Origin of the sequence: Saliniramus fredricksonii (genome assembly GCF_900094735.1) — a bacterium.
Taxonomy (GTDB): domain Bacteria; phylum Pseudomonadota; class Alphaproteobacteria; order Rhizobiales; family Beijerinckiaceae; genus Saliniramus; species Saliniramus fredricksonii.
Genome location: NZ_FMBM01000001.1, coordinates 114,713 through 170,506 on the forward strand (window position 1 = coordinate 114,713; position 55,794 = coordinate 170,506).

The window sequence follows — 55,794 nt, forward strand, 5'->3', positions numbered from 1 at the left end:
GAGCTCCCAGATGCCGATTTCGGAAGTGGTGAGCGCCAGTTCGAGACGCTGCGAAAGCAGCCGCATCTCCTCCTCGCGATGCGCCAGCGTCTGCATATGGGCCTGCCGCTCGCCCATCAGGCGTCCGGCGAACCAGATCGGCAGGATGATGATGGCGCCCGCGATCACGATCAGAAGACGCAGCGCCCAGATATTGGCCATGTCGTGCCGCCAGCCGCCGGGCGGAGTGGCCGCGAGACGCCAGGTTCCCGTCGGCAGAATCACGTCGACGAAGACGGGGTCGCGCTCAACGACATCCGCGTCTCCGAAGAACACGTCGCCACGTGCACCGCTGCCGTCACGCCCCATGAGAGCAATGTCGAGATCGCTCGTCCACATTCCGCTCTGCCAATAGAGCTTGTCGGCATCAATGACCGCCGCAGCAATGCCCCAGAAACGCGGATCGGCCTCTTCATCGGGTATGAAGATCGGGAAGCGGCCGATGAAGCCCCGACCGCCCTGAACCAGATCGACCGGTCCGGCAAGGATCAGACGGCCCGTATCCCTCGCACGCAGGGCGGCTTCCCTCTGCGGACCGGGTTTGCTGTAATCAAGGCCCAGAGCGGCGCGGTTGCCGATGAGCGGATAGACCATGTTGACGACGAGATCGGGCGCGAGAGCGATGTTGCGCAGCTCGTTGTCGCCCCGGATCAGACTCGATGCCAGGCTTTCGAAACGCGCCTGATCGAGATCGGGCTCGCTCTCGATCACGGTGACGAGGCCGCGTACCAGCTGGACATTGGCGTTGATGCCGCCTTCGAGCTTGGCGCGCACGACGCTGACCTTGTCGAGCACCTGTGCGCGCATGCTCTGTTGGGCGAGGGTGCGGGCCTGATGCTCGGCGAAGATCCAGGCCGCCACGATGACCATGAGCGCGATGATGACGGGCAACGTCGTCGGCTGCAGCGGGCGGCTGCGCCAGGTCATTCGCTTGCCGGTTCGGGTTCGAGCCAAGGGAAACTCCGCGAAACGCCCTTTTCAGGGAAGCTTCACGCTGGGGCAAGGCCGTGAATTTCAGGTTAAAACGTCGCAGATCCGACAGATGAACCGAGAAAACCCCAAAAATACAATCGCAGGTCAAGCGACTACCGCAAATCGCCCGGTCGTTCCCCCGTCGCCCAGGCCAAAGCCGCTTCCAGGCGATCATTGCCCCAGAACATCTCGCCATCCTCGCTGAAGAAGGTCGGCGCGCCGAAGATATGGCGCGAGCGGGCCTCTTCCGTCAGCGCGCGCAGACGGGTCTTGTTGGCGTCACCGGTGGCCGCCTTCATGATCACATCCGGATCGAGGCCGCAGGTCTCCAGAATGGCGCGCACGGCGGAGGGCTCCTCGATGGAGCGGCCTTCGCCGAATTCGGTGCGATAGACGGCCCGGGTGAATTGCGGCCCCCACGGCTCGTCCGCGCCGAGGAGCGCCACCCGTGTCGCCGTCAGGCTGTTCTGGGGAAAGGGGGCGGGCCTGACCAACGGCAGGCCGATCCGGGCCGCCTCGCGCGCCATGTCGCGCCACATGTAGCGTCCCTTGGCGGGGTAGAGATTGAACGGCGAGGTGTTCCAGCCCTGCGTTGAAAAGATCGGCCCCAGCAGAAACGGGCGCCAGCGCACGACGACGCCGGCCTCGCGTGCCGCCTCCTCGATGCGCATGGCAGAGAGGTAGGAATAGGTCGAGGCGAATTCGTACCAGAATTCGATGACCGGAGCGCGCGCCATGAGGGCATCCTTCGAATCGATCTGCACAGGGTGAAGGCTAACGGCGAAACCCGCAAGCGGGTTGCGTCCTTCGCGGTTGCGTCCGGGCCGCTTGTGCTTATAAACACAGCCATCACCCCTCCCGATGTAATTCGGCGAAAACAAGTTCGAGACCGTCCATGACCGACAAGCGCGTGAAGAAAGTGGTGCTGGCCTATTCCGGCGGCCTCGACACCTCGATCATCCTGAAATGGCTGCAGACGACCTATGGCTGCGAGGTGGTGACCTTCACCGCCGATCTCGGCCAGGGCGAGGAGCTCGAGCCCGCGCGCCAGAAGGCGCTGCTGCTCGGCATCAAGGAAGAGAACATCTTCATCGAGGATCTGCGCGAGGAATTCGTGCGTGATTACGTCTTCCCGATGTTTCGCGCCAATGCGGAATACGAGGGCGTCTATCTGCTCGGCACCTCCATCGCCCGCCCGCTGATCTCGAAGAAGCAGATCGAGATCGCCGAGAAGGTCGGCGCCGATGCGGTGGCCCACGGCGCCACCGGCAAGGGCAACGACCAGGTGCGCTTCGAGCTCGCCTATTACGCGCTCAAGCCCGATGTCACGGTGATCGCGCCCTGGCGCGAATGGGACCTTCTGTCGCGCACGAAGCTGATCGAATTCGCCGAGCAGCACCAGATTCCGATCGCGAAGGACAAGCGCGGCGAGGCGCCCTTCTCGGTCGATGCCAATCTCCTGCACACCTCCTCCGAGGGCAAGGTGCTGGAAGACCCCGCCGACGAGGTGCCCGATTACGTCTATTCGCGCACGATCGGCCCTGAAGAGGCGCCCGATGAGCCGACGGTGATCACCATCGGCTTCGAGGAGGGCGATCCCGTCTCCATCGACGGCGAGAAGCTCTCCCCCGCCAGCATGCTCGAACACCTCAACCAGCTCGGCCGCGAGAACGGCATCGGGCGGCTCGATCTGGTCGAGAACCGCTTCGTCGGCATGAAGAGCCGGGGCATGTACGAGACGCCCGGCGGCACCATCCTGATCACGGCGCATCGCGCCATCGAATCGATCACCCTCGATCGCGGCGCGGCGCATCTCAAGGATGAGCTGATGCCGCGCTATGCGGAGCTGATCTATAACGGCTTCTGGTTCTCCCCCGAGCGCGAATTGCTGCAGGGCCTGATCGACAAGAGCCAGGAATTCGTCACCGGCGAGGTCCGCCTCAAGCTCTACAAGGGCAACGTCATCGTCATCGGCCGCACCAGCCCGTTCTCGCTCTACGATCAGGATCTGGTGACCTTCGAGGAAGGCGCCGTCGCCTATGACCACCGCGATGCGGAGGGCTTCATCAAGCTCAATGCCCTGCGCCTGCGCACGCTCGCACAGCGCAAGAAGCGGTTGGGTGGCTGACGCGGCTGCGCCGAGATGCCGTGACTGCGGCCAAGGACTGCGCCTTCGAAGATGGGCGGCGGGGTCTCAGGTGAGCCCGCCGGTCTTTTCCTGCGATTCGAGCGGGCCGGTATGAGCCTTCAGGCCGGAATCGATGAGCCGGGACCAGACGGATTCCGCGTCATCGGCGAAGCTGAACAGGTCGAGATCGGTCGGCGCGATCATGCCGTGCTCGGCCAGCACCTCGAGATTGACCACGGCCCGCCAATAGGCCTCGTCGAAGAGCACGATCGGCAGGCGCGGCGCCTTGCCCGTCTGCACGAGGGTGAGCAGCTCGAACAACTCGTCGAGCGTGCCGAATCCGCCGGGGAAGATCACCAGCGCATTGGCCCGCATGGCCAGATGCATCTTGCGGATCGCGAAATAGTGGAAGCGGAAGGTCAGTTCCGGCGTGGCCCAGGGATTGGGCTCCTGCTCGCGCGGCAGGGTGATGTTGAAGCCGATCGAGGGCGCACCGGCCTCGTGCGCGCCCTGATTGGCCGCACCCATGATGCCGTGTCCGCCACCGGTGGCGATGACGTTGTCGCGCGTTTGAGCCGCCGTATGCAGGGCTCCGCCACGCTGCGAGGCGATACGGCCGAATTCGCGCGCCTGGGCATGCCAGTACGGCTGGCGACCGGGCCCGTCGGGCCGCACACGGGCACTGCCGAAGACCACGATGGTGGAACGCACCCCCCATTCCCGCAAGAGCTGCTCGGCCTTGGCGTATTCCAGCATGAAGCGCACGCCGCGCATGGAATCGCCGAGCAGGAAATCCTCGTCCAGCGCAGCGAGGCGGTAGGAGGGCGAGGCGATATGGGCCTCGTTCTGGGGATCGGGACCGCCGGAATCGTCTTGCGCCGAAGTCTTTTCAGCCATGGCATTTCCTCCGATTCGTCTTCACGATGGTGGCACGAACGAGTTGCGAAAGGCTTGTCGAATCGCGCAATCGGGAACCCTCCCGGCTTGCGCGGGGTTTTGCATCGGCTACGCTTCGAATCGGATCAATTGCGAGCGGCAGGGATGAAGGGGGTCGCGTGACGCCGAAACGGGGGCTGATCATCGCCAAACGCGCGGGATTCCTCGCCGCGATCTGGCTGATCCTGACGGGCGCCGATCCGGGCGGGCTCGCCATCGGTGGCGTCGCGGTCGCGGCGGCGACGGGGCTGAGTCTCGCGCTGATGCCGCCGCGCGCCGGTTTGGCCTTGTGGCCGCTCGCGATAATGCTGCCAGGCTTCCTCTGGCGCTCGCTGTTGGGCGGTGTCGATGTGGCGCGGCGGGTCTTCGATCCGCGCATGCCGCTCATGCCGGGCTGGAAGATCGTGCGCACGCGCCTGCCGGATGGCGGCAAGGTGGCGCTCGGGGGTGAATTCAGCCTGATGCCGGGCACCCTCGTCGCCGGCGCGAAGGGTGACCGGCTGCTCGTTCACATGCTCGACATCCGGCAGGATATCGCCGGCCAGATCGCGCACGAGGAGGCGGCCTTCGAACGAGTCCTGCGCGACGAGGCGAAGCAGCGGGAGGCGCCGTGAGCAGCTGGTATCTCCTCCTCGCCACCGGCATGCTCCTGACCATCGGCGGCGCGCTGTGGCGCGTCTGGCGCGGGCCGGATCAGACGGACCGGATGATGGCGGCGCAACTCGTCGGCAGCGGCGGCGTCGCGACCATTCTGCTGCTCGCCGCCGCGACGCAGGAATGGGCCATGCTTGATGTCGCCCTCGTCTTCGCCCTGCTCGCGGCGCTCGCGGCCATCGCCTTCGTCAAGAGCGTACGCGGTTCGGGGCGCGGCGATCCGGAGGATGATGCGCGACCGGACGCGGCACAAGCTGACGAGGCGCCTTGATGAGCGATCTCTTCACCATCGTGATGACGGCGGCGGGGCTGATCTTCTTTGCAGCCGGGACGCTCGGCCTGATCCGCTTCCCCGATACCCATAGCCGCCTGCACGCCCTGACCAAGGCCGACAATCTCGGCCTCGGCCTGATCGCGCTGGGCCTGACCGTGCAGGCGCCGGGGGGCGCCGACCTGTTCAAGCTGGTGCTGATCTGGGCCCTCGCCATCCTCGCCGCCGGCGCGACGGCGCAGCTCGTCGCCCGCGTCGCGGCACCGGCGGATCTGGGGGAGGAGCCGCGATCGCCCCCGGATGCGACCGGTGACGGGGAGACGCGCCGGACATGATCGCCTCGCTTTTCGATCTGACCCTGTGCCTGCTCATCCTCGCCGTCGCCGGCGCGGCAGTTTTCGGACGCGCGGCCTTCATGGCGGTCGTTTTCTTCATCGTCTACGGCATCCTCATCGCCATCGCCTGGTTGCGGCTGGGCGCCATCGACGTGGCGCTGGCCGAAGCCGCGATCGGAGCGGGGCTGACCGGGGTGCTGCTGCTCGCGGCGCTGTCGCGGATCATGCGCAACATCGATGCGCCGGAACCCGCGCCCGTCCTGGAGGGCAAGACGATCGCCACCGGACTGGCGAGCCTCGTCGTGGCGGCCCTTGTCGCGCACGCCTTCCTCACCCTGCCCGAACCACAGGGCCTGCAACGAAGCGTCACGGAGAATCTCGCCGATGCGGGGGCGGAAAACCCTGTCACGGCGGTGCTTTTGAATTTCCGCGGCTGGGACACGCTTCTGGAGAGCATCGTGCTGCTCGCGGCGTTGCTGGGTGTCTGGACGCTGGCGCGCGATGAAGCCTGGGGCGGGCGGGCCGGGATGCGGCATGTGACGCGACCGGGCGGCGTTCTGGCCCAGTTCGGGCGCATCCTCCCGCCGATCGGGCTGCTGGTCGGGATCTATCTCGTCTGGGCCGGCAGCAAACAACCCGGTGGCGCCTTCCAGGGCGGGACGGTGCTTGCAGCCGTGTGGATCGTCACCATCATGGCCGGGCTGATGCAGGCTCCGCGCGTGGCGGATCGCGCCCTGCGCGCCGCGCTCGTGATCGGCCCCCTGATCTTTCTGGCGCTCGCCGTGGCTGGCGTGTTTGCGGGTGCCTTCCTCGTCTTCCCGCCCGCCCATGCCGGCTGGCTGATCCTCGCCGTCGAGGCGGTGCTGACGCTCTCCATCGCGGCAACGCTCGCCATGCTGATCTTCGGCCCGCCGCAAGGGGAGGAGGGGCCGTGATCGTGCCATCCGCTTCCCTGCTCTACGGCCTGTGTGGCGCGGCCCTGATCGGGCTCGGGCTCTATGGTTTCGTGGCGCATCGCCGCCTGATCCGGCGGGTGCTCGCCTTCAACGTGATCGGCTCGGGCATCTTCCTGCTCTTCGGCGCGAGCGCCTATCGCGATCCGGCGGCGGGGGCCGATCCGGTGCCGCAGGCGATGATCATCACCGGCATCGTCGTGGCGCTCGCAGCCACCGCGCTGGCGCTCGCGCTGATCGTCGCCCATGCGCGGCTCGCGCAGAGCGGGGCGCTGCCCGAGGACGAGACGGATGAAGACGGCAGCGAGGACGCGCCGTGACCGATTCCGCATTTGCGCCTGCGATGGCCCTCGCGCTGATCCTCGCCGCGCCGCTTTTCGGCGCCCTCGCCGCCATGGTGATGGGCCGGCGCGGCGCCGGGATCGCGCTGGCCACGATGGCCGCCACGGGTATCGGCATCGTGACCCTGCTCGTCATCATTGCCGGTGAAGGGGCCTTCACCCTCGCCATCGGCGGCTGGGAGGCGCCGCTCGGGATTCAGTTGCGCGCCGACGGGCTTGCCGCCGGCTTCGTCACCACGACGGCGCTGGTGATGGGTGCCATCCTCGCTGTGGCCGGCAAACCCTTCGGAGCGGGCGCGATTGAGCGGCGTGGCGCCTATACCTTCTGGCCGCTGGCGCTGCTGCTCTGGGGGGCGCTGAACGCGATCTTCCTCTCGGGCGATCTGTTCAATCTCTATGTGGGGCTCGAACTCCTGACGCTGGTGGCCGTGGCGCTGGTGGGGATCGAGGGCAAGCGCGAGACGCTGGCTGCGGCGTTGCGCTACATGATGTTCGCGCTGATGGGCTCGCTGCTCTATCTGCTCGGTGCAGCTTTGCTCTACGCCGCCCACGGCACCCTCGACATCGCGCTGCTCGCCACCCGTGTGGGAAGCGCGCCGGGCGATATCGTCGCCGCGGCGGCGATCACCGCCGGGCTTGCGGCCAAGACGGCCCTGTTTCCCTTCCATTCCTGGCTGCCGCCAGCCCATTCCGGCGCCCCGGCACCGGCGAGCGCCATGCTCTCGGGGCTCGTGCCGAAGGCGTCCTTCTACATCCTGCTGCGCTTCTGGTTCGAGGCTGCGCCGGATATCGCCGGCACCGGCGTGCTGATGCTTTTGGGCGGGCTCGGGGCGCTCGCCATGATCTACGGCTCGCTGCTGGCGCTGCATCAGGACCGGCTGAAGCTGATCATCGCCTATTCGACCGTGGCGCAGCTCGGCTACCTGTTCTTCGTCTTCCCGCTGGCCGGCGGCACCTCGGCGGCCCAGCCCTGGGCGGCGGGGGCCTGGAGCGGAGCGATCTTCCATGCGCTCTCGCATGCCATGGCCAAGGCGTCGATGTTCCTGTGCGCCGGGCTCGTCATCGAGGCGGTCGGGCATGACCGGCTGCCGGGCATGAAGGGGATCGTGCGCACCCTGCCGATGACGGTCTTCGCCTTCGCGCTCGCGGCCATCACGCTGATGGGCCTGCCGCCGAGCGGGGGCTTCACGGCGAAATATCTGATGATGACGGCCGCCTTTGCCGCCGGCCAGCCCTTCTGGGCGCTGATGCTGATCGTCGCCGGCCTGCTCGCGGCTTCCTATCTCTATCGTCCCCTCGCCCTCGCCTTCGCCCTGCCCGACGCGGATGCAAAGGTGCCCGGAGCCGTCTCGCGGGCGCGCCAGGCGGCCCCGCTCGCCCTCGCACTTGCCGCCATCCTGCTCGGCATTCTCTCAGCCGCACCCTTCGCCTTCATCCAGATCGGGCGTCCCGGCGCGGCCGTGGAGGGATTGGAATGACGGCGTTGCTCCCCGTCCTGATCCTCATCACCTCCCTGATTCCGGCGATCGCGACCTTCTTCATCGCGCAGGAGAATGCCGGCTGGCGCAACGGGCTCAATCTCGGCGGTGCACTGGTCAAGCTCGGCCTGATCGTCTTCATGCTGAGCGAGGTGGCCGGCGGTGCGCTCTACGAGGCGCGGCTGGAATTCGTGCCGGGGCTGTATCTGCTCTTGCGCGTCGATGCGCTGTCTTTGCTCTTCGTCACGCTTTCCGCCGTTCTCTGGCTTCTGACCACGATCTACGCCATCGCCTATTTCGGCCCCAAACCCGATCTCTCGCGCTTCTTCGGCTTCTTCAGCCTGTGCGTCTTCGCCACGACGGGGATCGCGCTGTCGGGCACGCTCGTCACCTTCTTCATCTTCTATGAGCTTCTGACGCTGAGCACCTGGCCCCTCGTCGTGCACAAGCAGGACGAGAAATCGATCGCCGCCGGGCGCTCATATCTGTTCTACGCCTTGCCGGCGAGCGGGGTGCTGCTGATCGCGATTATCTGGCTGGAGAGCGCCACCGGGCCGATCGAATTCGCCCGCGCGGCGGATCTGCGGCTTCTGGATGATACAAGCCTGCGGATCATCTTCGCGCTCTTCGTGGTCGGGCTCGGAGTGAAGGCGGCACTGGTGCCGCTGCATGGCTGGCTACCGTCGGCCATGGCCGCGCCGGCGCCGGTGAGTGCGCTCCTGCACGCCGTCGCCGTGGTCAAGGCCGGCGCGTTCGGCTTCGTGCGCGTCATCTACGACGTGTTCGGGATCGGCCTCGTGACGGAACTCGGCGTCGGCCTGCCGCTGGCGATATTGGCTTCGGTCACCATCATCTTCGGCTCGTTGCGCGCCCTGCAGCAGAGGGAGATCAAGAAGCGGCTGGCCTATTCCACCGTCAGCCAGGTCTCCTACATCATCCTCGGCATGGCGCTGGCCGGCCCCTATGCGGCGATCGGGGGGCTCGCCCATCTGGTGCATCAGGGGCTGATGAAGATCACCCTGTTCTTCTGCGCCGGCATTTTCGACGAGCGCGCCGGCATCAAGCGCATCGATGAGCTGAACGGTGTCGGCGCGCGCATGCCCTTCACCGCGGTGTGTTTCTCGCTCGGGGCGCTCGGCATGATCGGATTGCCGCCGCTGGCGGGCTTCGTCAGCAAGATCTATATCGGCATCGGCGGCATCCAGTCCGGCGCACCCTGGGTGATCGGGGTGCTCGCGGCCTCGACGCTCCTGAACGCGGCCTATTTCCTGCCCCTGCTCTACCGGATCTGGTTCGGCGAGGCGCAGGATGACAGCCGCCCCGGCGAGCGCCCGCTCGGCATCATCGCGCCGGCGGTGATCACCGGGATCGCGGCCATTGCCGTCGGCCTGTTCGCCGGCTGGGATCTCAGCCCGCTGGCCTGGGCCACCCTCATCGTGGAACGGGATTATTGGCCATGATGATACCCGAAACCGCCGTGATCCCGTTCTGGCCGCAGGGCCCGGTCTGGCCCATGCTGATCCTGATCTGGCCGCTTCTGGTCGGCGCGCTCGCGGGCCTTCCGGGCCTGCGCGAAAAACCCCTGCGGCTGCTGCCGCTGGCGCCGCTCCCCGCCCTTCTGCTCGCGCTCGCGCGCCCTGCCGACGGGACGACGCTGGCGCCGGACGTGCTGCTCGGCGTTGTCCTGAAGACCGATACGCTTGGCCTGACATTGCTCGGCATGACGGCGGCGATCTGGCTTGCGGCGGGGCTCTATGCGCTCGCCTACATGAAGGCGCCGCGCAAACCCGCCGTCTTCACCGGCTTCTGGTGCCTGACGCTGACGGGCAATCTCGGCGTCTTCCTCGCCGCCGATGCGGTGACCTTCTACGTCTCTTTCGCCGCCGTCTCCCTCGCCTCGTATTTCCTGGTGGTGCATGACGGCACGGCGAAGGCCCTGCGCGCGGCGCGGATCTATATTGCGCTCGCGATCTTCGGCGAAGCCATGCTGCTGACCGGCTTCGTCATTGCCGTATCCGGCGCCGACAGTCTCCTGATCTCTGATCTGCGCGCGACGCTCGGTGCGCCTGCCGGCGAGGACACGCTGCGCCCCGTCACACAGGGGCTGGCCATCACGCTGATCATCATCGGTTTCGGCCTCAAGGCGGGTATGATGCCGCTGCATCTGTGGCTGCCGCTGGCCCATCCGGCAGCGCCGACACCGGCTTCCGCCGTGCTTTCAGGCGCCATCGTCAAGGCCGGCATTATCGGCCTGATCCGGTTCATCCCCGAAGGCGCGGTCGAGACCGGGACCCTGCTCATGATCATCGGCCTCACGAGCGCCTATCTGGCGGTGCTGCTGGGGCTCACGCAGCAGAATCTCAAGGCCGTGCTGGCCTATTCCACGGTGAGCCAGATGGGGCTCGTCATCGCCGTGATCGGCGCTGGCATCACCGCTTCCGATCCGCAGGCGCTCGCCTCTGCGGGCTTCTATGCCATGCATCACGGCTTCGCCAAGGCGGCGCTCTTTCTCAGCGTCGGCCTGCTCGCGGTAACGCGCGGCGGCGTGCGGCGCGTGCTTCTGGCCGGCATCGCCGTCATCTGCGCCTCGGTGGCGGGATTGCCCGGAACAGGCGGGGCTCTGGCCAAGATGGCGGTGAAGCCGGCTTTCGAGGGGTTCACGCTCTGGCTGGTCACCGCATCGGGGATCGGCACCAGCCTGATCCTTTTGCGCTATCTCGTGCTCGGCGCGCGCGTGGAAGCGGATGCGGCGCGCCCACCGGCGCTGATGGCGGGGCCTGTCATCGTCATGGGGCTGTGTGCGCTGCTCCTGCCCTGGCTGACCTGGAGCGCCTTCGATCCGCGCCCGCTCGGTTATCTCGCCGGTGCGGGCGCGATCATCGACGGGATCTGGCCGATTCTCGTGGCGCTCGCGATTACCGCGCTCGCGCTCAGTCCCCCGCTCGCCGGGCGGATCCCCTCACCGGCTGTCCCGGAGGGCGATATCGCCGTGCCACTGGAGCGCGGGGCGATCCGGGTGATCCGGGCCGTGAGCGAGATGGAACCGCCGGTGCCGCAGGCGCATGAATGGCGCCGCGTCCTGCGCATCATCGCCCCGGCGGAGGCGCTGGAGCGCCTCCTCCTGCCCTGGCGGGTGGCGGGCCTGGTCATCCTCATGCTGATCATCGCGGTGGCGCTGATCAGCCTGTGAGTGCGATCAGCCCTCGTAGACCGGGCGGAAAGTCAGGTGATCCTCGACACCGCGCACGCCGGAGACCTCCTCCGCGATGAGGGTGATGGCGCGGCGCTCGGATTCGGCATCGATGAAGCCCCACAGATGCGCGACACCATCCTGCACGATGACATTGGTGAAGGCCCCCCAGGGATGCTTGCGCAACTCCTTCGTGATCGCGTCGCTGAGCGCGCGGTCATCAGCCGTGATCGACGCCTGCTGCGGCTTCGCCACGGCCAGACCACGCAGCAGGTTGGCCCTGGAGATCAGACCGACGAGCTTGCCATCGGTCAGAACCGGGACCCGCTTGATGCGGTTCTTCTCGAGCAGCCGCGCGATATCCGCGAGCGGGGTATCCTCGCTGACCGACAGCACCTTGCGTGACATCACGTCCTGCGCCGTACGCCCGTGGCTGCGGGTGTAATTCTCGGCGGTATCGGGGGCATCCCCGAGCAGACGCAGCCACCAGGAACGCTTGGGCGGCGCATCACCGACAGCGCCGACATGGCTCATCAGATCACCCTCGCTGACCATCCCGACGACCTTCTCCTGCGCATCGACCACGGGAACGCCGCTGATCCGTTGAGAATAAAGCAATTGCGCGATGTCCTGCACGGCCGTATCCGGCTTTACGGTGACGACTTCGCTGGTCATGACGTCCTTGGCGGTGAGCATGATGATCTCTCTCCCTCGTGGACAGGTGGTTGTGGGGGATGCCGCGTCTGCGCAGCGGCTGGCGCTGGGCGCCGGCTGACCTGCCTCAACGTCACATTCCGCCTCGGACCGGGATCATGCATTGATATTGGTCAAGCTGCGCTGCGCGAGCACGGATGGAGCAGGTGCCGCCTGGATCAACGCCCGCGCGCGCAACGCCCACGCGCATGGGGCGGATCGGCCTCAGCGCTTCTGGCCGTAGGGCGGGCGCGGGATCGCCATATGGGCCGCGCGCAGGGCAGCGGACCAACGCTCGCGCAGATCGTGGAAATAGGTCTCCCCCGCCTCGATGCGATGCACCAGCTCCGCCTCGAGCGCATCGCGCCGGATCACGGCGATATCGATCGGCAAGCCCACACCGAGATTGGAGCGCATGGTCGAATCCATCGAGATCAGGCCGATCTTGAGCGCGTCATAGAGATCGCTGTCATAGCCCACCGCGCGATCGAGGATGGGCTTGCCGTATTTGTGTTCACCGATCTGCAGGAAGGGCGCATCCTGCCCGCATTCGATGAAATTTCCGGCGGCATAGACCATGAACAGCCGCATCGGCTCGCCGGCGATCTGGCCGCCGAACAGGAAGGACACATCGAAGGAGAGTCCGGCCTCCTTCAGCCCCGGCTCATGGATGGAACGCACCTGCCGCACCGCGCGCCCCACGAGCTGGACCGCCTGGAACAAGCTGCCTGCATCCTCCAGCTTCTGGATCGTGCCGGTTTCCGCGTCCTCGATCCCCTCCTCGAGGAGCCCGACGACGGATTGCGACATGGAGAGGTTCCCCGCCGCCGCCAGCGCCAGAACGCGCTCGCCCGGCTTTTCGATGATCGTCAGCTTGCGATAGGTCGAAACATTGTCGAGACCGGCATTGGTGCGCGTATCCGCGATCAGGACCATGCCCTGATCGAGCAGCAAACCGACGCAATAGGTCATGGCGGGTGCTCCTTGTGGGGCCTCAATCCTGGCTCTGCCGCTGGCTCTGGGCCGCCCCGTCGGCATCTTCGACGACAAGCTTTACCGCCATGCTCTCGCCACCGCCACCCCAGCGGCTGCCCCTGATGGGCGCCGCCCCCAGATAATCGAGGCCGATCGCGATACGCACATGCGCATCCGTGGTCGAGATCCCGTTGGCCGGATCGAATCCGACCCAGCCGAGACCCGGCACCTTCGCCTCCGCCCAGGCATGGCCGGCATCCTGATCGGTCACACCGTCGATACGCACGAAATAGCCCGAGACATAGCGCGCCGGAATGCCGAGGAAGCGGGCGCAGCCGATGAAGATATGGCTCAGATCCTGACAGACGCCCTTGCGCATGGCGAAAGCCTCGTGGGCCGTCGTCGAGACCAGCGTCGGCTGGATGTCGAAGACCACCTCGCCATTGATCGCATTCATCAGCCGATGCAGCGTGCCGAGAACATCGTTCGCGTCATATTGCGCGACCTCTGCCGCAAAGGCCCGCAGGGCTTCGTCGGTTTCCGTCAGCGGCGTATCGCGCAGGAAATAGAGATCGGGCGCGCGCGTCACGGCACCTTTCACGATGCCGTTGGTATCGAAAGTCTCGACTTCGCCGGCAACCCGCAAGGTCAGTGCCTCGGCACCCGATTCCGCAGAGAAATGATGCACGATATTGCCCAGCGCATCCTCGGAACGGCGCAGCTGACCGTCGATGCTGGGCTCGATGCGCCAGCGCCGCACATGCTGGCCCTCATGCGCGCGCGGCGTCATCCGCAGGATCTGGATCAGGGCGCGGATCGGCGAATCATATTCGTAATGGGTTTCGTGTTCGATGCGAACGCGCATGTAACCTCCGGGGCGGATGCGCCAGATCAGGGCCGTGGCGACGGGTCAGATCAGATATTGCTCCGTGATCTCGGCACCGAGCCTGTTGTTCTCGACGATGAACTCCCCGACCCATTCATGCAAGCCGTGACCGAACACTTCCTCGATCCGCGAGGCGCCGAGCCGGGCGGAAGTCGTGGCGGCGAGGCGCTGCGAGCGCCCGCGCCGTCCATAGATGTCGGCGATCAGATCGAGATGGCGCACGAGAGACTCGTAACAGCAGGCCAGCGAACGCGGCATCTGCCGGTTCAGGATCAGAAGGTCCGCCACGTGCCACGGTTTCACGGCCTCGCGATAGACCCAATGATAGGCTGTATGCGCCTGCACCTCGCGCAGGATCGTCGTCCATTGAAAATAATCGAGCGAACCGCCCACGCGCTCGGTCTCGGGCAGCAGCACATGATATTTCACGTCGAGAATGCGCGCGGTGTTGTCGGCGCGCTCGATCGAGACACCCAGCCTGGTGAAGTAATAGGCGTCGTTGCGCAGCATGGTCCGGTAGGCCGAGCCGTCGAAATGCAGCGAAACGGTCTTGGTGAATTCGAGGAAGTCGGAAAACGCGTCGCGATCCATGTCGTTGCCACGGCTGTTCTTCAACTGCAGCCAGGCATCGTTGATGGTCTCCCACATCTCCGCCGTCAGCGCCGTGCGCACGGCGCGGGCATTGGTGCGGGCATATTCGAGGCAGCTGCGGATCGAGGACGGGTTGTGCGGCGAGAAGGCGAGAAAATCGCGCACGGTGTCTTCGTTGACGACGTCGTAATGCTGCTCGAACAGCGCGATATTGCCGGCGGAAGCGAGCGCGCTCTCCCATTCGTTGCGCTCGCCGTTATAGCTCGTCGGCAGTGCCGCGAGACGCATCGTGGCATCCAGAATGCGGGCGACGAAATCGGCGCGCTCGGTATTGCGAAACAGCCAGTAGAGATTCGAGGCGGTGCGAGAAAGCATTGCGATCAACCTGTGCGAAGAAACGGGGCGGGTTCGGTCGGGCGGCTCAGGCGCCGAGCACCCAGGTATCCTTGGTCCCGCCTCCCTGGCTGGAATTCACCACCAGCGAGCCGTCCTTCAGCGCCACGCGGGTCAGGCCGCCGGGCACGATCTCGACCCCGTTGGCACCCGAGAGCACGAAGGGGCGCAGATCCACATGGCGCGGCGCCACACCCGAAGCGACGAAGGTCGGACAGGTGGACAGCGCCAGCGTCGGCTGCGCGATGAAATTCTCCGGATGCGCCTTCAGCTTGCGGCGAAATTCCTCGATCTGCCCCCGGGTCGCATGCGGCCCGACCAGCATGCCGTAACCGCCGGAGCCATTGACCTCCTTGACCACGAGATCGGGAAGGTTGTCGAGCACATGGGCGAGCGCCTCGGGCTCGCGGCAGCGCCAGGTCGGCACATTGTGCAGGATCGGCTCTTCACCGGTATAGAATTTCACGATCTCGGGCATGTAGGTATAGACCGCCTTGTCGTCGGCGATGCCCGTGCCGACGGCATTGGCGAGGGTGATATTGCCTGCCTGATAGGCACCAAAGATACCCGGAACGCCGAGCACCGAATCCGGCTTGAACACGAGCGGGTCGAGAAAATCATCGTCGACGCGGCGATACAGCACGTCCAGCCGCTGCGGACCCTCGGTGGTGCGCATGTAGACGACCTCGTCCTTGACGAAGAGATCGCTCGCCTCGACCAGCTCGACCCCGAGCTTGTCGGCCAGGAAGGAGTGCTCGTAATAGGCGGAATTGAACTGCCCCGGCGTAAGCACCGCCACATTCGGGTCACGCCGGCCGCTGCGCGGCGCCACCGATTGCAGGCAGGCGAGCAGCGCGTCGGGATAATTCTCGACCGGGGCGATGCGGTGGCGGGCATAGAGTTCGGGGAAGAGCCGCATGGTCACTTCGCGGTTCTCCAGCATGTAGGAGACGCCGGAGGGCGTGCGCGCATTGTCTTCGAGCACATAGAACGTGTCCTCGTCGACACGCACCAGATCGATCCCGGCAATATGGCAATAGATGTCGTGCGGGACCTTCAACCCCTGCATTTCGAGGCAATAGAAGGGGTTGGTGAAGATCAGCTCCTTCGGGATGATCCCGGCGCGCAGAATCTCCTGCTTGCCGTAGAGATCGGCGAGAAACATGTTGATCGCCCTGACGCGCTGCTCCAGCCCCCGCGCGACGTGATCCCATTCCTTCTTCATGATGATGCGCGGAATGATATCGAAGGGAATCAGCCGCTCAGTCGCCGCCTCGTCACCGTAGACGGCAAAGGTGATGCCGATGCGCCGGAAGAACAGTTCCGCCTGGCTGCGGCGCGTATCGAGCAGTTCGCGCGGGGTCCTGGCCAGCCATTGCTTGAGCTGCTCATAGGGCGCCCGCACCTCGCCCCCGCCGGCGACACCGTTCATCTCGTCAAAGACTGGCATTGGCTCTCCCACAGATTACGCCCCCGTTGCCAAGCCTAGACGCAAGGACCAGGCCAGGCAAGGACTAGGCCAGGCAAGGACCGGGCCAGGCAAGGCGGGCTGGAAACGCAGGCGCCGTCGAGGAATTCCGGGTCCGCCCATTGACTTGTGCGCCGCGAAGGGCGATATGCACAGTACAGCGTCGTTTCGGACGACGCCGGGGCTGCGTGAGTGAAACGTTTCACCATCATCGTTTCGCGCCCCCTTCATCCCGATCTTCGACAACCTGATCACGCGGGTCGTCTCTTGAACGAGCCCGCCTGCGCGACGTGTCGCGTCCGGTGCGGCTCCCCGCTGCATGAAAGCATCATCTTGACCACATTTTCCGATTTCGGCCTCGCCGAGCCCATTCTCGCGGCGCTCGCCGGCGAAGGCTACGAAACCCCCACCCCGATTCAGACCCAGGCGATACCGCTGGTTCTGGAAGGTCGCGACCTGCTCGGTATCGCCCAGACGGGCACCGGCAAGACCGCCGCCTTCTCACTGCCGATCCTCGATCGCTTCTCCCGTGACCGCAAGGCGCGCCAGCCGCGCGGCTGCCGGGCGCTGATCCTCTCGCCGACGCGCGAGCTGACCAGCCAGATCGCCGACAACATCCGCATCTACGGACGCAATCTGCGCCTCTCGACCCAGGTCGTCTTCGGCGGCATGCCGATCAACCGTCAGATTCGCCAGCTCGAACGCGGCGTCGATATCCTCGTCGCCACGCCGGGGCGCCTGCTCGATCTGATCGACCGGCGCGCACTCAGCCTCGCCGATGTCGAGGTGCTGGTGCTCGACGAGGCCGACCAGATGCTCGACCTCGGCTTCATCCATGCCCTGCGTCGCATCGCAAAACTGGTGCCGCGTGAACGGCAGAGCCTGTTCTTCTCCGCCACGATGCCCAAAAGCATTGCCGGCCTCGCCGAGGAATATCTCGACAATCCGGCCCGCGTCGCCGTCCAGCCGGCGGCGACCACTGCCGAGCGTGTGGCCCAGCAGGTGATTTTCGTCTCCTCCGGCCAGAAGCAGCGCCTGCTTGCGCAAGTCCTGCAGGACGGTGCGGTAAGCCGCGCCCTCGTCTTCACCCGTACCAAACATGGCGCCGACAAGGTCGTGAAGCATCTCGAACGCGACGGCGTCCCCGCTGCGGCGATCCACGGCAACAAGTCGCAGGGCCAGCGCGAGCGCGCGCTCAATGATTTCCGCCAGGGTCGCTGCAAGGTGCTGATCGCAACCGATATTGCCGCGCGCGGTATCGATGTCGACGGCGTCTCGCACGTCATCAATTTCGAGTTGCCCAACGTGCCGGAATCCTATGTCCACCGGATCGGCCGTACGGCCCGTGCCGGTGCGGACGGCGCCGCCCTCTCCTTCTGCAATATGGAAGAGCGCGCCTATCTGCGGGACATCCAGCGCACCACGCGCCAGGAGATCCCGGTGATGCCGTTGCCGCCCGGATTCACTCCCGAGCCGCCGCCGGAAGCGCCGATCCCGAAAGCCGGCAAGAGCGGGAAGACCATGAAGGGGCTGAGCCAGGGCAAGCCTGGCGGCCATCGCAAGGGCGCGCGCCCGGGTACAGGCTCGGGAGCCCCCGCTTCACGCGGTGGCGCCCCGCGCAACGGCGCACCGGGTCGCCCGGCGCGCCAGCAGCGTCGCGAACAGCGCCCCGCCGCCTATTGACGAAGTGCGGCATGCGCTTTCGCGACTGCCGCCCCTGATACGAAGCTGAACGAACGGCGCCGGTGTGTGATGCACCGGCGCCGTTTTTGCGTGCGCTTCAGCACCCGCATCATCACGGGGCAGCCGACGGGAAGAAGGTCGATAAACAAAAAGGGCGACCGCGCGGGCCGCCCTTTCGTTATCCTGATTGCAGCGCGCGGCCCATTCGGGGGCGCGACCGGCCTCACCCTCAGGCGGCGACTTCTTCGCTCGCCTCGACCGCGACCGGACCGGAATCCTTGCCGCGGGCGCTGACGTCACGATCGACGAATTCGATCACGGCGAGCGGCGCATTGTCGCCGTAGCGGAAGCCTGCCTTGAGCACGCGAATGTAACCGCCGGGCCGTTCCGCATAGCGCGGGCCGAGCACGTCGAACAGCTTGCGCACCATCACCTCGTCGCGCACCTTGGACATGGCCTGGCGACGGGCATGCAAATCGCCGCGCTTGGCCAGGGTCACGAGCTTTTCGACGAAGGGACGCAAATCCTTCGCCTTGGGCAGGGTGGTGATGATCTGCTCGTGCTTGATCAGCGCGGTCGACATGTTCGCGAACATCGCCTTGCGGTGCTCGGAGGTACGGTTGAAACGACGACCCTTGAATCCGTGACGCATTGTGGCTCTCCATTCTCTGCGGCCGCCGTGCCAAGGTACGACCGTCGTTGTTGATGGCCTGATCGGCCCGTGAAGCGCCCCGCCGCATCACAGTGACGGCGGGGCGAAGTCTCAGTAATGCTCTTCGAAGCGCTTGGCGAGATCGTCGATATTCTCCGGCGGCCAGCCCGGGACTTCCATACCCAGATGCAGCCCCATGCCGGCAAGCACTTCCTTGATCTCGTTGAGCGACTTGCGGCCGAAATTCGGCGTGCGCAGCATCTCGGCTTCCGACTTCTGGATCAGATCGCCAATATAGACGATGTTGTCGTTCTTCAGGCAGTTCGCCGAACGTACCGACAATTCCAGCTCGTCGACCTTCTTGAGCAGGGCCGGCGGGAACGGAAGCTGCGGCGAGGAGGCAGCGGCCTCTTCCTTGTGCGGCTCCTCGAAATTGACGAAGACCGCGAGCTGGTCCTGGATGATGCGCGCCGCGTAGGCGAGCGCATCCTCCGGCGACACGGCGCCGTTGGTCTCGACCGTCATGGTCAGCTTGTCATAGTCGAGGATCTGGCCTTCGCGGGTGTTCTCCACGCGATAGGAAACCTTGCGCACCGGGCTGTAGAGCGAATCGACCGGAATCAGGCCGATCGGCGCGTCTTCAGGACGGTTGCGATCGGCCGGGACGTAGCCCTTGCCGGTATCGACAGTGAATTCCATGCGGATCTCGGCGCCCTCATCGAGGGTGCACAGCACGAGTTCCGGATTGAGGATCTCGACATCGCCCACCGTGTTGATGTCACCGGCGGTGACCGTGCCCGGGCCGGTCTTGCGCAGGGTCATGCGCTTGGGCCCGTCACCTTCCATGCGGATGGCGATGGCCTTGATGTTGAGCACGATATCGGTAACGTCCTCACGCACGCCCGGAATCGAGGAGAATTCATGCAGCACGCCGTCGATCTGCACGGCGCTGACCGCCGCACCCTGGAGCGACGACAGCAGCACGCGGCGCAGGGCATTGCCGAAGGTCATGCCGAAACCGCGTTCCAGCGGTTCGGCCACGACCGTGGCGACGCGCCGGGGATCGAAGCCGGGGGAGACTTCGAGCTTGTTCGGCTTGATCAGCTCTTGCCAGTTCTTTTGGATCACGACCACACCTCTCGTGAGACGGGTGAAGGGCGACATGCGCGCACGCCGCCCCGAAAACGAAACGACGCGCCGGAAGGCTCCGGCGCGCGAACGGGCGTCAGACGCGGCGACGCTTGCGCGGGCGGCAACCATTATGCGGAATCGGCGTCACGTCGCGGATCGAGGTGACGGTGAAACCGGCGGCCTGCAGCGCGCGCAGAGCCGATTCGCGGCCCGAACCGGGACCCGAAACCTCGACCTCGAGGGTACGCATACCGTGCTCGGCCGCCTTGCGACCGGCATCTTCCGCAGCCATCTGCGCGGCATAGGGGGTCGACTTGCGCGACCCCTTGAAGCCCATCATGCCAGCGGAGGACCACGAGATCGTGTTGCCCTGCGCATCGGTGATGGTGATCATGGTGTTGTTGAACGAAGCGTTCACATGCGCGACGCCCGAAACGATGTTCTTGCGTTCGCGGCGGCGTACGCGGGTGGTATCCTTGGCCATGTGTCGATCTGTCCTTCTGGCGCGCCCGTAATCCCAGGCGCTCGGGAAAATGCCGCCCGGTCATGCCCGACGCGGCGCCTTGCTCACAGGAGCGGGTTACTTCTTCTTGCCGGCGATCGGCTTCGCCTTGCCCTTGCGGGTGCGGGCGTTGGTGTGGGTGCGCTGGCCACGGACCGGCAGGTTGCGGCGGTGACGCAGGCCGCGATAGACACCGAGATCCATCAGGCGCTTGATATTCATCGACACTTCACGGCGCAGATCACCTTCCACGACATAATCGCGGTCAATGGTCTCGCGAATCACCAGCACTTCCTGATCGGTCAGCTGGTTGACACGGCGCTCGGCCGGGACCGACGCCTTGGCGCAGATCTCCTCGGCCTTCTTGGCGCCAATGCCGTGAATGTATTGCAGCGCGATGACGACGCGCTTGTTGGTCGGGATGTTGACGCCTGCGATGCGGGCCACTTCACTTCTCCATGTCGGCCGCCTCAACGGCAGCGGGTTCGTTATGCGCGCGTCCGGTGGAGGCCGGCCCCTGCGCGCTGTTTGTGTCGCTGCGTGATGACACCGGACCGCCATCGGTACGGTGCAACACGCGAAAGCGTCGGCTATCTGTCAGCCTGACGGATATCTGCGTCCTGATGCTGGGAGATCGCCGCATAACGCTGAATGCGACCAAGGTCAAGCCATATCAGGAAACTTTCTCCAGAATCGCGAAAACCTCTGCGGTGACCGCGTCGATTGGCTTCATCCCGTCGACTTCGCGCAGCAGGCCGGTCTCCCTGTAATGGTCGGAGAGCGGCGCAGTCTGTTCCTTGTAGGCTTCGAGGCGGGTCTTGAAGACTTCCGGATTGTCATCCTTGCGCACGGGCTCGCCGCGCTCTTGCGTCTCGCGGGCGCGCGTGGCGATACGATCGAGCAGGATACCCTCGTCGACCACGAATTCCAGCACGACATCCAGCGGCTGGCCCTTGCTCCTGAGCATGGAATCCAGCGCCTCCGCCTGGGCGACAGTGCGCGGGAACCCGTCGAGGATGAAGCCGTTGGCCGCGTCCGGCTCCTCGATCCGGTCCGCCACGATGCCGACCACGATCTCGTCGGAAACGAGCGCCCCGGCATCCATGGCCGCCTTCGCCTGCAACCCGACGGGGGTCTGTGCGGCCACGGCGGCGCGCAGCATGTCCCCGGTCGAAAGCTGCGGGATCTTGTAGCGATCGGCAATACGGACCGATTGCGTTCCCTTCCCGGCCCCCGGCGGACCCAACAGAATCATGCGCATGAAAACCCCCTCGACTATCTCTTCCCTGAAGGCGCCACGATCAGCGATTGCGGCGTGCGCCCTTGAGCTTGGCCTTCTTGACAAGGCCTTCATACTGATGGGCCATCAGGTGCCCGTGAACCTGCGCCACCGTATCCATCGTGACGGTCACGACGATCAGCAGCGACGTTCCTCCAAGATAGAAGGGCAAGGCTGCATAGGAAATGAGAAATTCGGGTATCAGGCAAACCACGGTAAGATAGGCGGCACCGATCACCGTGATGCGGGTGAGCACATAATCGATGTAGTCAGCCGTCCGCTCGCCCGGGCGAATCCCCGGAATGAAGCCGCCGTGCTTCTTCAGATTGTCCGCCGTCTCCGACGGGTTGAACACGATCGCCGTATAAAAGAAGGCGAAGAAGATGATCATGCTCGCATAAAGGATCATGAACAACGGACGACCGTGGCCCAGATAGATCGCGATCGTGGCCATGATGCCGTCTCCACCTTCAGCGGCTGCGAAGCTCGCCACAGTGGTGGGCAGGAGCAGCAGCGACGAGGCGAAGATCGGCGGAATGACACCGGCCGTGTTGAGCTTCAGCGGCAGAAACGAGGTCTGGCCGTCATACATGCGGTTGCCCACCTGGCGCTTTGGATAATTGATCAAAAGCCGGCGCTGCGAGCGCTCCATGAAGACGACGAAATAGATGATCCCCATCGCCATCACGATGACGAACAGGATGAAGGCCGTCGAGATCGCGCCCTGACGCCCGAGTTCGAACAGACCGATCGTCGCTGCGGGCAGCTGCGCCACGATGCCGGCAAAAATGATCAGCGAGATTCCGTTGCCGATGCCGCGCGCGGTGATCTGCTCGCCGAGCCACATCAGGAACATGGTTCCGCCCGTCAGCGTGATCACGGTCGTGATGATGAAGAACGGCCCGGGATCGATCACGATCCCGCCCGAGGATTGCAGCCCCACGGCGATCCCCCAGGACTGGAAGATCGAGAGCACCAGCGTCAGATAGCGGGTATACTGGTTGATGACCTTGCGGCCGGATTCGCCCTCTTTCTTCAGGGCTTCCAGCGTCGGCGACACCGCCGTCATCAGCTGCATGATGATCGCGGCCGAGATATACGGCATGATGTTGAGCGCGAAGATCGCCATGCGCTCGACGGCACCGCCGGAGAACATGTTGAACATGCCCAGAATACCGCCCGACGCGGCCTCGAAAGACTGGCGCAAGGCTTCCGGGTCGATCCCCGGCAGCGGGATATAGGTGCCGAGCCGGTAGATGATCAGCGCACCGAGGGTGAACCAGATACGCTTCTTGAGCTCTTCCGCCTTGGCGATGGCGCCGAAATTCAGATTGGCGGCGAGTTGCTCGGCTGCTGAGGCCATAGGGCCCTCCCGATTGATCAGTCCCGTACGCTTGCGTATGGCACGAAACCATCCGAAAACGCATTCCCGGCCCCGCAGGGCATCATCCAGATATCTCTGACGCCAAAACGGCGCGCGAACCCGCCACGGTCTTACCCCAGCCATGGCCCGCGCGGAAGCCGTCCGGCGGTTTTTTCATCGCATCATGTCAGCAAAACGGCGGCCATGCGCAAATCAGCGCAGGCCGCCGCATATCTGCCGATACCCGCACGGATTCCGATGCACCTGCACCGGAATCCGGACTGGACGAAGCTGGCGGTCACGCCTGCGCAACAGCGTCGTCGGATGCCTTGACGGCGCCGCCGGCAGCCTCGATCGCCGCGCGAGCGGATTTCGACGCCGCGACGACTTCGAAGGTCAGCTTGGCCTTCAACTCGCCGACGCCGAGGATCTTCACCCCGTCACGCACCCGCGAACATACTCCGGCGGCGACGAGCGCCTCGATCGTGACCGGGTTCGACGCATCCAGCTTGCCGGCATCGACCGCTTGCTGGACCCGGCCGATATTCACCTCGTTGAGATCCCGTGCGCCCGGATTGTTGAAGCCGCGCTTTGGAACCCGGCGATAGATCGGCATCTGGCCGCCTTCGAACGCCTTGATCGAGACACCCGAACGGGATTTCTGACCCTTGACGCCACGACCACCGGTCTTGCCCTTGCCGGAACCGATGCCGCGACCGACCCGCATGCGCTCCTTGACGGCGCCGGGGTTGTCACGAATTTCATTAAGCTTCATGACCGCCTCCTTACTGCCCGTCGACGACGCGGACGAGGTGTTTGACCTTCGCGATCATGCCGCGTACGGCAGGCGTATCGGGAAGGGTCTTCCTGCGATGCATCTTGTTGAGACCGAGCCCGACCAGCGTCTGACGCTGGCTGGCGTCGCGGCGGATCGGCGAACCGGTCTGCTCCACAATGATGGTCTTGTCAGCCATGCAACCCTCCTCACGCTTCCGCCGCGGCGGCTTCACCGTCGCGACGGCGGGCCTGCAGCGAAGACACCTTGAGACCGCGACGTGACGCCACCGAACGCGGGCTGTCCACGGCCTTGAGCGCATCGAAGGTCGCGCGCACGAGGTTATACGGGTTGGAAGTGCCGAGCGACTTCGCCACCACATCCTGGACACCCACGGCCTCGAACACGGCGCGCATCGGGCCGCCGGCAATGATGCCGGTACCCGCCGGTGCGGCGCGCACGATAACCTTGCCGGCGCCATGACGACCGGGCGTGTCGTGATGCAACGTACGGCCCTCACGCAGGGGCACCCGAATCAGGCCACGCTTGGCCGATTCCGTCGCCTTGCGGATTGCCTCAGGAACCTCGCGGGCCTTGCCGTGGCCGAAACCGACGCGGCCCTTCTGGTCACCCACGACGACGAGGGCGGCAAAGCCGAAACGACGGCCGCCCTTCACCACCTTGGCGACGCGGTTGATATGCACCAGACGATCGACGAATTCGCTGTCGCGCTCGTCACGATCCTGGCGGTCACGTTCTCTTGCCATATCATGTCTCACTGACGCGGGCGGCGGCCCCGCTCGCTCAATCGGGAAATCCGCAATGCGCCGCCGGCATTGCAGAGCAGGTCAGCCGACCCGCAGGCCCGGACCGGATCAGAAATCCAGACCACCTTCGCGCGCGGCATCAGCCAGGGCCTTGACGCGCCCGTGATACATATAGCCCGAACGATCGAACACGACCTTCGAGACACCGGCCGCCTTGGCGCGCTCGGCGACGAGCTTGCCGACTTCGGCTGCGGCGTCCTTGTCGCCACCGGTCTTGAGCTTCTCGCGCATGTCCTTCTCCAGGGAGGAGGCGGCGGCGAGGGTGTGGCCCTTGTCGTCGTCGATCACCTGGGCATAGATCTGCTTCGACGAGCGGAAGACCGAAAGACGCGGACGCCCGTAGGCGACCTTCTTGACCGCGCGGCGGACGCGAGCCTTACGGCGGCCCGCCGTATCCAACTTCTTCGTCATGACCCGCGCTCCTTACTTCTTCTTGCCTTCCTTGCGGAAGATGAATTCGTCGGCATAGCGCACGCCCTTGCCCTTGTAGGGCTCAGGTGGGCGCCATTCGCGGATCTCCGCCGCGATCTGGCCGACGCGTTGCTTCTCCATGCCCGTCACGACGATTTCCGTCGGCTTGGGCGTGGTGATCTGGATGTCGGACGGAATCGGGAATTCCACATCGTGGCTGTATCCCAGCGACAGTTTCAGGGTGCTGCCCTGAACCGCTGCACGGTAACCGACGCCCGTGATTTCGAGCTTCTTCTCAAAACCCTTGGAGACCCCGTCGGCGATGCTCTGGAGCATCGCGCGTGAAAGGCCCCACTTCGAGCGCGCCACCTTGGTTTCCATGCGTGGGGCAACCGTCACGGAACCGTCGGCGAAGGCAACGCTCACCTCTTCCGGAACCGTGAAGGACATTTCACCCTTCGCGCCCTTCATCTTCACAATCTGGCCATCGACGCTGGCCGTCACCCCGGACGGCACCGCGACGGGCTTTTTGCCTACTCGAGACATATCTTAAGCTCCCGTTTTTGCTGGCGCCCGGTCAGAAGACCTTGCAGAGCACTTCACCACCGACATTCTGCTCCCGCGCGTCGTGATCGGCCATCACGCCCCGCGAGGTCGACAGGATCACGGTGCCGAGGCCGTCAGCCACGCGCGGCATCGTGTCGATCGACATGTACACGCGCCGCCCCGGCTTCGAGACGCGCTCGATCTTGCGGATCACCGGCTGACCGTCGAAATATTTCAGTTCGATGGTGAATTCGGTGCGTCCGTTGCCAAACTCGGCAGTGGAATAGTCGCGGATATAGCCTTCCGACTTGAGCACCTCAAGCACGCGCGCGCGCAGCTTCGACCCGGGCGTCAGAACGCTCGGACGACGGCGCAGTTGCGCATTGCGGATGCGGGTCAGCATATCCCCGAGCGGATCGGTCATCGCCATGAGATCTCTCCTTACCAGCTGGACTTGACGAGACCCGGGATCAGACCGCGCGAGCCGAGCTCACGCAGCGCGATACGGGACATGCCGAGTTTGCGGTAATAGGCGCGGGGGCGCCCGGTGACCTCGCAGCGATTGACGATGCGGGTGGGATTCGCGTTGCGCGGCAGCTCCGCCAGCTTGAGGCGCGCTGCGAAGCGCTCCTCCATCGCCAGGGACTGGTCGTTCGCAATCGCGAGAAGCCGCGCGCGACGACCGGCGAATTTCTTCACCAGCTTGCGGCGGTTCTTGTTCTTCTCGATCGCGCTTTTCTTAGCCATTCAATATCCTCCGGTGTCCGCGTCTGAGGCCTGAATCCAGCCTCACTGCCGGAACGGGAATTCGAAGTGGCGCAGCAGAGCACGCGCCTCTTCATCGGTTTTCGCAGTGGTCGCGACGATCACGTCCATGCCCCAGATCTGCTCGACCTTGTCGTAGTTGATCTCGGGGAACACGATGTGCTCCTTGATTCCGAAAGCATAATTGCCGCGCCCATCGAAGGACTTCGGATTGAGCCCGCGGAAGTCGCGTACGCGCGGCAGCGCAATGTTCACCAGACGGTCGAGGAACTCGTACATCCGGACCTTGCGAAGCGTCACCTTGCAGCCGATCGGCATGCCCTCACGCACCTTGAACGATGATATCGCCTTGCGCGCGCGGGTCACGACCGGAGCCTGGCCGGCGATCAGGGCGAGATCGCCCGCAGCCGACGATGCCTTCTTCGAATCGGCAACGGATTCGCCGACACCCATATTGATCACGATCTTGTCGATCGTGGGAACCTGCATCGGGTTCTTGTAGCCGAACTCCTCCTGGAGCTTCGGACGCACAACCTCGTCGTAGTGCTTGCGCAACCGCGGCGCGTAGTCGATCACAGAAGCCTCAGCCATCGATCAGATCCCCCGAACGCTTGGCGAAACGAACCTTGCGCCCGTCTTCCAAAACCTTGAAACCAACCCGAGTCGGCTTGCCGTCCTTCGGATCGGCATAAGCCAGATTCGAGATCTGCAGCGGAGCTTCCTTGGTGATGATCCCCGCTTCCTGCGACGCGGTCTGGCGCTGATGGCGCTTGACCTGGTTGACGCCACGCACCAGCGCACGCCCTTCGGCCGGAATGACCTTGACGATCTCACCGGTCTTGCCCTTGTCGCGGCCAGCGAGAACGACGACGCGGTCGCCCTTCTTGAGTTTCGCAGCCATCACAGCACCTCCGGCGCCAGCGAGATGATCTTCATGTGGTTCTTGGCGCGCAGTTCGCGCGGAACCGGGCCGAAGATACGCGTGCCGACGGGCTCCTTGTTGTTATTGACCAACACGGCCGCATTGCGGTCGAAGCGGATCACGGAGCCGTCCTGACGTCGAATGTCCTTCGCCGTGCGCACGACGACGGCGCGCATGACGTCGCCCTTCTTCACACGACCGCGCGGGATCGCCTCCTTGACGGAGACGACAATGATATCACCGACCGAAGCATATTTACGCTTCGAACCGCCCAGAACCTTGATGCACATGACACGACGGGCGCCGGAATTATCGGCGACCTCGAGATTGGTCTGCATCTGGATCATGGCCTTGATCCTTTCCTTGTCTCAGACAGGTTTCCGGCCGTTGAGCGGAATTGCCCAACCGGACTACGCCTGACGGGGATCTGCCGTCCCCTGCCTATGATCGCGAAAGGCGCTCCGATACACGAAGCGCCGCCCACTGACAAGCCTGTTTCGCGATCGCAGCACGAATTACCGCGACCGATCCCAGACCGTCGGCTCGATTCAGCCCTTCGGGGCTTCCTGAACGAGAACCCAGCTCTTGAGTTTGGACATGGGGCGCCCCTCCTCGATGAGAACCACATCGCCGGTCTTGGCGACGTTGTTCTCGTCATGAGCATGAAAGTTCTTCGAACGACGCACCGTCTTCTTCAGAAGAGGGTGCGTGAAACGGCGCTCGACCTTAACGACAACAGTCTTGTCCTGCTTGTCGCTGACGACGACGCCCTGCAATACGCGCTTCGGCATGATCTTTTTCCTTACGCCTTTGCTTCAGTCTGCTTGTGGCGCTGAAAAGTCTTGACGCGCGCAATATCCTTGCGGACCTGCGTGACGCGCGCCGTGTTCTCCAGCTGACCCGTAGCCCGCTGGAAGCGCAGATTGAACTGCTCCTTCTTCAGCGAAACCAGCTCGTCCTGAAGCTGATCGGCGGTCATCGCCTGCAGATCGCTCACTCGCTGCTTGGACTTCATGGCAATCTCCATCAATCGGCGATGCGCTGCACGACACGCGTGCGAATCGGAAGCTTCGCGCCGCCGAGGCGCAGCGCCTCGCGTGCGATTTCCTCGTTCACACCGTCGATCTCGAACATGATCCGACCAGGCTTGACGCGGGCCGCCCAATATTCAGGCGAACCCTTGCCCTTACCCATGCGGACTTCGGTCGGCTTCTTTGAAACCGGGACATCCGGAAAGATCCGGATCCAGACCCGGCCCTGACGCTTCATGAAGCGGGTGATCGCGCGGCGAGCCGCCTCGATCTGCCGCGCCGTGACGCGCTCCGGCTCGAGAGCCTTGAGGCCGTACTGGCCAAAATTCAGATCCATGCCGCCCTTGGCGACGCCCTTGATGCGCCCCTTGAACTGCTTGCGGAACTTCGTCTTCTTCGGTTGCAACATGGCGGATCTCCGTTCCGATGATCAGGCCGCGTGATCGCGACGGCCGCCACCGGAGCGACCTCCCTCTTCATTCATGCGCTTGTCCTGGGCCATGGGATCATGCTCCAGGATCTCGCCCTTGAACACCCAGACCTTGATGCCGCAGGCGCCATAAGTGGTGAACGCCGTGGCCGTACCATAATCGACATCGGCGCGCAGCGTATGCAACGGCACGCGGCCCTCGCGATACCATTCGATACGCGCGATCTCCGCACCCCCCAGACGACCCGCGCAGTTGATGCGAATGCCCTCGGCGCCCAGACGCATGGCCGACTGAACGGCCCGCTTCATGGCGCGCCGGAAGGCAACGCGACGCTCGAGCTGCTGCGCAATGGATTCCGCGATCAGGGTGGCATCGATCTCCGGCTTGCGCACCTCGACGATGTTGATCGTGACCTCGCCGTCCGTCATGCGACCGACGAGCCTGCGCAGCTTCTCGATATCCGCACCCTTCTTGCCGATCACCACACCCGGACGCGCCGAATGGATGGTGACGCGGCACTTCTTGTGCGGACGCTCGATCACGATGCGCGAGACCGCAGCCTGCTTGAGCTGCTTGCGCAGCGCTTCGCGGATGGCGACGTCTTCGTGCAACAGGCGGGCATACTCACCCTTGGGGGCGAACCAGCGCGAATCCCAGGTGCGGTTGATACCCAGCCTGAGGCCGATCGGGTTGACCTTGTGACCCATTCTGTCCTCCTCAGGCCTGTTCGGCTTGTTCACGAACCACGATGGTGAGGTTCGAGAAAGGCTTCAGGATACGCGCACCGCGTCCGCGGGCCCGGGCGTGAAAGCGCTTCATGACCAGCGCCTTGCCCACGAAGGCCTCCTTGACCACCAGATCGTCCACGTCGAGATCATGGTTGTTCTCGGCATTGGCGATGGCGCTCTCGAGGCACTTCTTCACGTCGCGTGCGATGCGCTTGCGGGAAAACTCGAGATCGGCGAGCGCGGTCGCGACCTTCTTGCCGCGAATGAGCTGCGCCACGAGATTCAGCTTCTGCGGGCTCACACGAAGCATGCGCAGAACCGCCTTGGCCTCGGTTTCACCCAGCGCGCGGGGGGTAGCCGGCTTGCCCATGTTACCGCCTCTTCGCCTTCTTGTCCGCCGCATGGCCCGGGAAGGTGCGCGTCGGCGAAAACTCGCCGAACTTGTGGCCCACCATCTCCTCGCTCACGCTGACAGGAATGTGTTTGTGTCCGTTGTACACACCGAAAGTGAGCCCAACGAACTGCGGAAGGATCGTGGAGCGACGGCTCCAGATCTTGATGACGTCGTTGCGACCCGATTCACGAGCCGCCTCGGCCTTCTTGAGAAGATAGCCGTCAACGAACGGCCCCTTCTTGATTGAACGTGCCATGGCGCGCTCCTTACCTCTTCTTGCGGGCGTGGCGGCTCGTCACAATGAACTTGTCCGTCCGCTTGTTGGACCGGGTCTTGTGACCCTTGGTGGGCTTACCCCAGGGCGTGACCGGATGGCGACCGCCGGAAGTCCGGCCCTCACCACCGCCATGCGGGTGATCGATCGGGTTCATCACGACGCCGCGATTGTGCGGACGCTTGCCGAGCCAGCGATTGCGGCCCGCCTTGCCCATCGAGATGTTCATGTGGTCCGGGTTCGACACCGCACCGACAGTCGCGAAGCAGCGACCATGCACCAGACGCTGCTCGCCGGAACCCAGGCGCACAGCGACGTAACCGCGGTCACGACCGACGATCTGGGCATAGGAACCCGCCGACCGGGCGACGGAGCCGCCGCGACCGATCTTGGTCTCGATATTGTGCACCACCGTCCCGACGGGGATATTCCCGATCGGCATGGCGTTACCCGGCTTGATGTCCGCCTGCTCCGCAGCGGTGACCTTGTCACCGGCTGACAGTCGCTGCGGCGCCAGGATATATGCCTTCTCGCCGTCTTCATAGGCAATCAGTGCGATATAGGCCGTACGGTTGGGATCGTATTCGATCCGCTGCACGGTTGCCGTATCACCCAGACGCGCCCGGCGCTTGAAATCGACCACGCGATAGGTGCGCTTGTGGCCGCCACCGCGGAAGCGCACCGTGACGCGCCCCGTATTGTTACGACCACCCTTGGAGGACAGACCCTCCGTCAGGGATTTCTCGGGCTTGCCCTTGTAGAGGCCCGAGCGGTCGACGATCACGAGCTGACGCAGGCCCGGCGTGATCGGTTTGAAACTCTTCAAAGCCATCGGATCACTCTCCTAACCGCTCAAAGGCCCGTAGTCACATCGATCGTCTGGCCCTCTTCGAGGGTGACGATTGCTTTCTTGACGTCATTCCGGCGCCCCTTGATGCCACGGAAGACCTTGACCTTGCCCTTGGTGACGGCGACGTTGACTGCCTTCACCTTGACGCCGAAAAGCTTTTCGACGGCGGACTTGATCTGCGGCTTCGTCGCAGTGGGGGCCACCTTGAAGACGACCTTGTTATGCTCCGAAAGAAGGGTGGCCTTCTCGGTGATCACCGGAGCGATGATCACGTCGTAATGGCGCGGATCGATGCTCATTTGAAGCGCGCCTCCAGCGCATCCACAGCCGCCTTCGTGAGAACCAGCTTCTCACGACGCAGAATGTCATAGACGTTGATCCCCTGAATGGGCAACACGTCGATATTCGGGATCGAGCGCGCGGCCAGCTTGAAGTTGGCCTCCACCTCGGCACCGCCAATGAACAGCGCATTGGCCAGCCCGAGCTTGCCGAAACGCTCCCTGAGCGCCTTGGTCTTGGGCTCGGCCGCCGTGATATCGTCGACAACGATCAGCGCATCGCTCTTCGCCTTGGCGGAAAGCGCGTGCTTCAGCGCGAGTGCGCGGACCTTCTTGGGAAGATCATGCGCATGATCGCGCGGAAGCGGACCGAAAGCCCGGCCACCGCCGCGGAACTGCACGACACGGGCATTGCCGTGACGGGCGTTACCGGTGCCCTTCTGGCGAAACATCTTCTTGCCGGTACGCGCGATTTCGCTGCGCGTCTTCACCTTGTGGGTGCCGGCACGACGCTTGGCGAGCTGCCAGCGCACGCAGCGCTGGATCAGGTCGGCGCGCGGCTCCAGACCGAAGATGGCCTCGTCAAGCTCGACCGAACCGGCATTATCGCCTTCGAGCGTGGTGATATCGATCTTCATCACGCATTCTCCCCGTTCTGCTCGACCGGCGCTGCATCGGCGGCCTCGACTGCGGCCTCAGGTGCGGCGGCACCGTTCTCGCGGAACTTGCCCGGACGCGGCGCGTCCTCGGGAAGCGCGCGCTTCACGGCATCACGGATATGGATATATCCGCCCTTCACGCCCGGAACCGCACCGGCCACGAGGATCAGCCCCCGCTCCGGATCGGTCTGAACGACCTTCAGGTTCTGCGTGGTCACGCGCTCGGCACCGAGATGCCCAGGCATCTTCTTGCCCTTGAACACGCGCCCGGGATCCTGGTTCGCACCCGTCGAACCGATCGAACGGTGCGAGATCGAGACGCCGTGTGAAGCACGCAGACCCGCAAAGTTCCAGCGCTTCATGCCGCCCGCGAAACCCTTACCCGTGGAGGTGCCCGTCACATCGACGAACTGGCCCGCCACGAAGTGATCGGCAAGGATTTCAGCCCCCACCGGGATCACGGCGTCTTCGCTGACGCGGAATTCCGCAAGCTTGCGCTTGGGCTCGACCTGGGCCTGCGCGAAACGACCGCGCTCGGCTTTCGAGACGTTCTTGACCTTGGCCTTGCCGACGCCGACCTGCAGCGCCACGTAGCCGTTCTTGTCCTTGGTCCGATGCGCGACCACCTGACATTGGTCGAGCTTCAGGACCGTGACCGGGATGTTTTCACCGTCGTCGTTGAAGACGCGGGTCATCCCGAGTTTTTGCGCGATGACGCCTGAGCGCATGAGCGTGTCCTCTCGGCGTGTTTAAGCCAAAAGCTCTGGAGCGCGAAGCTCAGAGCTTGATCTCCACATCCACACCCGCCGCGAGGTCGAGCTTCATCAGCGCGTCCACGGTCTGCGGGGTGGGATCGACGATATCGAGAACGCGCTTGTGTGTGCGCATCTCGAACTGTTCGCGCGACTTCTTGTCGATGTGCGGCGAACGCAAAACCGTGAAACGCTCGATCCGGGTCGGAAGCGGGATGGGCCCGCGAACCTGAGCACCCGTGCGCTTGGCGGTTGACACGATTTCACGTGTCGACGCGTCAAGCACGCGATGATCGAACGCCTTCAGGCGAATACGGATATTTTGACCGTTCATGGGGAAGCCCCGTCAACATGAGAAAGCGCGGCCTGCGGCGAGGCCGCGCTTTGAGAAAGGTTGTTCGATCAATCCAGGACGGCGGCGACGACGCCGGCGCCGACGGTGCGACCGCCTTCGCGGATGGCGAAGCGCAGCTTTTCTTCCATGGCGATCGGCACGATCAGCTCGACTTCCATCGCCACGTTGTCACCCGGCATCACCATCTCGGTGCCCTCGGGAAGCTGCACGATCCCCGTCACGTCCGTGGTGCGGAAATAGAATTGCGGACGATAGTTGTTGAAGAACGGCGTATGACGACCGCCCTCCTCCTTCGTCAGGATGTAGGCCTCGGCCTTGAACTTCTTGTGCGGCTTCACCGAACCCGGCTTGCACAGAACCTGCCCACGCTCCACATCCTCGCGCTTCGTGCCACGCAGCAGAACGCCGACATTGTCGCCCGCCTGGCCCTGGTCCAGAAGCTTGCGGAACATCTCGACGCCCGTCACCGTCGTCTTCACCGTGTCGCGGATGCCGATGATCTCGACTTCCTCGCCAACCTTCACGATGCCGCGCTCAACGCGACCCGTCACAACCGTACCGCGACCCGAAATCGAGAAAACATCCTCGATCGGCATCAGGAACGGCTGGTCAATCGGACGCTCAGGCGTCGGAATGTACGAGTCAACCGTCTCCATCAGCGCAAGAACCGCGTCACGGCCAATCTCCGGAGAACGATCCTCCAGCGCGCACAGCGCAGAACCCTTGGTGATCGGAATGTCGTCGCCGGGGAACTCGTAGCTCGACAGAAGCTCGCGAACCTCAAGCTCGACAAGCTCAAGAAGCTCCTCGTCATCAACCATGTCAACCTTGTTGAGGAAGACAACCAGTCCCGGAACACCAACCTGACGCGCAAGAAGAATGTGCTCACGCGTCTGCGGCATCGGACCGTCAGCCGCAGAAACCACAAGAATCGCGCCATCCATCTGCGCAGCACCCGTGATCATGTTCTTCACGTAGTCCGCGTGGCCGGGGCAATCAACATGCGCATAGTGACGGTTCGCCGTCTCGTACTCGACATGCGCCGTCGAAATCGTGATCCCGCGCGCCTTCTCCTCAGGAGCCTTGTCAATCGTGTCATACGCCATGAATGACGCACCACCAGACTCCGCCAGAACCTTCGTAATCGCCGCAGTCAGCGACGTCTTGCCGTGGTCAACGTGACCAATCGTGCCGATGTTGCAGTGCGGCTTGTTACGTTCAAACTTTTCCTTGGCCATGGCAGCACCCAGATGTTGTTCGGTTGATCTTCGTGGTGGGAGTTCAGGCGTATTTCGCCTGAACCTCTGCAGCCACGTTGGAAGGGACCTGCTCGTAGTGATCGAACAGCATGGTGTAATTGGCGCGACCCTGGCTCATGGAGCGCAGCGTGTTCACGTAGCCGAACATGTTGGCAAGCGGCACCATCGCATTGATGACCACCGCGTTGCCGCGCATGTCCTGGCCCTGGATCTGGCCGCGGCGGGAATTCAGATCGCCGATGACCGAGCCGGTATAATCTTCCGGCGTCGTCACCTCGACCTTCATCACCGGCTCGAGAAGGACCGAAGACCCCTTCTGCAGCGCCTCGCGCAAAGCGGCGCGGGAAGCGATTTCGAAGGCCAGCGCCGAGGAGTCGACTTCATGGAAGGCACCATCGATCAGCTCGACCTTGACATCGACGACGGGGAAGCCCGCCACGACGCCGGCCCCGAGGACCGACTCCAGACCCTTCTGAACGCCGGGGATGTATTCCTTCGGAACGGCACCACCGATGATCTTGGATTCGAAGGAAAAGCCCTCACCCGGCTCGGCGGGCGAGACATTGAACTTCACCCGCGCGAACTGGCCGGTACCACCGGTCTGCTTCTTGTGTGTGTAGTCGATTTCCGCCGCACGCGTAATCGTCTCGCGATAGGCCACCTGCGGCGCGCCGATATTGGCGTCGACCTTGTAGGTGCGCTTCAGGATGTCGACCTTGATGTCGAGATGCAGCTCGCCCATGCCCTTGAGAATGGTCTGACCGCTTTCGAAATCCGTGGAGACGCGGAAGGAGGGATCCTCCGCCGCGAGCTTCGACAGGGCGAGACCCAGCTTTTCCTGGTCGGCCTTGGATTTCGGCTCGATCGCGATCTCGATGACCGGCTCCGGAAATTCCATCTTTTCAAGAACCACCGGCTTCGACGAGTCGCACAGGGTGTCACCGGTGCGCGTCTCCTTCAGGCTGGCCAGCGCGACGATGTCGCCTGCCATCGCAACCTTGATGTCCTCGCGGTTGTTGGCATGCATAAGGAGCATGCGTCCGACGCGCTCCTTCTTGTCGCGCAGCGGGTTCAACACCGAGGTGCCGGATTCGACCGTGCCGGAATAGACGCGGCAGAATGTGATCGTGCCGACGAAGGGGTCGTCCATGATCTTGAAGGCCAGCATCGAGAAGGGTGATTCGTCAGAGGGATCACGCGTGATCGGCTCTTCGGTATCGGGATGCAGACCCTTGATGGCGCCACGATCGACCGGCGAAGGCAGGTAATCCACCACCGCGTCGAGCAGGGGCTGGACGCCCTTGTTCTTGAAGGCGGAGCCGCACATGACCGGATGGAAGGCGCGTTCCTGAACCGCCTTGCGGACGAGTTCGACGAGCTTCTCCTCGGAGGGCTCTTCGCCGTCGAGATAGGCCGTCATCGCGTCGTCGTCGAGCTCGACGCAGGCCTCGATCAGCCTGGTGCGATACTCGGCAGCCTGATCCTGCAGATCAGCCGGGATCTCGTCGTCGCGGAATTTCGCGCCGAGCGTCTCTTCTTCCCAGATGATCGCCTTCATGCGGATCAGGTCGATGACACCCTTGAAATCCGCTTCGGCACCGATCGGCAGCTGCAGGCAGACCGGCTTGCCGGCCACGCGCTTGATGATGTCCTCGACGCAATTGAAGAAATCGGCGCCGATCTTGTCCATCTTGTTGACAAAGACGACGCGCGGAACATCGTATTTGTCCGCCTGGCGCCAGACCGTCTCGGTCTGCGGCTCGACCCCCTGGTTGCCGTCGAGGACGCAGATCGCCCCGTCGAGCACGCGCAGGGAACGCTCGACCTCGATTGTGAAGTCGACGTGGCCGGGGGTGTCGATGATGTTCAGGCGATGATCGCGCCAGAAGCAGGTCGTCGCAGCCGAGGTGATCGTGATGCCACGCTCCTGCTCCTGCGACATCCAGTCCATCGTCGCGGCACCATCATGGACTTCGCCGATCTTGTGCGACTTGCCCGTGTAGAACAGGATCCGCTCGGTCGTCGTCGTCTTGCCCGCATCGATATGGGCCATGATGCCGAAATTGCGGTAATTGGAGATGGGCGTATATCGGGCCATCGTGATCACTCCAGTCGGACGTGCCGGCGTTACCAGCGGTAATGCGAGAAAGCGCGGTTCGCTTCCGCCATGCGGTGCGTATCCTCGCGCTTCTTCACGGCGCTTCCACGGTTATTGGCCGCATCCATCAGCTCGCCCGAGAGACGCTCGACCATGGTCTTGTCGTTGCGTGCGCGGGCGGCCTTGATCAGCCAGCGAATAGCGAGAGCCTGCCGACGCTCGGGACGAACCTCGACCGGGACCTGATAGGTCGCACCACCGACGCGGCGAGAACGCACCTCGATCGCCGGCGCGACGTTCTCGAGCGCCTGGCGGAACACCTCGATCGGATCGGTCTTGGTCTTCTCTTCGATGATGTCGAAGGCGCCGTAGACGATGCCTTCGGCAGTGGACTTCTTGCCGTCATACATCACCGAGTTCATGAACTTGGTGAGAACGACGTCCCCGAATTTCGGATCCGGGATGATTTCACGCTTTTCTGCGCGGTGGCGGCGGGACATGCGAAGGCTCCGTCCAGAATTCTCGTCAGATGCCCGAAATCGCTTCGGGCGCTAGCTCACTTCGGACGCTTGGCGCCGTATTTCGAACGGCGCTGCTTGCGGTCCTTGACGCCCTGGGTATCGAGGACGCCGCGCACGATGTGATAACGCACACCGGGAAGATCCTTCACGCGCCCGCCGCGGATCATCACCACGGAGTGCTCCTGAAGGTTATGCCCCTCACCCGGGATATAGCCGATCACCTCGAAGCCGTTTGTCAGGCGCACCTTGGCGACCTTGCGCAGAGCCGAGTTCGGCTTTTTCGGCGTCGTCGTGTAGACGCGCGTGCAGACGCCGCGCTTCTGCGGGCACGCTTCCAGCGCCGGAACCTTGTTCCGGCTCTTCTGGGCTATCCGCGGCTTGCGGATCAGCTGGGAAATCGTCGGCATCCTCTGCCCTCTTCCTTTGGCCGCCCGGCGGCCGGCCTTACCTCTCGGCCACTTGCGCGACCACATGTAACCCGATCCCGATCGCGCACTGGGCGCGGCGATCCGGAAATTCCGTTGCTCCGGGACAGAAAACACGCCTTGCGCCAGGAGCGCAAAACGAAACCGCGCCATCGGCCCGTGAGAGCCTTTGGCGCGCTGCCACGCAGAGGACCACGCAAACGCGGTCTTGCCCCAAAGAGCTGACTGTCGTCAGACGTATTTGAGCGGCGACGGCGTTTAGACTGCGTGGTTCAGGGTATGGCACCCCGAAAACTGCCGATCTACGGCCCGTCGGTAAGTGGCCGCTTTCTAAGCCCGTCTCGCCCGCAAGTCAACAGGCAAATCCCGGCTTTCGCGGGGTTTGCCAGCGATTTCGTCGCACATACGGGTTGCGGCCCGGCCAGCGAGGTGCCGGGGCCGTTTCCCCGTGGCGTCAAACGCAAGTTCGCGCATGGAGAACCTGCCGACAGCGCAGGAAAAGTACGCCCGCCTGGGAACGGTGCAAACTGTTCCCTTGCAACGAAAAAAGGGCCGCCCGGCGGGCGACCCTTTCGATTCGCGTATCGGGCGGGATGATCCACCCGATCCCGGCGCCGACCTCATTCACCGGCCGTGGGCAGATGTCCGGCCGATTCGCTGCCTGCGGCTTGCGATTGCTGCGCCTTCTGCTGGAGAATCAGATCGTCACGACGCGTGGCGATCTGCTTCAGATCGGCATGCAGCGCACCCGTACCCGCCGGTATCAGGCTGCCGACGATGACGTTCTCCTTCAGGCCTTCGAGCGTGTCGACCTTGCCGTTGACAGCCGCCTCGGTGAGCACGCGGGTGGTCTCCTGGAAGGACGCGGCCGAGATGAAGGACCGCGTCTGCAGGCTCGCCTTGGTGATGCCGAGCAATACCGGATTGCCCTCGGCGGGCTTGCGACGCTCGGCGACCAGCCGCTCGTTGAGCTCGTTGAATTCGAGACGATCCATCTGCTCACCGGCGATCAGGTCGCTGTCGCCGCCATCGGTGATTTCCACCTTCTGCAGCATCTGGCGCACGATCACCTCGATATGCTTGTCGTTGATCGTCACGCCCTGCAGACGATAGACCTCCTGAATCTCGTTCACGAGATAGGCGGCCAGTTCCTCCACACCCTTGATCGCCAGGATATCGTGGGGCGCGGGATTGCCGTCGACGATGAAATCGCCGACCTCGACCACGTCGCCATCCTGCAGATGGATATGCTTGCCCTTCGGGATCAGATATTCCACCGGCTCCGATTCGTCATGCGGCGTGAGGGTCAGGCGGCGCTTGTTCTTGTAATCGCGCCCGAACGCGATCGTTCCCGACTTCTCGGCGATGATCGCGGCCTCCTTGGGACGACGGGCCTCGAACAGTTCCGCCACACGCGGCAGACCACCCGTAATGTCACGGGTCTTGGCGCTCTCGGTCGAGACGCGTGCGAGCACGTCACCGGCCTTGATCGATGTGCCCGGATCGGCGGCGATGATCGCCTCGACCGGGAGCAGCGAGCGGGCCTCACCGCCACGCGGTGTCATCAGGATCTGTCCCGCGTCATCGACCACCGTGACCGCCGGCTTCAGATCGGAGGTACGTGGTGAGCCGCGCCAGTCGATAACGACACGCTTGGCGATGCCGGTGGCGTCGTCGACCGTCTCGACGATCGAACCGCCATCGACCAGATCCTCGTAGGCGACCTTGCCGTCGACCTCGGCCAGGATCGGGCGGGAATAGGGATCCCATTCCGCGATGCGCTGGCCGCGCTTGATGGTGTCACCCTCATCGACACGCAGACGCGCACCGTACTGGATGCGATGAACAGCCCGTTCGACGTCGTCATTGCCGACGATGACCACGGCGAGGTTGCGCCCCATTGCGACGAGATCGCCGTCGGAATTGCGCGCCACATAGCGGTTGCGGATCTTCACCGTGCCCTCGAAGGAGGATTCGATGAAGGAGGTATCCGCAATCTGCGCCGCGCCGCCGATATGGAAGGTGCGCATGGTCAGCTGTGTACCCGGCTCACCGATCGACTGTGCCGCGATGACACCGACCGCCTCGCCCATATTGACGGGCGTGCCACGGGCGAGATCACGCCCGTAGCAGGTGGCGCAGACGCCGTTCTTGGTCTCGCAGACGAGAACCGAGCGGATCTTCACCTCCTGGATACCGGCGGCGTTGATCTGCTCCATGTGGCTTTCCTCGATCATCGTGCCCTTCGACACGATGACCGCACCATCCGCATCGACGACATCCTCGCCGGCGGTGCGCCCGAGGATGCGCGAGGCGAGTGTCGCCACGACCTGGCCGGCATCGACGATGGCGCGCATCGAGATACCCTTCTGCGTGCCGCAATCCACTTCGCGGATGACGGCATCCTGGGCCACGTCGACCAGGCGGCGGGTGAGATAGCCGGAATTGGCCGTCTTCAACGCCGTATCCGCGAGGCCCTTGCGGGCACCGTGGGTGGAGTTGAAGTATTCGAGCACGTCCAGACCTTCCTTGAAGTTGGAGATGATCGGCGTCTCGATGATCTCGCCCGAGGGCTTGGCCATCAGCCCGCGCATGGCGGCGAGCTGCTTCATCTGGGCGGGCGAACCACGCGCACCGGAATGCGACATCATGTAGATGGAATTCACCTGCTCGTCGCGCCCGGCATCGTCCTTGCGGACGGTCTGGATGCGCTGCATCATCTCGCCTGCGAGCTTGTCGGAGCACTTGGCCCAGGCATCGACCACCTTGTTGTACTTCTCGCCCTGCGTGATCAGACCGTCCTGGTATTGCTGCTCGTAATCCTTCACGAGCACACGGGTCTCCTCGACGATCGACCATTTGTTGTCGGGAACGACCATGTCGTCCTTGCCGAAGGAAATCCCGGCCTTGAAGGCGTGGTAGAAGCCCGTCGCCATGATCCGGTCGCAGAAGATCACCGTCTCCTTCTGCCCGCAATTGCGGTAGACCGTGTCGATCATCGCGGAGATTTCCTTCTTCGTCATCAGCTTGTTGACGATGTCGAAGGACATGCGCACGCTCCTGGGCAGGAGCTGCCCCAGAATCGCGCGACCAGGCGTGGTGTCGTAGATCTGCGTGAAAGTGCTGCCGTCCTCCGCCACGTTCTGGGCGCGGAACTTGATCTTCGAGTGCAGCGAGATCGACTTCTGGTACAGCGCGTGATCAAGCTCGCCCATATCGCCGAAGACCATGCCCTGGCCCGGCTCACCATCCGCCATCATGGTCAGATAGTAGAGACCCAGCACGATATCCTGCGACGGCACGATGATCGGCGCGCCGGAGGCGGGGTGCAGGATGTTGTTCGTCGACATCATCAGCACGCGCGCTTCCAGCTGGGCCTCCAGGGAGAGCGGCACGTGGACGGCCATCTGGTCGCCGTCGAAATCCGCGTTGAAGGCGGCGCAGACAAGCGGGTGCAGCTGGATCGCCTTGCCCTCGATCAACACGGGCTCGAAAGCCTGGATGCCGAGACGGTGCAGGGTCGGGGCCCGGTTGAGCATGACGGGATGCTCACGGATCACCTCGTCGAGAATATCCCAGACCTCGGGACGCTCCTTCTCGACCAGCTTCTTGGCCTGCTTCACCGTTGCCGAATAGCCCTTGGCGTCGAGCTTGGCGTAGATGAAGGGCTTGAACAGCTCCAGCGCCATCTTCTTGGGCAGGCCGCACTGGTGCAGCTTGAGCTCGGGGCCCACGACGATCACGGAACGACCGGAATAATCGACGCGCTTGCCGAGCAGGTTCTGGCGGAAGCGCCCCTGCTTGCCCTTGAGCATGTCGGAGAGCGACTTCAGCGGACGCTTGTTGGCACCGGTGATGACGCGCCCGCGCCGGCCGTTATCAAACAGCGCATCGACCGATTCCTGCAGCATCCGCTTCTCGTTGCGGATGATGATGTCAGGCGCACGCAACTCGATCAGGCGCTTGAGGCGGTTGTTCCGGTTGATCACGCGGCGGTAGAGATCGTTCAGATCCGACGTTGCGAAGCGACCGCCGTCGAGGGGCACCAGCGGGCGCAGATCCGGCGGGATCACGGGGATGACCGTCATGATCATCCATTCGGGCTTGTTGCCCGATTGCAGGAAGGCCTCGATGATCTTGAGGCGCTTGAGCAGCTTCTTGGGCTTGAGTTCGGAGGTGGTTGTCGCGATCTCGTGACGCAGATCGACCGCGATCTTTTCCAGATCAAGCTCGGTGAGGATCTTGCGGATCGCTTCCGCGCCGATCATGGCGGTGAAGCTGTCCTCGCCATACTCGTCCTGCGCGCGAAGATATTCCTCTTCCGAAAGGAGCTGACGCTCCTTCAGGGCGGTGAGGCCGGGCTCGATGACGACATAGGATTCGAAATACAGGATCCGCTCCAGATCCTTCAGCGTCATGTCGAGCAGGAGGCCGATGCGCGAGGGCAGCGACTTCAGGAACCAGATATGCGCCACGGGAGCGGCGAGTTCGATATGGCCCATGCGATCGCGGCGCACGCGCGCGAGGGTGACCTCGACGCCGCACTTCTCGCAGATGACACCCTTGTACTTCATGCGCTTGTACTTGCCGCACAGGCACTCGTAATCCTTGATCGGACCAAAGATCCGCGCACAGAAAAGGCCGTCGCGCTCGGGCTTGAAGGTCCGGTAGTTGATGGTCTCCGGCTTCTTGATCTCGCCGAACGACCAGGACAGGATCTTCTCAGGGCTCGAAAGCGAGATCTTGATCTGATCGAAGGTCTGCGGCGCGGCGGCCGTGTTGAAAAGATTCATGACCTCTTGGTTCATCGCCGTCTCCTCGCTGGATGAGGACCGCAACGGTCTCCCCATCCGAAAACGCACAGGGGCGCGGGGGTTTCCCCGCGCCGTCTCAATCTCGCATCATCCGTGAACGGACAGCCTCACTCCGCAGCCTCCGAAGACGGCGGCAGTTCGTTCTGGGTGCCGGCCTTCGAATTCTTCAGCTCGACGTTCAGACCGAGCGAGCGCATCTCCTTGACCAGCACGTTGAAGCTCTCCGGAATGCCGGATTCGAAGGTGTCGTCGCCACGCACGATGGCCTCGTAGACCTTGGTGCGGCCCGCCACGTCGTCCGACTTGACCGTGAGCATCTCCTGCAGCGTGTAGGCGGCGCCATAGGCCTCCAGCGCCCAGACCTCCATCTCGCCGAAGCGCTGACCACCGAACTGCGCCTTGCCGCCCAGCGGCTGCTGGGTGACCAGCGAATAGGGGCCAATCGACCGGGCGTGGATCTTGTCGTCCACGAGGTGGTGCAGCTTCAGCATGTAGATGTAGCCCACCGTCACCTGCCGATCGAAAGGTTCGCCGGTGCGCCCGTCATAGAGCGTGACCTGGCCCGAGCGGTTGAGCCCGGCCATTTCGAGCATCTGCTCGATATCGGCCTCCTTGGCGCCGTCGAAGACCGGCGTCGCCATCGGCACGCCGCGGGTGACGTTGGAGCCGAGTTCGACCAGCGTCTGCTCGTCGGCATCGGCCAGCCCCTCATCCTCGCCGTAGATGCGGGTCATGGTCTCGCGCAGGGGCGCGATATCCTGCGTGCGCCGCCAGCCCTCGATCGCCTCGTTGACCTGACGCCCGAGCCCGGCTGCGGCCCAGCCCAGATGCGTCTCCAGGATCTGCCCGACATTCATGCGGCTGGGCACGCCCAGCGGATTGAGCACGATATCGACCTGGGTGCCGTCCTCCAGGAAGGGCATGTCCTCGACCGGGACGATCCTGGACACCACGCCCTTGTTGCCGTGACGGCCGGCCATCTTGTCGCCCGGCTGCATCTTGCGCTTCACCGCGACGAAGACCTTGACCATCTTCATCACGCCCGGCGGCAATTCGTCGCCGCGCTGCAGCTTCTCGACCTTGTCGAGGAAGCGCTGCTCAAGACGCTTCTTCGATTCGTCATACTGTTTCTGGATCGCTTCGAGCTCAGCCATGCGGGCATCATCCGCCACCGCGAAGGCCCACCATTGCGAACGCGGGATGTCGTTGAGCGCCTCGCGAGTGATCTCGGTATCCTTCCTGAAGCCTTTTGGCCCCGCGATACCGGTCTGGCCCACCAGCAGCTCGCCGACGCGCGCATAGGTGTTGCGGTCGAGAATGGCCTGCTCGTCGTCGCGGTCCTTGGCCAGACGCTCGATTTCCTCGCGCTCGATGGCCTGGGCGCGCTCGTCCTTGTCGACGCCGTGGCGGTTGAAGACGCGCACCTCGACCACCGTGCCCGAGACGCCCGGCGGGATGCGCAGCGAGGTGTCACGCACATCGGAGGCCTTCTCGCCGAAGATGGCGCGCAGAAGCTTTTCCTCCGGCGTCATCGGGCTCTCGCCCTTGGGCGTGATCTTGCCCACGAGGATGTCGCCCGGATGCAGTTCGGCACCGATATAGACGATTCCCGCCTCGTCGAGATTCTTCAGCGCCTCTTCCGAGACGTTGGGAATGTCGCGGGTGATCTCTTCCGGCCCGAGCTTGGTGTCACGGGCCATCACCTCGAATTCCTCGATATGGATCGAGGTGAAGATGTCGTCCATCACGATCCGCTCGGAGAGCAGGATGGAATCCTCGAAATTGTAGCCGTTCCAGGGCATGAACGCGACGAGGACGTTGCGGCCCAGCGCCAGCTCGCCGAATTCCGTGGAGGGGCCGTCGGCGATGATGTCGCCCTTGGCCACCACGTCACCGACACGCACCAGCGGCTTCTGCGTGATGCAGGTGTTCTGGTTGGAGCGCTGGAACTTCTGCAGACGATAGATATCGACACCGGGCTTGCCGGGATCGGTCTCTTCCGTGGCGCGGATGACGATACGCGTGGCATCGACCTGGTCGATCACCCCGGCACGCCGGGCGCCGATCGCGGCGCCCGAATCGCGGGCGACCACGGCCTCCATGCCGGTGCCGACGAAAGGCGCATCCGCACGCACCAGCGGCACGGCCTGACGCTGCATGTTCGAGCCCATCAGGGCGCGGTTGGCGTCGTCGTTCTCGAGGAAGGGGATCAGCGCCGCAGCGACGGAGACGAGCTGCTTGGGGCTCACATCCATCAGATCGACCTTGTCGGGCGGTGCCACCACGACTTCACCGGCCTTGCGGCAGATCACCAGTTCCTCGGTCAGGCGGCCCTCGCCGTCGAGCGCGGTATTGGCCTGCGCCACGTTGTACTTGGCCTCTTCCATGGCGGAGAGGTAGATCACCTCGCCGGAGACCTTGCCCTCGACCACCCGGCGGAAGGGGGTCTCGATGAAGCCGTACTTGTTCACGCGCGCGAAGGTGGCGAGCGAGTTGATCAGACCGATATTCGGGCCTTCCGGCGTCTCGATCGGGCAGATGCGCCCGTAATGGGTCGGGTGCACGTCGCGCACTTCGAAGCCGGCGCGCTCACGTGTCAGCCCGCCAGGGCCGAGCGCCGAGAGACGACGCTTGTGGGTGACCTCCGATAGCGGGTTGGTCTGGTCCATGAACTGCGAGAGCTGCGAGGAACCGAAGAACTCGCGCACAGCCGCGGCCGCCGGCTTGGCGTTGATCAGATCCTGCGGCATCACCGTGTCGATATCGACGGAGGACATGCGTTCCTTGATGGCGCGCTCCATGCGCAGCAGCCCAAGGCGGTACTGGTTCTCCATCAGCTCGCCGACCGAGCGCACACGGCGGTTGCCGAGATGGTCGATGTCGTCGATCTCGCCCTTGCCGTCGCGCAGGCCGACCAGCGCCTTGACCACGGCGAGGATATCCTCCTTGCGCAGGGTGCGCACGGTATCCTCGGCATCGAGATCGAGACGCATGTTCATCTTCACGCGGCCCACAGCCGAGAGGTCATAGCGCTCGGCATCGAAGAAAAGCGACTGGAACATCGCCTCGGCGGTCTCGATGGTCGGCGGTTCGCCCGGACGCATGACCCGGTAAATGTCGAACAGGGCCTCCTCGCGGGTGCTGTTCTTGTCGGCAGCGAGGGTGTTGCGGATATAGGGACCGATATTGATGTGGTCGATGTCGAGCACCGGAATCGCGTCGAAGCCGGCATTGGCCAGCGTCTCGAGCAGCTTCTCGGTGATTTCCTCGCCTGCCTCGGCATAGATTTCGCCGGTATTGGCATCGACGGCATCCTCGGCCACGTACTGGCCGACGAGATCCTCGTTGCTCGCGCGCAGGGCAGTGACGTTCTTGTCCGCAAGCTGGCGCACGACGCGGGCGGTCAGGCGCTTGCCGGCCTCGAGCACGACTTCGCCGGTATCGGCGTCGATCAGATCCGCGGTCCCCTTGAAACCCTTCATGCGCTCCGAATTGAACGGCACACGCCAGCCTTCCGCGTCACGGCTGTAGGTGACGCGGTCATAGAAGGTGGCCAGAATTTCCTCGGCATCGAGACCGAGCGCATAGAGCAGCGACGTTGCCGGGATCTTGCGCTTGCGGTCGATACGGGCATGCACGATGTCCTTGGCATCGAATTCGATGTCGAGCCAGGAACCGCGATAGGGAATGATCCGCGCAGCGAAGAGCAGCTTGCCCGAAGCATGCGTCTTGCCCTTGTCATGATCGAAGAACACGCCGGGCGAACGGTGCATCTGCGAGACGATGACGCGCTCGGTGCCATTGATGATGAAGGTGCCGTTATCCGTCATCAGGGGCATGTCGCCCATGTAGACGTCCTGCTCCTTGATGTCCTTGACGGACTTGGCCTGCGTGTCGGGATCCACGTCGAACACGATCAGACGCAGCGTCACCTTCAGGGGCGCTGCGAAGGTGATGTCGCGCTGACGACACTCGTCGACATCGAATTTCGGCGCCTCGAAGGTATATTTGACGAATTCGAGCAGGGCCGTTCCGGCGAAATCCGAAATCGGGAAGACCGACTTGAAGACGGCCTGCAGCCCGTCATCGGGACGCCCGCCCTGGGGCTCGTCGACGATCAGGAACTGGTCGTAGGAAGCCTTCTGAACCTCAATGAGGTTGGGCATCTCCGCCACTTCCCCGATCTTTCCGAAGAATTTGCGAATGCGCTTGCGACCTTGCAGCGTGTTGGCCATGTCCGACCTTGCTCCTCATGCACGGCTGACCGGGTCTCCCGGCCCTGTCGATGGCGTCGGAACGCCTGGTCAGCCGTCCGGCTGTGCGCCGGTTGAAACGAAAGCGGGGGATCGCCGATCACCCCGGCCCTGAGCGAAGGAGTGCCCGCTCCCTCGCGCCCCTCCCCCGCGCCTTTGCCGCCGCTGCGGAGGGGGTGGATACCGCCCGGCGCACCGGACGGCAACGACGGCCCCGGGAAAACCCGGGACCGTCGGAACGCAATTCAGGCAGAAACCGCGATCGCGGCCACCTGATTACTTCAACTCGACCTTGGCGCCGGCCTTCTCAAGCTGAGCCTTCAGCTTGTCGGCCTCTTCCTTGGGAACGCCTTCCTTGACGGCCTTGGGCGCGCCTTCGACCAGGTCCTTGGCCTCCTTGAGGCCGAGACCCGTGATGCCACGGACTTCCTTGATGACCTCGATCTTCTTGTCGCCGGCAGCGGCAAGAATGACGTCGAATTCGGTCTGCTCCTCGGCAGCTTCGGCAGCGCCACCGGCAGCCGGAGCCGCAGCGACGGCCACGGCTGCGGAAGCGGAGACACCCCACTTCTCTTCGAGCATGGTCGCGAGCTCGGCAGCTTCGAGGACGGTGAGCGACGAAAGGTCGTCGACGAGCTTGGCAAGATCAGCCATTGTCTTTGATCCCTGATAGGTTCGAACGATGTTGGGTTTGAAGGATGGGCGTCAAGCCGCTTCCTCGGATTTGGCATAAGCGCTGAACACGCGGGCGAGCTTCGCCGCCGGCGCGGTGGAGAGCTGGGCGATCTTGGTCGCGGGGGCATTGATGAGCCCCACGAGCGTGCCGCGCAGTTCGTCCAGCGAGGGCATGGAGGCAAGCGCCTTCACACCATTCGCGTCCAGAGCCGTCACCCCCATCGCCCCGCCGAGAATCCTGAGCTTCTCGTTGGACTTGGCGAATTCGGTGGCGACTTTCGGCGCCGCGACCGGATCGTCGGAATACGCCAGAAGGGTAGGCCCCTCCAGGTATTGCGCGATGGACGCGACATCCGTGCCTTCGAGAGCGATCTTGGCGATGCGGTTCTTCGTGACCTTGACGGTGGCGCCGGCCTGCTTCATCTGCGCGCGCAGCTTCTGCATGTCGGCAACCGTCAGACCCGAATAGTGGGCCACGATGACAACGCCCGTATTCGCAAATACGTCGTTGAGCGTCGTGACGAGCTCGCGCTTTGCTGCTCTTTCCACTGGGCTCTCTCCGACTTGAGCGGAAACGCCTCGAAGGGCGCTCCGCCGGTTGCACTTGCCGCTCGTTCGCCTCGGGGCTGCCGAGGCCGCAACGTGCGGCCGTTCAAGCAAGCCCTGTCCCCCATTCCGCGCATACACGCTTCGGGCGAGATGGTTCGAACCTCATGCAACGACCCGCAAACAGCGGGCGATGCGGCAATCGGTTTTCCCCGTCTGTGCCGGCCCCTCGCGGGTTCAAGCCTTGCGGCACCTGCAGTCTCGGACAGGACAGATCCGGATGAGACGGGCATTCCCGCCACGTCCGGCCTTCCACAGCCCGACGGATCGGGCCGATTTGCGCTAAAACAAGAAGTCGCCCCGGTGAGGCGCACAAGATCCAGTTGAATACGCAAGTGGCCTCCATAACCCGTCAGGGCCCTGATGCCAAGGGGAAAATGGCGAAAAAGTCAAGACCCTTTCGCCACCACCCGCGAGGCACCTGCCGAACACGCAGAACGACAGATGCCGAAAGTGCTTACGCGCCGACGACGCTGCCCACTTCGAGCTTGAGGCCCGGCCCCATGGTCGAAGTGATCGAGACACGCTGGATATAGGTCCCCTTGGCGCCCGCCGGCTTCGCCCTCGCCACTGCATCGGCGAAGGCCTTGATGTTCTCGGCCAGCTTGTCGGCCTCGAAGGAGAGCTTGCCGACGCCGGCATGGATGATGCCGGCCTTCTCGACGCGGAACTCCACCGCGCCGCCCTTGGCGGCTTCGACGGCGCCCTTGACGTCCATGGTCACCGTACCGACCTTGGGATTCGGCATCAGGCCACGCGGGCCCAGAACCTTGCCGAGGCGCCCGACCAGCGGCATCATGTCCGGTGTGGCGATGCAGCGATCGAAGTCGATCGTGCCGCCCTGGATGGTCTCCATCAGATCCTCGGCGCCAACGATGTCGGCACCTGCGGCACTGGCCTCGTCGGCCTTGGCGCCGCGCGCGAAGACGGCGACCCGCACGGTACGGCCGGAACCGTTGGGCAGGTTGCAGACGCCGCGGACCATCTGGTCGGCGTGACGGGGATCGACCCCGAGATTCATCGCGATCTCGATGGTCTCGTCGAATTTCACGCTGGCGCGCTCCTTGAGGATACCGATCGCCTCACCGAGCTCGTACAGCTTGTTGGCATCAAGCCCTTCGCGGGCCTTGCGGATGCGCTTGCCTTCTTTCGCCATGTCGCTCTCCTCAGCCCGTGACCTGAATGCCCATGGAACGGGCGGAGCCTTCGATCATCGCGGCAGCTGCCTCGACGCTGTCGCAGTTGAGATCCACCATCTTCTTCTCGGCGATCTCCCGCACCTGCTCGGGCGTGACCTTGGCGATCGTGCTCTTGCCCGGCGTCTGCGAGCCGCTCTTGATCCCCGCCGCCTGCTTGAGGAAGTAGGAGACCGGGGGCTGCTTCATCTCGAAGGTGAAGGACCGATCCTGATACGCGGTGATGATCACCGGGATCGGGGTGCCCTTGTCCATCTGCTGGGTCTTCGCGTTGAAGGCCTTGCAGAATTCCATGATATTCAGACCACGCTGACCCAGAGCCGGGCCGATCGGCGGGGACGGATTGGCCGCGCCGGCGGGGACCTGAAGCTTGATGTATCCCGCGATTTTCTTCGCCATGGGACTGCTCCACGTACGAACGCACCGGTTGCCGACCGGAGTGTTCATGGGTTTGCAGGGCGCGGTGCGGCCGGTCTGGGCCCGGATGGCGACCGGGCGGGCCTCCCGCGCGATGAGGCGCACCGCAAGGCACGCCGCGCCGCAGACGGATCGTCAGGTCAGGCGACCTTCTCCACCTGGGCGTATTCGAGTTCGACCGGCGTCGCGCGGCCGAAGATCGAGACGGCAACCTTGAGGCGCGAACGCGATTCATCCACCTCCTCGACGACGCCGTTAAAGGATGCAAAAGGCCCGTCGGAGACGCGCACGGTCTCGCCGACCTCGAAGATCAGCGCCGATTTCGGGCGCTCGACACCCTCGGCCACCTGACCCTTGATTCGCTCCGCCTCGTGATCGGGAATCGGCAGCGGCTTGGCCTTGTCGGCCCCGAGGAAGCCCGTCACCTTTGGCGTATTCTTGATCAGATGATAGACATCGTCCGTCATCTCGCATTTCACCAGCACATAGCCGGGGAAGAACTTGCGCTCCGTATCGACCTTGCGGCCGCGGCGCACCTCGACGACCTTCTCGGTCGGCACGAGAATTTCCTCGAACATGTCTTCGAGCCCGCGCTGCGCGGCCTGGTCCTGCAGGGACTGCGCGACCTTGTTCTCGAAATTCGAATAGGCGTGGACGATATACCAGCGCTTTGCCATGACCGTCGCGCTCCTCAACCACCGAAACCGAGGATGAAACCCACGCCCCAGCGCAGGATCTGATCCACGACGAGGAAATACAGCGCGGCCAGGATCACCATGATGAAGACCATACCGGTGGTCACCATGGTCTCCTTGCGGGTCGGCCAGGTGACCTTCGAGCCCTCGGCGCGCACCTGCTGCATGAATTCGAACGGATTCGTCTTCGCCATCACTCTCTCGCCTGACGGGTCACCATCGCTCGCCCGTCGCTCTCGATTGCGGCCATGCGTCCGGGGACGGCGCGCGCCCCATATCGAACGGGCGCGGAGCCGCCATGGCCCGCGCCGCCCTGAAAAACAAACCTGCGAATACCGGTGCGGAGATGCATCCCCGTTTCCGTATTCGTCACATCCCCGCCGCTGGCAGGAGTGGAGGGACTCGAACCCCCAACCCCCGGTTTTGGAGACCGGTGCTCTGACCAGTTGAGCTACACTCCTAACGGCAGAAGCCGATCCGGGCAGCCTGATCGTGCGATCACGTCGACCCGGCCCGCAACGGCAGCGACGCATACCCCATCGCTATCCGAAACACAATCGCCTCGCACAGCGTTTTGCGCGAGGCGACGAGAATTATCAATCCAGGACGGCGGCGACGACGCCGGCGCCGACGGTGCGACCGCCTTCGCGGATGGCGAAGCGCAGCTTTTCTTCCATGGCGATCGGCACGATCAGCTCGACTTCCATCGCCACGTTGTCACCCGGCATCACCATCTCGGTGCCCTCGGGAAGCTGCACGATCCCCGTCACGTCCGTGGTGCGGAAATAGAATTGCGGACGATAGTTGTTGAAGAACGGCGTATGACGACCGCCCTCCTCCTTCGTCAGGATGTAGGCCTCGGCCTTGAACTTCTTGTGCGGCTTCACCGAACCCGGCTTGCACAGAACCTGCCCACGCTCCACATCCTCGCGCTTCGTGCCACGCAGCAGAACGCCGACATTGTCGCCCGCCTGGCCCTGGTCCAGAAGCTTGCGGAACATCTCGACGCCCGTCACCGTCGTCTTCACCGTGTCGCGGATGCCGATGATCTCGACTTCCTCGCCAACCTTCACGATGCCGCGCTCAACGCGACCCGTCACAACCGTACCGCGACCCGAAATCGAGAAAACATCCTCGATCGGCATCAGGAACGGCTGGTCAATCGGACGCTCAGGCGTCGGAATGTACGAGTCAACCGTCTCCATCAGCGCAAGAACCGCGTCACGGCCAATCTCCGGAGAACGATCCTCCAGCGCGCACAGCGCAGAACCCTTGGTGATCGGAATGTCGTCGCCGGGGAACTCGTAGCTCGACAGAAGCTCGCGAACCTCAAGCTCGACAAGCTCAAGAAGCTCCTCGTCATCAACCATGTCAACCTTGTTGAGGAAGACAACCAGTCCCGGAACACCAACCTGACGCGCAAGAAGAATGTGCTCACGCGTCTGCGGCATCGGACCGTCAGCCGCAGAAACCACAAGAATCGCGCCATCCATCTGCGCAGCACCCGTGATCATGTTCTTCACGTAGTCCGCGTGGCCGGGGCAATCAACATGCGCATAGTGACGGTTCGCCGTCTCGTACTCGACATGCGCCGTCGAAATCGTGATCCCGCGCGCCTTCTCCTCAGGAGCCTTGTCAATCGTGTCATACGCCATGAATGACGCACCACCAGACTCCGCCAGAACCTTCGTAATCGCCGCAGTCAGCGACGTCTTGCCGTGGTCAACGTGACCAATCGTGCCGATGTTGCAGTGCGGCTTGTTACGTTCAAACTTTTCCTTGGCCATGGCTTTGGTCCCTGACGCCTCGATTCCAGAGTGGGTGGCGATAGCTGCCGGTGGCGTAGTCACGGCTGCGCCTGTGCGCGCCCGCATAAAGCGCTTTGGTCTGCGCTTCAAGAGCAAAAACGCCAGAAGGCGTTCAAACTCCGCAACAGGAGCGATAGTGTACAGGCAACCCGGCAGGTCCCGGGCATGCCCGCAGTGCCGCCCATGGCCCGGGATGACTGATCGACGAGGGGTGGTCATGACAATGCGCGACGAAGATGACGGCACGCAGCCGGCAGAGGCCCACGCGTCCGATTGCCCGCCCGGCACGGAGCTCTCCGGCCTTCTCGTCGTCACCCTCGAACAGGCGGTCGCCGCGCCCTATGCCTCGAGCCGGCTCGCCGATGCCGGGGCACGCGTCATCAAGATCGAGCGGCCCGAGGGCGATTTCGCGCGCCGCTACGACACATGCGTCGACGGCGAGAGCGCCTATTTCGTCTGGCTCAACCGGGGCAAGGAATCGATCGCCCTCGATCTGCGCGATACGGGCGACAAGGCGGTGCTCGCCGCCATCCTCGCCAAGGCCGACGTGTTCATCCAGAACCTCGCCCCCGGCGCCGTGGCGCGCCTCGGATTCGATCAGGCCGAGCTGCGGGCGCGCCATCCGCGGCTGATCACCTGCGCCATATCCGGCTATGGCGACGAGGGCCCCTATCGCGATCTCAAGGCCTACGATCTCCTGGTGCAGGCCGAGAGCGGGCTCTCGGAGATCACCGGCACGCCGGAAGGCCGGGCCCGCACGGGCGTTTCGGTCTGCGATATCGCCGCCGGCATGACGGCCTATCAGAACATTCTCCAGGCGCTGATCGCGCGCGGCATCAGCGGGCGCGGTCGCCATGTCGCAGTCTCGCTCTATCATGCGCTCGCGGACTGGATGAACGTCCCTTACCTGCAATACGCCTATGGCGGCGTGACGCCGCAGCGTTGCGGGCTCAACCATCCGACCATCGCCCCCTATGGCGATTATGCCTGCGCGGATGGCAAATCGGTCCTGTTCTCCATCCAGAACGAGACCGAATGGCGCAATTTCTGCACGCAGGTGCTCTATCGTCCGGACGTCGCGGCGGATCCGCGCTTCATCAACAATCCCGCGCGCGTGCGCAACCGCCCGGCGCTGGATGCGATCATCGAGACCGTCTTCGCAGCCATTCCCCGCGACGCCATGGCAGCACGACTGGAGGCGGCCCGAATCGCCTATGGCCGCGTCTCGACCATGGCGGATCTGCGGGCGCATCCGCAAAACCGGTTCGTGACGGTGGAGACGCCGGCAGGGGCGGTCACCATGCTCGCCCCCGGCGCGCTGGCCGACGGACAGAGCCCGGCCCTGCGCCCGGTCCCCGCCCTCGATGCGCATGGCGCGGCCTTGCGGCGTGAATTCGGGGAATGATCAGCCGACGAGACCGCTATAGAGCAAGCGCGCGGCCATCAGTGCCAGAATGATCAGGATCAGCCGCTCAAAGGCCTTGCGGCTGAATTTCTTGCCGGCCCAGTGCCCGATCACCATGCCGAGCGCGATCGGCAGGAGCGCCAGCCAGCCCTGCAGGAAGCGCTCGAAGGTGAGAATCCCCGTTACGGCGAGCGCCACGGACTGCGTGCCGGTAAAAGCCAGAAACATGGCCGAGAGCGTGAAGACGAAGGTCTCGCGCGCCAGCCGCATTGCGTGGATGAAAGTCACGGTGATGGGCGCCGCAATCCCGGTCGCGCCCTGCAGGATCCCGCCGAAGAAGCCGACGGCCGGCGACCAGCGCCAGGCGGAATCGGGCGGGATCCGCATTTCCGGGCGCGCCAGCGAGAGCCCGATATAAAGCACCACCATGACCGCGAGCAGCAGCGACAAGGTCGTCGCCGGCAGCGCCGTCAACGCCCAGGTCCCGATGATGACGCCGACGAACCCCGTCGGCAGCAACGCCTTGAGGAAGCCGCTGCCTTCGCGATAGGCGTGGAACTTCCACAATTGCCAGATATTCGTCATCACGAGCGAGACCATCATGATGGCGATGGCGTGCTGCACGCCGAGAAAGGCGGCGAGAACCGGGATGGTGACCAGCGGCAGACCCAGCCCGGTCGCCCCCTTGACGAAACCGCCGAGCATCAGTCCCAGCGTGACCATCACGGCCGATTCAAGTTCCACGTATCCACCTCGTTCCAAGAATGCCCACCTGCCGCGCGATGCGAAAGCTATGCCCGCGCCGGCCTGCCCGCGCAACGGGCAGTCCCGCCATCCCGTCTGGGGCTGACGGGCCCGGACTGTCGCACGGCCTCACCGGCCAGCCACCATGAAGCCGCCAACGCGAATTTTTTCATGAACCGGACAGCGGCGGGTTGACACCGCGCGCCACCCTTTTCATAAGACGGCACACCGACGCGCTGCCCCGGCGGCATCGCGCGGCGGGGGAATGTCCCGAGCGGCAAAGGGGGCTGACTGTAAATCAGCTGGCGTAAGCCTTCGTAGGTTCGAGTCCTACTTCCCCCACCATTTCATGCTCCGAAAAAATTGATCTTTGACGAAATTTGGCATAAGCCGATCAGGAGGCAGGTCATCGAGGGTTGTGCGTCTGCGCTGCGAGCGATTCTGGCTGCGGCAAGGGTTGCGATCCTCACACCCGGGCGGGTGTAGCTCAATGGTAGAGCAACAGCCTTCCAAGCTGAAGACGGGGGTTCGATTCCCCTCACCCGCTCCATCGCCCTGCGGCGCGAAATGCTGCCATGCGCTGCAGATGGCCATCTCGGGACCGGTTCCGCCGGACCGCGAGATCGCTCAGCGGAGGCCCCGGTTTCGGGCATGTTGCCGCAGCCCCGCCGCAATTCCGGTTCATTCCCTTGCCTGTCACTTGGCAATCCGCCCAAGCGTGCCTAAGTTACGGCGGACCATTGGTGGTGCGCGCGCGGGGCGCCCTGCCGGACATGCACATCGGCGACGAACGGATCGAGATGAACCCGAATTTCAGAAACTTCGCCCTCTGGGTGGTCATCTTCCTTCTTGTGCTCGCCCTGGTGACGCTCTTCCAGAGCCCCAATCAGGGTCAGCAGGGACAGGAAATCGCCTATAGCCAGCTCCTGACCGACGCGGAGTCGGGACGCGTGTCCAGCGTCGTCATTGCCGGTGACGAAATCACCGGCCGCTATCAGGATGGGGCGGCGTTCCAGACCTTTGCGCCCAACGACCCCAATCTCGTGCAGACACTGCAGGAGCGCGGCGTGCAGATCAATGCACGCCCGCCGCAGGACAACACGCCCTGGTTCGTCGCGCTTTTCCTCAACTGGCTCCCGATCCTGATCTTCATCGCCGCGTGGATCTTCCTGTCGCGCCAGATGCAGGGTGGCGCCGGGCGCGCCATGGGATTCGGCAAATCCAAGGCCAAGCTTCTGACCGAAGCCCATGGTCGCGTCACCTTCGAGGATGTCGCCGGCATCGACGAGGCCAAGGAGGACCTGCAGGAGATCGTCGAATTCCTGCGCGATCCCCAGAAATTCCAGCGGCTGGGCGGTCGCATCCCGCGCGGCGTGCTGCTCGTCGGCCCGCCCGGCACGGGCAAGACACTCACCGCGCGCGCCGTGGCCGGTGAGGCAAATGTGCCGTTCTTCACGATTTCCGGCTCCGATTTCGTCGAGATGTTCGTCGGCGTGGGTGCCAGCCGCGTGCGTGACATGTTCGAGCAGGCCAAGAAGAACGCGCCCTGCATCATCTTCATCGACGAGATCGACGCCGTCGGTCGCCATCGCGGCGCCGGCCTCGGCGGCGGTAATGATGAGCGCGAGCAGACCCTCAACCAGCTGCTGGTCGAGATGGACGGCTTCGAGGCCAATGAGGGCGTGATCATCATCGCCGCCACCAACCGCCCCGACGTGCTCGATCCCGCGCTGCTGCGTCCGGGTCGTTTCGATCGCCAGATCGTCGTGCCCAATCCCGACGTCACGGGCCGCGAGAAGATCCTGCGCGTCCACATGCGCAAGGTGCCGCTGGCTCCCGATGTCGATGTGCGCGTCATCGCGCGCGGCACGCCGGGCTTCTCGGGTGCGGATCTGATGAATCTGGTCAACGAAGCCGCCCTGCTGGCCGCGCGCCGCTCGAAGCGCATCGTCACGCAGCTGGAATTC

Annotated in this window: 61 protein-coding genes and 3 tRNA genes (2 of these 64 only partly in view); 14 read left to right on the forward strand and 50 right to left on the reverse strand. The window is 64.1% G+C overall.

Translation table 11 applies throughout. The features are described 5' to 3' along the window. Positions 1-993, reverse strand: partial view of a bifunctional diguanylate cyclase/phosphodiesterase gene (locus GA0071312_RS00500; RefSeq protein WP_338056779.1) — the start only. It extends 1,788 nt beyond the left edge of the window; only the first 993 of its 2,781 coding nucleotides appear in the window; the start codon lies at positions 991-993; the stop codon falls past the left edge of the window. A 131-nt stretch (positions 994-1,124) separates the two neighbouring features. Continuing rightward, entirely contained in the window at positions 1,125-1,748 is a 624-nt protein-coding gene (locus tag GA0071312_RS00505; RefSeq protein WP_074444073.1) for a 2-hydroxychromene-2-carboxylate isomerase, read from the reverse strand. 158 nt (positions 1,749-1,906) lie between these two features. On the opposite strand from GA0071312_RS00505, the gene GA0071312_RS00510 reads away from it, so the two are divergent. Then, a complete protein-coding gene (locus GA0071312_RS00510; RefSeq protein WP_074443179.1) occupies positions 1,907-3,139 on the forward strand; it encodes an argininosuccinate synthase in 1,233 nt (410 codons plus the stop codon). 66 nt (positions 3,140-3,205) lie between these two features. Here the strand turns inward: GA0071312_RS00510 and GA0071312_RS00515 are convergent, their stop codons facing one another. Then, positions 3,206-4,036, reverse strand: coding sequence for an LOG family protein (locus GA0071312_RS00515; RefSeq protein WP_074443180.1), 831 nt, complete (start codon positions 4,034-4,036; stop codon positions 3,206-3,208). Between the two features lie 158 nt (positions 4,037-4,194). On the opposite strand from GA0071312_RS00515, the gene GA0071312_RS00520 reads away from it, so the two are divergent. Genes GA0071312_RS00520 through GA0071312_RS00555 form a run of 8 tightly spaced genes read left to right on the forward strand, consistent with a single transcriptional unit; the run spans position 4,195 to position 11,297 of the window. Continuing rightward, complete coding sequence (locus tag GA0071312_RS00520; RefSeq protein ID WP_074443181.1) at positions 4,195-4,689, forward strand: Na+/H+ antiporter subunit E; 495 nt, start codon at positions 4,195-4,197, stop codon at positions 4,687-4,689. Continuing rightward, positions 4,686-5,000, forward strand: coding sequence for an MrpF/PhaF family protein (locus tag GA0071312_RS00525; RefSeq protein ID WP_083204177.1), 315 nt, complete (start codon positions 4,686-4,688; stop codon positions 4,998-5,000). The genes GA0071312_RS00520 and GA0071312_RS00525 overlap by 4 nt, the downstream gene beginning before the upstream one ends. Beyond that, on the forward strand, positions 5,000-5,335 hold the full coding sequence (locus GA0071312_RS00530; protein ID WP_074444074.1) for a cation:proton antiporter: 336 nt from the start codon (positions 5,000-5,002) through the stop codon (positions 5,333-5,335). The genes GA0071312_RS00525 and GA0071312_RS00530 overlap by 1 nt, the downstream gene beginning before the upstream one ends. After that, the gene (gene mbhE, locus GA0071312_RS00535; protein ID WP_074443183.1) at positions 5,332-6,270 is read left to right on the forward strand and encodes a hydrogen gas-evolving membrane-bound hydrogenase subunit E; all 939 of its coding nucleotides are present in this window, start codon (positions 5,332-5,334) and stop codon (positions 6,268-6,270) included. The genes GA0071312_RS00530 and mbhE overlap by 4 nt, the downstream gene beginning before the upstream one ends. Continuing rightward, a complete protein-coding gene (locus tag GA0071312_RS00540) occupies positions 6,267-6,608 on the forward strand; it encodes an NADH-quinone oxidoreductase subunit K (protein ID WP_074443184.1) in 342 nt (113 codons plus the stop codon). Before mbhE ends, GA0071312_RS00540 begins: the two co-directional genes overlap by 4 nt. Then, on the forward strand, positions 6,605-8,107 hold the full coding sequence (locus GA0071312_RS00545) for a complex I subunit 5 family protein (protein ID WP_131817662.1): 1,503 nt from the start codon (positions 6,605-6,607) through the stop codon (positions 8,105-8,107). The genes GA0071312_RS00540 and GA0071312_RS00545 overlap by 4 nt, the downstream gene beginning before the upstream one ends. Continuing rightward, entirely contained in the window at positions 8,104-9,567 is a 1,464-nt protein-coding gene (locus tag GA0071312_RS00550) for a proton-conducting transporter transmembrane domain-containing protein (RefSeq protein ID WP_074443186.1), read from the forward strand. Before GA0071312_RS00545 ends, GA0071312_RS00550 begins: the two co-directional genes overlap by 4 nt. Then, complete coding sequence (locus tag GA0071312_RS00555) at positions 9,564-11,297, forward strand: complex I subunit 5 family protein (RefSeq protein WP_083204179.1); 1,734 nt, start codon at positions 9,564-9,566, stop codon at positions 11,295-11,297. Before GA0071312_RS00550 ends, GA0071312_RS00555 begins: the two co-directional genes overlap by 4 nt. Positions 11,298-11,303: 6 nt before the next feature. On the opposite strand, the gene GA0071312_RS00560 is transcribed toward GA0071312_RS00555, so the two are convergent. The 5 genes from GA0071312_RS00560 to GA0071312_RS00580 all read right to left on the reverse strand — a co-directional run bounded on the left by GA0071312_RS00560 (position 11,304) and on the right by GA0071312_RS00580 (position 16,285). Further along, positions 11,304-11,993, reverse strand: a complete 690-nt coding sequence (locus tag GA0071312_RS00560; RefSeq protein WP_074443187.1) for a CBS domain-containing protein — start codon at positions 11,991-11,993, stop codon at positions 11,304-11,306. Between the two features lie 222 nt (positions 11,994-12,215). Beyond that, positions 12,216-12,962, reverse strand: coding sequence for a proteasome-type protease (locus GA0071312_RS00565; RefSeq protein ID WP_074443188.1), 747 nt, complete (start codon positions 12,960-12,962; stop codon positions 12,216-12,218). 22 nt (positions 12,963-12,984) lie between these two features. Continuing rightward, positions 12,985-13,830, reverse strand: coding sequence for a transglutaminase family protein (locus GA0071312_RS00570; protein ID WP_074443189.1), 846 nt, complete (start codon positions 13,828-13,830; stop codon positions 12,985-12,987). A 45-nt stretch (positions 13,831-13,875) separates the two neighbouring features. After that, positions 13,876-14,817, reverse strand: a complete 942-nt coding sequence (locus GA0071312_RS00575) for an alpha-E domain-containing protein (protein ID WP_074443190.1) — start codon at positions 14,815-14,817, stop codon at positions 13,876-13,878. A 46-nt stretch (positions 14,818-14,863) separates the two neighbouring features. Next, positions 14,864-16,285, reverse strand: a complete 1,422-nt coding sequence (locus GA0071312_RS00580) for a circularly permuted type 2 ATP-grasp protein (RefSeq protein WP_074443191.1) — start codon at positions 16,283-16,285, stop codon at positions 14,864-14,866. Between the two features lie 351 nt (positions 16,286-16,636). Between GA0071312_RS00580 and GA0071312_RS00585 the strand changes: the two genes are divergently transcribed. Next, positions 16,637-17,986: a DEAD/DEAH box helicase gene (locus GA0071312_RS00585; protein ID WP_083204358.1), complete on the forward strand. Its 1,350-nt coding sequence runs from the start codon at positions 16,637-16,639 to the stop codon at positions 17,984-17,986. Positions 17,987-18,215: 229 nt separating this feature from the next. On the opposite strand, the gene rplQ is transcribed toward GA0071312_RS00585, so the two are convergent. From rplQ to tuf (GA0071312_RS00790), 41 genes are all read right to left on the reverse strand, one after another. Beyond that, positions 18,216-18,638 carry a 50S ribosomal protein L17 gene (gene rplQ / locus GA0071312_RS00590; protein WP_074443193.1) on the reverse strand — a complete coding sequence of 141 codons (423 nt, stop codon included), beginning with the start codon at positions 18,636-18,638 and terminating at the stop codon, positions 18,216-18,218. Between the two features lie 111 nt (positions 18,639-18,749). Further along, entirely contained in the window at positions 18,750-19,802 is a 1,053-nt protein-coding gene (locus GA0071312_RS00595) for a DNA-directed RNA polymerase subunit alpha (RefSeq protein WP_074444076.1), read from the reverse strand. Positions 19,803-19,863: 61 nt separating this feature from the next. Further along, positions 19,864-20,253, reverse strand: coding sequence for a 30S ribosomal protein S11 (gene rpsK, locus GA0071312_RS00600; protein WP_074443194.1), 390 nt, complete (start codon positions 20,251-20,253; stop codon positions 19,864-19,866). Between the two features lie 96 nt (positions 20,254-20,349). Further along, positions 20,350-20,718, reverse strand: coding sequence for a 30S ribosomal protein S13 (gene rpsM, locus GA0071312_RS00605; RefSeq protein WP_074443195.1), 369 nt, complete (start codon positions 20,716-20,718; stop codon positions 20,350-20,352). A 226-nt stretch (positions 20,719-20,944) separates the two neighbouring features. Further along, positions 20,945-21,532, reverse strand: coding sequence for an adenylate kinase (locus tag GA0071312_RS00610; protein WP_074443196.1), 588 nt, complete (start codon positions 21,530-21,532; stop codon positions 20,945-20,947). 40 nt (positions 21,533-21,572) lie between these two features. After that, positions 21,573-22,913, reverse strand: a complete 1,341-nt coding sequence (gene secY, locus GA0071312_RS00615; protein ID WP_074443197.1) for a preprotein translocase subunit SecY — start codon at positions 22,911-22,913, stop codon at positions 21,573-21,575. 298 nt (positions 22,914-23,211) lie between these two features. After that, positions 23,212-23,688, reverse strand: coding sequence for a 50S ribosomal protein L15 (gene rplO, locus GA0071312_RS00620; RefSeq protein WP_074443198.1), 477 nt, complete (start codon positions 23,686-23,688; stop codon positions 23,212-23,214). Between the two features lie 10 nt (positions 23,689-23,698). Beyond that, a complete protein-coding gene (gene rpmD / locus GA0071312_RS20195) occupies positions 23,699-23,887 on the reverse strand; it encodes a 50S ribosomal protein L30 (RefSeq protein ID WP_074443199.1) in 189 nt (62 codons plus the stop codon). 10 nt (positions 23,888-23,897) lie between these two features. Further along, on the reverse strand, positions 23,898-24,455 hold the full coding sequence (gene rpsE, locus GA0071312_RS00630) for a 30S ribosomal protein S5 (protein ID WP_074443200.1): 558 nt from the start codon (positions 24,453-24,455) through the stop codon (positions 23,898-23,900). Positions 24,456-24,563: 108 nt separating this feature from the next. Further along, positions 24,564-24,926, reverse strand: a complete 363-nt coding sequence (gene rplR, locus GA0071312_RS00635) for a 50S ribosomal protein L18 (RefSeq protein WP_074443201.1) — start codon at positions 24,924-24,926, stop codon at positions 24,564-24,566. A gap of 12 nt (positions 24,927-24,938) precedes the next feature. After that, a complete protein-coding gene (rplF, locus tag GA0071312_RS00640; RefSeq protein WP_074443202.1) occupies positions 24,939-25,472 on the reverse strand; it encodes a 50S ribosomal protein L6 in 534 nt (177 codons plus the stop codon). 31 nt (positions 25,473-25,503) lie between these two features. After that, positions 25,504-25,902 (reverse strand): 30S ribosomal protein S8, encoded by a 399-nt coding sequence (gene rpsH / locus GA0071312_RS00645; protein WP_074443203.1) that lies wholly within the window; start codon positions 25,900-25,902, stop codon positions 25,504-25,506. Positions 25,903-25,913: 11 nt separating this feature from the next. Further along, complete coding sequence (gene rpsN, locus GA0071312_RS00650; protein WP_074443204.1) at positions 25,914-26,219, reverse strand: 30S ribosomal protein S14; 306 nt, start codon at positions 26,217-26,219, stop codon at positions 25,914-25,916. 42 nt (positions 26,220-26,261) lie between these two features. Continuing rightward, positions 26,262-26,828, reverse strand: coding sequence for a 50S ribosomal protein L5 (gene rplE, locus GA0071312_RS00655; protein WP_074443205.1), 567 nt, complete (start codon positions 26,826-26,828; stop codon positions 26,262-26,264). After that, positions 26,821-27,138 carry a 50S ribosomal protein L24 gene (gene rplX, locus GA0071312_RS00660; protein WP_074443206.1) on the reverse strand — a complete coding sequence of 106 codons (318 nt, stop codon included), beginning with the start codon at positions 27,136-27,138 and terminating at the stop codon, positions 26,821-26,823. The genes rplE and rplX overlap by 8 nt, the downstream gene beginning before the upstream one ends. Continuing rightward, on the reverse strand, positions 27,138-27,506 hold the full coding sequence (gene rplN, locus GA0071312_RS00665; RefSeq protein WP_074443207.1) for a 50S ribosomal protein L14: 369 nt from the start codon (positions 27,504-27,506) through the stop codon (positions 27,138-27,140). Before rplN ends, rplX begins: the two co-directional genes overlap by 1 nt. Positions 27,507-27,707: 201 nt before the next feature. After that, entirely contained in the window at positions 27,708-27,950 is a 243-nt protein-coding gene (gene rpsQ, locus GA0071312_RS00670; protein ID WP_074443208.1) for a 30S ribosomal protein S17, read from the reverse strand. A gap of 11 nt (positions 27,951-27,961) precedes the next feature. Then, complete coding sequence (rpmC, locus tag GA0071312_RS00675) at positions 27,962-28,174, reverse strand: 50S ribosomal protein L29 (protein ID WP_074444077.1); 213 nt, start codon at positions 28,172-28,174, stop codon at positions 27,962-27,964. Positions 28,175-28,185: 11 nt separating this feature from the next. Beyond that, positions 28,186-28,599: a 50S ribosomal protein L16 gene (gene rplP, locus GA0071312_RS00680; RefSeq protein ID WP_074443209.1), complete on the reverse strand. Its 414-nt coding sequence runs from the start codon at positions 28,597-28,599 to the stop codon at positions 28,186-28,188. Positions 28,600-28,620: 21 nt separating this feature from the next. After that, complete coding sequence (gene rpsC, locus GA0071312_RS00685) at positions 28,621-29,328, reverse strand: 30S ribosomal protein S3 (RefSeq protein WP_074443210.1); 708 nt, start codon at positions 29,326-29,328, stop codon at positions 28,621-28,623. A 10-nt stretch (positions 29,329-29,338) separates the two neighbouring features. Continuing rightward, a complete protein-coding gene (rplV, locus tag GA0071312_RS00690) occupies positions 29,339-29,719 on the reverse strand; it encodes a 50S ribosomal protein L22 (RefSeq protein WP_074443211.1) in 381 nt (126 codons plus the stop codon). A gap of 1 nt (position 29,720) precedes the next feature. Continuing rightward, on the reverse strand, positions 29,721-29,999 hold the full coding sequence (rpsS, locus tag GA0071312_RS00695; protein WP_074443212.1) for a 30S ribosomal protein S19: 279 nt from the start codon (positions 29,997-29,999) through the stop codon (positions 29,721-29,723). 10 nt (positions 30,000-30,009) lie between these two features. Further along, on the reverse strand, positions 30,010-30,849 hold the full coding sequence (gene rplB, locus GA0071312_RS00700; protein WP_074443213.1) for a 50S ribosomal protein L2: 840 nt from the start codon (positions 30,847-30,849) through the stop codon (positions 30,010-30,012). Between the two features lie 20 nt (positions 30,850-30,869). After that, positions 30,870-31,166, reverse strand: a complete 297-nt coding sequence (locus GA0071312_RS00705; RefSeq protein ID WP_074443214.1) for a 50S ribosomal protein L23 — start codon at positions 31,164-31,166, stop codon at positions 30,870-30,872. Then, positions 31,163-31,783 (reverse strand): 50S ribosomal protein L4, encoded by a 621-nt coding sequence (rplD, locus tag GA0071312_RS00710; protein WP_074443215.1) that lies wholly within the window; start codon positions 31,781-31,783, stop codon positions 31,163-31,165. The genes GA0071312_RS00705 and rplD overlap by 4 nt, the downstream gene beginning before the upstream one ends. Next, entirely contained in the window at positions 31,783-32,532 is a 750-nt protein-coding gene (rplC, locus tag GA0071312_RS00715; RefSeq protein WP_074443216.1) for a 50S ribosomal protein L3, read from the reverse strand. Before rplC ends, rplD begins: the two co-directional genes overlap by 1 nt. Positions 32,533-32,581: 49 nt before the next feature. Next, on the reverse strand, positions 32,582-32,890 hold the full coding sequence (rpsJ, locus tag GA0071312_RS00720) for a 30S ribosomal protein S10 (RefSeq protein ID WP_074443217.1): 309 nt from the start codon (positions 32,888-32,890) through the stop codon (positions 32,582-32,584). A gap of 68 nt (positions 32,891-32,958) precedes the next feature. Next, positions 32,959-34,149, reverse strand: coding sequence for an elongation factor Tu (tuf, locus tag GA0071312_RS00725; protein WP_074443218.1), 1,191 nt, complete (start codon positions 34,147-34,149; stop codon positions 32,959-32,961). A 43-nt stretch (positions 34,150-34,192) separates the two neighbouring features. Further along, on the reverse strand, positions 34,193-36,268 hold the full coding sequence (fusA, locus tag GA0071312_RS00730; protein WP_074443219.1) for an elongation factor G: 2,076 nt from the start codon (positions 36,266-36,268) through the stop codon (positions 34,193-34,195). A gap of 29 nt (positions 36,269-36,297) precedes the next feature. Beyond that, a complete protein-coding gene (gene rpsG / locus GA0071312_RS00735; protein ID WP_074443220.1) occupies positions 36,298-36,768 on the reverse strand; it encodes a 30S ribosomal protein S7 in 471 nt (156 codons plus the stop codon). 56 nt (positions 36,769-36,824) lie between these two features. Further along, positions 36,825-37,196: a 30S ribosomal protein S12 gene (rpsL, locus tag GA0071312_RS00740; protein ID WP_074443221.1), complete on the reverse strand. Its 372-nt coding sequence runs from the start codon at positions 37,194-37,196 to the stop codon at positions 36,825-36,827. Positions 37,197-37,834: 638 nt separating this feature from the next. After that, a complete protein-coding gene (rpoC, locus tag GA0071312_RS00745) occupies positions 37,835-42,022 on the reverse strand; it encodes a DNA-directed RNA polymerase subunit beta' (protein ID WP_074443222.1) in 4,188 nt (1,395 codons plus the stop codon). Positions 42,023-42,135: 113 nt separating this feature from the next. Continuing rightward, complete coding sequence (gene rpoB / locus GA0071312_RS00750) at positions 42,136-46,263, reverse strand: DNA-directed RNA polymerase subunit beta (protein WP_074443223.1); 4,128 nt, start codon at positions 46,261-46,263, stop codon at positions 42,136-42,138. A gap of 294 nt (positions 46,264-46,557) precedes the next feature. After that, on the reverse strand, positions 46,558-46,935 hold the full coding sequence (rplL, locus tag GA0071312_RS00755) for a 50S ribosomal protein L7/L12 (RefSeq protein ID WP_074443224.1): 378 nt from the start codon (positions 46,933-46,935) through the stop codon (positions 46,558-46,560). A 51-nt stretch (positions 46,936-46,986) separates the two neighbouring features. Beyond that, a complete protein-coding gene (gene rplJ, locus GA0071312_RS00760; protein WP_074443225.1) occupies positions 46,987-47,505 on the reverse strand; it encodes a 50S ribosomal protein L10 in 519 nt (172 codons plus the stop codon). 514 nt (positions 47,506-48,019) lie between these two features. Then, on the reverse strand, positions 48,020-48,718 hold the full coding sequence (rplA, locus tag GA0071312_RS00765; RefSeq protein ID WP_074443226.1) for a 50S ribosomal protein L1: 699 nt from the start codon (positions 48,716-48,718) through the stop codon (positions 48,020-48,022). 10 nt (positions 48,719-48,728) lie between these two features. Further along, positions 48,729-49,157: a 50S ribosomal protein L11 gene (rplK, locus tag GA0071312_RS00770; RefSeq protein ID WP_074443227.1), complete on the reverse strand. Its 429-nt coding sequence runs from the start codon at positions 49,155-49,157 to the stop codon at positions 48,729-48,731. Between the two features lie 158 nt (positions 49,158-49,315). Then, the gene (gene nusG / locus GA0071312_RS00775) at positions 49,316-49,852 is read right to left on the reverse strand and encodes a transcription termination/antitermination protein NusG (protein ID WP_074443228.1); all 537 of its coding nucleotides are present in this window, start codon (positions 49,850-49,852) and stop codon (positions 49,316-49,318) included. A 14-nt stretch (positions 49,853-49,866) separates the two neighbouring features. After that, positions 49,867-50,064, reverse strand: a complete 198-nt coding sequence (gene secE, locus GA0071312_RS00780) for a preprotein translocase subunit SecE (protein ID WP_074443229.1) — start codon at positions 50,062-50,064, stop codon at positions 49,867-49,869. Positions 50,065-50,254: 190 nt separating this feature from the next. Continuing rightward, positions 50,255-50,331, reverse strand: a tRNA-Trp gene (locus tag GA0071312_RS00785). A 135-nt stretch (positions 50,332-50,466) separates the two neighbouring features. Then, the gene (gene tuf, locus GA0071312_RS00790; protein ID WP_074443218.1) at positions 50,467-51,657 is read right to left on the reverse strand and encodes an elongation factor Tu; all 1,191 of its coding nucleotides are present in this window, start codon (positions 51,655-51,657) and stop codon (positions 50,467-50,469) included. A 238-nt stretch (positions 51,658-51,895) separates the two neighbouring features. Between tuf (GA0071312_RS00790) and GA0071312_RS00795 the strand changes: the two genes are divergently transcribed. After that, positions 51,896-53,083: a CaiB/BaiF CoA transferase family protein gene (locus GA0071312_RS00795; protein WP_238947040.1), complete on the forward strand. Its 1,188-nt coding sequence runs from the start codon at positions 51,896-51,898 to the stop codon at positions 53,081-53,083. On the opposite strand, the gene GA0071312_RS00800 is transcribed toward GA0071312_RS00795, so the two are convergent. Continuing rightward, complete coding sequence (locus GA0071312_RS00800; RefSeq protein WP_083204182.1) at positions 53,084-53,827, reverse strand: sulfite exporter TauE/SafE family protein; 744 nt, start codon at positions 53,825-53,827, stop codon at positions 53,084-53,086. 259 nt (positions 53,828-54,086) lie between these two features. Here GA0071312_RS00800 and GA0071312_RS00805 point away from each other — a divergent pair. The 3 genes from GA0071312_RS00805 to ftsH form a co-directional block, all read left to right on the forward strand. Further along, a tRNA-Tyr gene (locus GA0071312_RS00805) sits at positions 54,087-54,172 on the forward strand. Between the two features lie 131 nt (positions 54,173-54,303). Beyond that, a tRNA-Gly gene (locus tag GA0071312_RS00810) sits at positions 54,304-54,377 on the forward strand. Between the two features lie 250 nt (positions 54,378-54,627). Beyond that, positions 54,628-55,794, forward strand: partial view of an ATP-dependent zinc metalloprotease FtsH gene (gene ftsH, locus GA0071312_RS00815; protein ID WP_074444079.1) — the 5' portion only. It continues 771 nt past the right edge of the window; the window shows 1,167 of its 1,938 coding nt (coding positions 1-1,167); it begins with the start codon at positions 54,628-54,630; its stop codon lies beyond the right edge, outside the window.

Coding starts and splice junctions, on each gene's coding strand:
- GA0071312_RS00505 (WP_074444073.1), bottom strand. CDS start 1,748: ATGGCGCGCGCTCCGGTCATCGAATTCTGGTACGAATTCGCCTCGACC.
- GA0071312_RS00510 (WP_074443179.1), top strand. CDS start 1,907: ATGACCGACAAGCGCGTGAAGAAAGTGGTGCTGGCCTATTCCGGCGGC.
- GA0071312_RS00515 (WP_074443180.1), bottom strand. CDS start 4,036: ATGGCTGAAAAGACTTCGGCGCAAGACGATTCCGGCGGTCCCGATCCC.
- GA0071312_RS00530 (WP_074444074.1), top strand. CDS start 5,000: ATGAGCGATCTCTTCACCATCGTGATGACGGCGGCGGGGCTGATCTTC.
- mbhE (WP_074443183.1), top strand. CDS start 5,332: ATGATCGCCTCGCTTTTCGATCTGACCCTGTGCCTGCTCATCCTCGCC.
- GA0071312_RS00550 (WP_074443186.1), top strand. CDS start 8,104: ATGACGGCGTTGCTCCCCGTCCTGATCCTCATCACCTCCCTGATTCCG.
- GA0071312_RS00555 (WP_083204179.1), top strand. CDS start 9,564: ATGATGATACCCGAAACCGCCGTGATCCCGTTCTGGCCGCAGGGCCCG.
- GA0071312_RS00560 (WP_074443187.1), bottom strand. CDS start 11,993: ATGCTCACCGCCAAGGACGTCATGACCAGCGAAGTCGTCACCGTAAAG.
- GA0071312_RS00565 (WP_074443188.1), bottom strand. CDS start 12,962: ATGACCTATTGCGTCGGTTTGCTGCTCGATCAGGGCATGGTCCTGATC.
- GA0071312_RS00570 (WP_074443189.1), bottom strand. CDS start 13,830: ATGCGCGTTCGCATCGAACACGAAACCCATTACGAATATGATTCGCCG.
- GA0071312_RS00575 (WP_074443190.1), bottom strand. CDS start 14,817: ATGCTTTCTCGCACCGCCTCGAATCTCTACTGGCTGTTTCGCAATACC.
- GA0071312_RS00580 (WP_074443191.1), bottom strand. CDS start 16,285: ATGCCAGTCTTTGACGAGATGAACGGTGTCGCCGGCGGGGGCGAGGTG.
- rplQ (WP_074443193.1), bottom strand. CDS start 18,638: ATGCGTCACGGATTCAAGGGTCGTCGTTTCAACCGTACCTCCGAGCAC.
- GA0071312_RS00595 (WP_074444076.1), bottom strand. CDS start 19,802: ATGTCGCCCTTCACCCGTCTCACGAGAGGTGTGGTCGTGATCCAAAAG.
- rpsK (WP_074443194.1), bottom strand. CDS start 20,253: ATGGCCAAGGATACCACCCGCGTACGCCGCCGCGAACGCAAGAACATC.
- GA0071312_RS00610 (WP_074443196.1), bottom strand. CDS start 21,532: ATGCGCATGATTCTGTTGGGTCCGCCGGGGGCCGGGAAGGGAACGCAA.
- secY (WP_074443197.1), bottom strand. CDS start 22,913: ATGGCCTCAGCAGCCGAGCAACTCGCCGCCAATCTGAATTTCGGCGCC.
- rplO (WP_074443198.1), bottom strand. CDS start 23,688: ATGAAGCTTAATGAAATTCGTGACAACCCCGGCGCCGTCAAGGAGCGC.
- rpmD (WP_074443199.1), bottom strand. CDS start 23,887: ATGGCTGACAAGACCATCATTGTGGAGCAGACCGGTTCGCCGATCCGC.
- rpsE (WP_074443200.1), bottom strand. CDS start 24,455: ATGGCAAGAGAACGTGACCGCCAGGATCGTGACGAGCGCGACAGCGAA.
- rplR (WP_074443201.1), bottom strand. CDS start 24,926: ATGACGAAGAAGTTGGATACGGCGGGCCGCCGTAAGGCTCGCGTCCGC.
- rplF (WP_074443202.1), bottom strand. CDS start 25,472: ATGTCTCGAGTAGGCAAAAAGCCCGTCGCGGTGCCGTCCGGGGTGACG.
- rpsH (WP_074443203.1), bottom strand. CDS start 25,902: ATGGCGATGACCGATCCGCTCGGGGATATGCTGACCCGCATCCGCAAT.
- rpsN (WP_074443204.1), bottom strand. CDS start 26,219: ATGGCTAAGAAAAGCGCGATCGAGAAGAACAAGAACCGCCGCAAGCTG.
- rplE (WP_074443205.1), bottom strand. CDS start 26,828: ATGGCTGAGGCTTCTGTGATCGACTACGCGCCGCGGTTGCGCAAGCAC.
- rplX (WP_074443206.1), bottom strand. CDS start 27,138: ATGGCTGCGAAACTCAAGAAGGGCGACCGCGTCGTCGTTCTCGCTGGC.
- rplN (WP_074443207.1), bottom strand. CDS start 27,506: ATGATCCAGATGCAGACCAATCTCGAGGTCGCCGATAATTCCGGCGCC.
- rpsQ (WP_074443208.1), bottom strand. CDS start 27,950: ATGCCGAAGCGCGTATTGCAGGGCGTCGTCGTCAGCGACAAGCAGGAC.
- rpmC (WP_074444077.1), bottom strand. CDS start 28,174: ATGAAGTCCAAGCAGCGAGTGAGCGATCTGCAGGCGATGACCGCCGAT.
- rplP (WP_074443209.1), bottom strand. CDS start 28,599: ATGTTGCAACCGAAGAAGACGAAGTTCCGCAAGCAGTTCAAGGGGCGC.
- rpsC (WP_074443210.1), bottom strand. CDS start 29,328: ATGGGTCACAAGGTCAACCCGATCGGCCTCAGGCTGGGTATCAACCGC.
- rplV (WP_074443211.1), bottom strand. CDS start 29,719: ATGGGCAAGCCGGCTACCCCCCGCGCGCTGGGTGAAACCGAGGCCAAG.
- rpsS (WP_074443212.1), bottom strand. CDS start 29,999: ATGGCACGTTCAATCAAGAAGGGGCCGTTCGTTGACGGCTATCTTCTC.
- rplB (WP_074443213.1), bottom strand. CDS start 30,849: ATGGCTTTGAAGAGTTTCAAACCGATCACGCCGGGCCTGCGTCAGCTC.
- GA0071312_RS00705 (WP_074443214.1), bottom strand. CDS start 31,166: ATGAGCATCGATCCGCGCCATTACGACGTGATCATCGCTCCGGTGATC.
- rplD (WP_074443215.1), bottom strand. CDS start 31,783: ATGAAGATCGATATCACCACGCTCGAAGGCGATAATGCCGGTTCGGTC.
- rplC (WP_074443216.1), bottom strand. CDS start 32,532: ATGCGCTCAGGCGTCATCGCGCAAAAACTCGGGATGACCCGCGTCTTC.
- rpsJ (WP_074443217.1), bottom strand. CDS start 32,890: ATGAACGGTCAAAATATCCGTATTCGCCTGAAGGCGTTCGATCATCGC.
- tuf (WP_074443218.1), bottom strand. CDS start 34,149: ATGGCCAAGGAAAAGTTTGAACGTAACAAGCCGCACTGCAACATCGGC.
- fusA (WP_074443219.1), bottom strand. CDS start 36,268: ATGGCCCGATATACGCCCATCTCCAATTACCGCAATTTCGGCATCATG.
- rpsG (WP_074443220.1), bottom strand. CDS start 36,768: ATGTCCCGCCGCCACCGCGCAGAAAAGCGTGAAATCATCCCGGATCCG.
- rpsL (WP_074443221.1), bottom strand. CDS start 37,196: ATGCCGACGATTTCCCAGCTGATCCGCAAGCCGCGGATAGCCCAGAAG.
- rpoC (WP_074443222.1), bottom strand. CDS start 42,022: ATGAACCAAGAGGTCATGAATCTTTTCAACACGGCCGCCGCGCCGCAG.
- rpoB (WP_074443223.1), bottom strand. CDS start 46,263: ATGGCCAACACGCTGCAAGGTCGCAAGCGCATTCGCAAATTCTTCGGA.
- rplL (WP_074443224.1), bottom strand. CDS start 46,935: ATGGCTGATCTTGCCAAGCTCGTCGACGACCTTTCGTCGCTCACCGTC.
- rplA (WP_074443226.1), bottom strand. CDS start 48,718: ATGGCGAAAGAAGGCAAGCGCATCCGCAAGGCCCGCGAAGGGCTTGAT.
- rplK (WP_074443227.1), bottom strand. CDS start 49,157: ATGGCGAAGAAAATCGCGGGATACATCAAGCTTCAGGTCCCCGCCGGC.
- nusG (WP_074443228.1), bottom strand. CDS start 49,852: ATGGCAAAGCGCTGGTATATCGTCCACGCCTATTCGAATTTCGAGAAC.
- secE (WP_074443229.1), bottom strand. CDS start 50,064: ATGGCGAAGACGAATCCGTTCGAATTCATGCAGCAGGTGCGCGCCGAG.
- tuf (WP_074443218.1), bottom strand. CDS start 51,657: ATGGCCAAGGAAAAGTTTGAACGTAACAAGCCGCACTGCAACATCGGC.
- GA0071312_RS00795 (WP_238947040.1), top strand. CDS start 51,896: ATGACAATGCGCGACGAAGATGACGGCACGCAGCCGGCAGAGGCCCAC.